Source organism: Streptomyces naganishii JCM 4654 (genome assembly GCF_014650575.1).
GTDB classification, from domain to species: domain Bacteria; phylum Actinomycetota; class Actinomycetes; order Streptomycetales; family Streptomycetaceae; genus Streptomyces; species Streptomyces naganishii.
Window position 1 is genome coordinate 57,672 of record NZ_BMVF01000026.1, and the last position, 43,477, is coordinate 101,148.

General features: G+C 73.3%; 43 protein-coding genes (1 of these 43 running past the window's edge). 30 read left to right on the forward strand and 13 right to left on the reverse strand.

Features of this window, described 5'->3' with window-relative positions; genetic code table 11:
* A protein-coding gene (gene mycP, locus IE217_RS31520; protein ID WP_190181373.1) for a type VII secretion-associated serine protease mycosin crosses the window boundary here: on the forward strand, window positions 1-345 show its 3' end. It extends 879 nt beyond the left edge of the window; only the last 345 of its 1,224 coding nucleotides appear in the window; its start codon lies off the left edge, out of view; it ends in the stop codon at window positions 343-345.
* A gap of 11 nt (window positions 346-356) precedes the next feature.
* Here mycP and IE217_RS31525 read toward each other — a convergent pair whose 3' ends face one another.
* Window positions 357-1,052 carry a serine hydrolase gene (locus IE217_RS31525; RefSeq protein WP_190181413.1) on the reverse strand — a complete coding sequence of 232 codons (696 nt, stop codon included), beginning with the start codon at window positions 1,050-1,052 and terminating at the stop codon, window positions 357-359.
* On the opposite strand from IE217_RS31525, the gene IE217_RS31530 reads away from it, so the two are divergent.
* A complete protein-coding gene (locus IE217_RS31530) occupies window positions 952-1,236 on the forward strand; it encodes a hypothetical protein (protein ID WP_190181418.1) in 285 nt (94 codons plus the stop codon). The genes IE217_RS31525 and IE217_RS31530 overlap by 101 nt on opposite strands.
* 62 nt (window positions 1,237-1,298) lie before the next feature.
* Window positions 1,299-2,036 carry an SseB family protein gene (locus IE217_RS31535; RefSeq protein WP_190181374.1) on the forward strand — a complete coding sequence of 246 codons (738 nt, stop codon included), beginning with the start codon at window positions 1,299-1,301 and terminating at the stop codon, window positions 2,034-2,036.
* Between the two features lie 42 nt (window positions 2,037-2,078).
* Here the strand turns inward: IE217_RS31535 and IE217_RS31540 are convergent, their stop codons facing one another.
* Window positions 2,079-2,435: a DUF1844 domain-containing protein gene (locus tag IE217_RS31540; protein ID WP_189707097.1), complete on the reverse strand. Its 357-nt coding sequence runs from the start codon at window positions 2,433-2,435 to the stop codon at window positions 2,079-2,081.
* 366 nt (window positions 2,436-2,801) lie between these two features.
* On the opposite strand from IE217_RS31540, the gene infC reads away from it, so the two are divergent.
* From infC to IE217_RS31590, 10 genes are all read left to right on the forward strand, one after another.
* On the forward strand, window positions 2,802-3,464 hold the full coding sequence (gene infC / locus IE217_RS31545) for a translation initiation factor IF-3 (protein ID WP_190181414.1): 663 nt from the start codon (window positions 2,802-2,804) through the stop codon (window positions 3,462-3,464).
* A gap of 102 nt (window positions 3,465-3,566) precedes the next feature.
* Entirely contained in the window at window positions 3,567-3,761 is a 195-nt protein-coding gene (rpmI, locus tag IE217_RS31550; RefSeq protein ID WP_007829094.1) for a 50S ribosomal protein L35, read from the forward strand.
* Between the two features lie 113 nt (window positions 3,762-3,874).
* Window positions 3,875-4,258, forward strand: a complete 384-nt coding sequence (gene rplT, locus IE217_RS31555; protein ID WP_014671645.1) for a 50S ribosomal protein L20 — start codon at window positions 3,875-3,877, stop codon at window positions 4,256-4,258.
* Window positions 4,259-4,353: 95 nt separating this feature from the next.
* Complete coding sequence (locus IE217_RS31560) at window positions 4,354-5,217, forward strand: TrmH family RNA methyltransferase (protein ID WP_190181375.1); 864 nt, start codon at window positions 4,354-4,356, stop codon at window positions 5,215-5,217.
* Window positions 5,218-5,267: 50 nt separating this feature from the next.
* Window positions 5,268-6,410, forward strand: a complete 1,143-nt coding sequence (locus tag IE217_RS31565) for a sensor histidine kinase (protein ID WP_190181376.1) — start codon at window positions 5,268-5,270, stop codon at window positions 6,408-6,410.
* A 189-nt stretch (window positions 6,411-6,599) separates the two neighbouring features.
* A complete protein-coding gene (gene pheS, locus IE217_RS31570) occupies window positions 6,600-7,718 on the forward strand; it encodes a phenylalanine--tRNA ligase subunit alpha (RefSeq protein WP_190181377.1) in 1,119 nt (372 codons plus the stop codon).
* A complete protein-coding gene (gene pheT, locus IE217_RS31575; RefSeq protein WP_190181378.1) occupies window positions 7,718-10,222 on the forward strand; it encodes a phenylalanine--tRNA ligase subunit beta in 2,505 nt (834 codons plus the stop codon). Before pheS ends, pheT begins: the two co-directional genes overlap by 1 nt.
* A gap of 196 nt (window positions 10,223-10,418) precedes the next feature.
* Window positions 10,419-11,360 (forward strand): PP2C family protein-serine/threonine phosphatase, encoded by a 942-nt coding sequence (locus IE217_RS31580; RefSeq protein ID WP_229865746.1) that lies wholly within the window; start codon window positions 10,419-10,421, stop codon window positions 11,358-11,360.
* Window positions 11,361-11,644: 284 nt separating this feature from the next.
* Window positions 11,645-12,985, forward strand: a complete 1,341-nt coding sequence (locus IE217_RS31585) for an NsdA family TPR-like regulatory protein (protein ID WP_190181379.1) — start codon at window positions 11,645-11,647, stop codon at window positions 12,983-12,985.
* 94 nt (window positions 12,986-13,079) lie between these two features.
* Entirely contained in the window at window positions 13,080-13,610 is a 531-nt protein-coding gene (locus IE217_RS31590; protein ID WP_190181380.1) for an NUDIX hydrolase, read from the forward strand.
* A gap of 55 nt (window positions 13,611-13,665) precedes the next feature.
* On the opposite strand, the gene IE217_RS31595 is transcribed toward IE217_RS31590, so the two are convergent.
* Window positions 13,666-14,526, reverse strand: a complete 861-nt coding sequence (locus IE217_RS31595) for a 3-hydroxybutyryl-CoA dehydrogenase (RefSeq protein ID WP_190181381.1) — start codon at window positions 14,524-14,526, stop codon at window positions 13,666-13,668.
* A 173-nt stretch (window positions 14,527-14,699) separates the two neighbouring features.
* On the opposite strand from IE217_RS31595, the gene IE217_RS31600 reads away from it, so the two are divergent.
* Window positions 14,700-16,025 (forward strand): glycoside hydrolase family 10-like protein, encoded by a 1,326-nt coding sequence (locus IE217_RS31600; protein ID WP_190181382.1) that lies wholly within the window; start codon window positions 14,700-14,702, stop codon window positions 16,023-16,025.
* Window positions 16,026-16,044: 19 nt separating this feature from the next.
* Here the strand turns inward: IE217_RS31600 and IE217_RS31605 are convergent, their stop codons facing one another.
* Together IE217_RS31605 and IE217_RS31610 are read right to left on the reverse strand one after the other, a co-directional pair.
* Window positions 16,045-16,257, reverse strand: coding sequence for a DUF1918 domain-containing protein (locus tag IE217_RS31605; RefSeq protein ID WP_190181383.1), 213 nt, complete (start codon window positions 16,255-16,257; stop codon window positions 16,045-16,047).
* A gap of 174 nt (window positions 16,258-16,431) precedes the next feature.
* Window positions 16,432-17,379, reverse strand: a complete 948-nt coding sequence (locus IE217_RS31610) for a DMT family transporter (RefSeq protein ID WP_190181384.1) — start codon at window positions 17,377-17,379, stop codon at window positions 16,432-16,434.
* Here IE217_RS31610 and IE217_RS31615 point away from each other — a divergent pair.
* Together IE217_RS31615 and IE217_RS31620 are read left to right on the forward strand one after the other, a co-directional pair.
* Window positions 17,378-18,823: an aminotransferase-like domain-containing protein gene (locus IE217_RS31615; RefSeq protein WP_190181385.1), complete on the forward strand. Its 1,446-nt coding sequence runs from the start codon at window positions 17,378-17,380 to the stop codon at window positions 18,821-18,823. The genes IE217_RS31610 and IE217_RS31615 overlap by 2 nt on opposite strands.
* 176 nt (window positions 18,824-18,999) lie before the next feature.
* On the forward strand, window positions 19,000-19,593 hold the full coding sequence (locus IE217_RS31620; RefSeq protein WP_190181386.1) for a histidine phosphatase family protein: 594 nt from the start codon (window positions 19,000-19,002) through the stop codon (window positions 19,591-19,593).
* Here the strand turns inward: IE217_RS31620 and IE217_RS31625 are convergent.
* The gene (locus IE217_RS31625) at window positions 19,575-20,021 is read right to left on the reverse strand and encodes a DUF6314 family protein (RefSeq protein WP_190181416.1); all 447 of its coding nucleotides are present in this window, start codon (window positions 20,019-20,021) and stop codon (window positions 19,575-19,577) included. The two genes, IE217_RS31620 and IE217_RS31625, sit on opposite strands and share 19 nt — an antisense overlap.
* Window positions 20,022-20,289: 268 nt before the next feature.
* Here IE217_RS31625 and IE217_RS31630 point away from each other — a divergent pair, with 268 nt between their 5' ends.
* Genes IE217_RS31630 through IE217_RS31665 form a run of 8 tightly spaced genes read left to right on the forward strand, consistent with a single transcriptional unit; the run spans window position 20,290 to window position 29,363 of the window.
* Window positions 20,290-23,103, forward strand: a complete 2,814-nt coding sequence (locus tag IE217_RS31630; RefSeq protein ID WP_190181387.1) for a YfhO family protein — start codon at window positions 20,290-20,292, stop codon at window positions 23,101-23,103.
* A 20-nt stretch (window positions 23,104-23,123) separates the two neighbouring features.
* Window positions 23,124-24,074, forward strand: coding sequence for a glycosyltransferase family 2 protein (locus tag IE217_RS31635; RefSeq protein ID WP_190181388.1), 951 nt, complete (start codon window positions 23,124-23,126; stop codon window positions 24,072-24,074).
* Entirely contained in the window at window positions 24,074-24,472 is a 399-nt protein-coding gene (locus IE217_RS31640; RefSeq protein ID WP_190181389.1) for a GtrA family protein, read from the forward strand. The genes IE217_RS31635 and IE217_RS31640 overlap by 1 nt, the downstream gene beginning before the upstream one ends.
* Window positions 24,473-24,526: 54 nt before the next feature.
* Window positions 24,527-25,555, forward strand: coding sequence for an N-acetyl-gamma-glutamyl-phosphate reductase (argC, locus tag IE217_RS31645; protein WP_190181390.1), 1,029 nt, complete (start codon window positions 24,527-24,529; stop codon window positions 25,553-25,555).
* Complete coding sequence (gene argJ, locus IE217_RS31650) at window positions 25,552-26,703, forward strand: bifunctional glutamate N-acetyltransferase/amino-acid acetyltransferase ArgJ (protein WP_190181391.1); 1,152 nt, start codon at window positions 25,552-25,554, stop codon at window positions 26,701-26,703. Before argC ends, argJ begins: the two co-directional genes overlap by 4 nt.
* Complete coding sequence (gene argB, locus IE217_RS31655; protein ID WP_190181392.1) at window positions 26,700-27,611, forward strand: acetylglutamate kinase; 912 nt, start codon at window positions 26,700-26,702, stop codon at window positions 27,609-27,611. Before argJ ends, argB begins: the two co-directional genes overlap by 4 nt.
* Complete coding sequence (locus IE217_RS31660; RefSeq protein ID WP_190181393.1) at window positions 27,608-28,813, forward strand: acetylornithine transaminase; 1,206 nt, start codon at window positions 27,608-27,610, stop codon at window positions 28,811-28,813. The genes argB and IE217_RS31660 overlap by 4 nt, the downstream gene beginning before the upstream one ends.
* Window positions 28,814-28,820: 7 nt before the next feature.
* Window positions 28,821-29,363, forward strand: coding sequence for an arginine repressor (locus tag IE217_RS31665; RefSeq protein ID WP_190181394.1), 543 nt, complete (start codon window positions 28,821-28,823; stop codon window positions 29,361-29,363).
* Between the two features lie 68 nt (window positions 29,364-29,431).
* Here IE217_RS31665 and IE217_RS31670 read toward each other — a convergent pair whose 3' ends face one another.
* From IE217_RS31670 to IE217_RS31690, 5 genes are read right to left on the reverse strand one after another with little or no spacing between them, the layout of a single operon-like run.
* Entirely contained in the window at window positions 29,432-30,169 is a 738-nt protein-coding gene (locus IE217_RS31670) for an FAD:protein FMN transferase (RefSeq protein WP_373298173.1), read from the reverse strand.
* A gap of 55 nt (window positions 30,170-30,224) precedes the next feature.
* Window positions 30,225-31,058, reverse strand: coding sequence for an FMN-binding protein (locus tag IE217_RS31675; protein WP_190181395.1), 834 nt, complete (start codon window positions 31,056-31,058; stop codon window positions 30,225-30,227).
* A 28-nt stretch (window positions 31,059-31,086) separates the two neighbouring features.
* Window positions 31,087-32,469: a ferredoxin reductase family protein gene (locus tag IE217_RS31680; protein WP_190181396.1), complete on the reverse strand. Its 1,383-nt coding sequence runs from the start codon at window positions 32,467-32,469 to the stop codon at window positions 31,087-31,089.
* A gap of 59 nt (window positions 32,470-32,528) precedes the next feature.
* Complete coding sequence (locus IE217_RS31685; protein ID WP_190181397.1) at window positions 32,529-33,047, reverse strand: FMN-binding protein; 519 nt, start codon at window positions 33,045-33,047, stop codon at window positions 32,529-32,531.
* A gap of 22 nt (window positions 33,048-33,069) precedes the next feature.
* A complete protein-coding gene (locus IE217_RS31690; protein WP_190181398.1) occupies window positions 33,070-34,425 on the reverse strand; it encodes a ferredoxin reductase family protein in 1,356 nt (451 codons plus the stop codon).
* 260 nt (window positions 34,426-34,685) lie between these two features.
* Between IE217_RS31690 and IE217_RS31695 the strand changes: the two genes are divergently transcribed.
* Together IE217_RS31695 and IE217_RS31700 are read left to right on the forward strand one after the other, a co-directional pair.
* Complete coding sequence (locus IE217_RS31695; RefSeq protein ID WP_190181399.1) at window positions 34,686-35,417, forward strand: response regulator transcription factor; 732 nt, start codon at window positions 34,686-34,688, stop codon at window positions 35,415-35,417.
* Between the two features lie 2 nt (window positions 35,418-35,419).
* Complete coding sequence (locus tag IE217_RS31700; protein ID WP_190181400.1) at window positions 35,420-36,961, forward strand: sensor histidine kinase; 1,542 nt, start codon at window positions 35,420-35,422, stop codon at window positions 36,959-36,961.
* Window position 36,962: 1 nt separating this feature from the next.
* On the opposite strand, the gene IE217_RS31705 is transcribed toward IE217_RS31700, so the two are convergent.
* Window positions 36,963-37,589, reverse strand: coding sequence for a pyridoxamine 5'-phosphate oxidase family protein (locus IE217_RS31705; protein WP_190181401.1), 627 nt, complete (start codon window positions 37,587-37,589; stop codon window positions 36,963-36,965).
* A gap of 143 nt (window positions 37,590-37,732) precedes the next feature.
* Window positions 37,733-38,614, reverse strand: coding sequence for a hypothetical protein (locus IE217_RS31710; protein ID WP_190181402.1), 882 nt, complete (start codon window positions 38,612-38,614; stop codon window positions 37,733-37,735).
* 264 nt (window positions 38,615-38,878) lie between these two features.
* Here IE217_RS31710 and IE217_RS31715 point away from each other — a divergent pair, with 264 nt between their 5' ends.
* The 4 genes from IE217_RS31715 (at window position 38,879) to IE217_RS31730 (ending at window position 43,472) form a co-directional block, all read left to right on the forward strand.
* Window positions 38,879-40,072, forward strand: a complete 1,194-nt coding sequence (locus tag IE217_RS31715) for an argininosuccinate synthase (protein WP_190181403.1) — start codon at window positions 38,879-38,881, stop codon at window positions 40,070-40,072.
* Between the two features lie 92 nt (window positions 40,073-40,164).
* A complete protein-coding gene (gene argH / locus IE217_RS31720; protein WP_190181404.1) occupies window positions 40,165-41,598 on the forward strand; it encodes an argininosuccinate lyase in 1,434 nt (477 codons plus the stop codon).
* Window positions 41,599-41,811: 213 nt separating this feature from the next.
* Window positions 41,812-42,783, forward strand: a complete 972-nt coding sequence (locus IE217_RS31725; RefSeq protein WP_190181405.1) for an aldo/keto reductase — start codon at window positions 41,812-41,814, stop codon at window positions 42,781-42,783.
* 98 nt (window positions 42,784-42,881) lie between these two features.
* Complete coding sequence (locus tag IE217_RS31730; protein WP_190181406.1) at window positions 42,882-43,472, forward strand: TetR/AcrR family transcriptional regulator; 591 nt, start codon at window positions 42,882-42,884, stop codon at window positions 43,470-43,472.
* Window positions 43,473-43,477: the final 5 nt, after the last annotated feature.

Sequence of the window (43,477 nt, forward strand, 5' to 3'; positions counted from 1 at the left end):
CTGACCCCGGCGCAGATCAAGAAGCTGCTGGAGGACACCGCCCGCAACGCCCCCCTCGACGGCCACGACGACTCCCGCGGCTTCGGCTTCGTCGACCCGGTGGCCGCCATCCGCGCGGCGGCCCGCCTCCAGCCGCGGGAGCTGCGGCCGGCGGCGTACGGCGAGAAGTACTTCGGCCCGGGCCCCGACGCCGCCGAGTCCACCGACGGCCCCGCCGGCTGGGCGGGCCCCCTCGCGGGCGGCACCGGCGGTGTGCTCCTGGTGGCCGCGGCGGTCCTGTGGCGCGGCCGCCGTGAACGGGACGACGACGACCACGCCGGCACCTTCCACCCGTGGGCCAGGTAGTACGGCAGCGCTCAGTCCGCCGTACCGAACGCCGACACCGCCGCCCGGGCCGCCGTCTCCACCAGGGTGATGCCCTCCTCCTTCGTCGTGTTGCCGTTGGACAGGACGGCCACCAGGTAGCCGGTGCCGCCGGACCTCACGCGGCCGATGCTGTTGACGTCCCACAGGCCGGTCGTGCCGCGGGGCAGCCAGCCGTTCTTCAGCGCCCACGCCGAGCCGTCGGCGGCGGCCGACACGCCCCAGTCCTGGCCCTCGGCGATCCGGCCCATGAGGTCCTGGACCAACGTCCGTGAGGCCTTGCTCAGTTCACTCGAGCCGTCGCCGAAGACCTGGGTCAGCAGCGTGAGCTGGTCGGCCGCCGTCGTCTGCGTCAGCCCCCACAGCGTGCCCTCGCCACCGGAGGTTTCCGTCAGCCCCAGGCGCCGGTTCGCCGCGTCCAGGCCCTCGGCCCGTCCGATGGACCGCCACAGCGCGGAGGCCGAGTCGTTGTCGCTGTTCTCGATCATCGCGGTGGCGTACGCCCTCTCCTGGGTGGTCAGCCGCCGCCCCGCGTCCTGCGCCTGGAGCAGCAGCGCCGCCAGGATGTCGACCTTCACGATGCTCGCCGTGTCGAACGCGCCGGTGCCGTACACGGCACTGCTCCCCGAGTCCAGGTCGAGCACCGCCACCGACACGGCGGCCCCCTCGGCCACCGTCACCGACCGCATCGCGTCGGCTGGCAGCGCCGTACGACCCGCGGCCGCCTCCGTCCCCGTCTCCGTCACCGCCTCCACCGATCCCCTCCCGCTCGCCTCCGCCGACGCCGACGACGATACGGCGGTGGCCGCTCCCGGGGGCTCCGTGCCGGCGATCCTCCAGCCGCCCGCCGCGCGCCCCGTGGGACGGCGGTGAGACGCCGGTCAGGGGACCCTGAGAAGACCGTGAGGGACCCGCCCCGGATAGGGTCGGTCACCGTGGCGAACATGAACATTCCCGACCCCGGCTACTCCGACGACGACGGCTCCGCCGACCCCCGGCTGAGCGCGGCGCTCGCCGCCTGGGCCGAGGACGGCAGCGCCGTGGGCCCGGTCCTGGAGGCCCTGGAGGGCGCCCGGCTGCTCGTGCCCGTCGTGGCCGTGCTCGGCGAGGTGGAGGAGGATGAGCACGGAAGGCGCCGCGAGAAGACCAGTGAGATGGCCGTGCCCACCCTGAAGGCCGGTGACCGCACCGCCCTGCCCGCCTTCACCTCCACCGACTCCCTCGCCCGCTGGGACCCGGGGGCCCGCCCCGTCGCCGTACCCCTGCACCAGGCCCTGCGGGCCGCCGCGCACGAGAAGGCGGACACCGTGGTGCTGGACATGGCCGGACCGGTTCCGTTCGAGCTGACCGGGCCCGCGCTGCTCGCCCTCGCCGAGGGCCGCACCAGCGCCGACCCGCTCGCCGACCCCGCCGTGCGCGAGGCCGTGCGCGAGGCCGTGGCCGCCGAACCGGCCGTGCTGCGCGCCCACCTCGGTCCGGGACAGGCCGACGGCACCCTCGCCCTCGTCCTGGACCCGTCCGCCGCCGTGGCCCCGGCCGAGGCCGCCCGCGCCGTGGCCGGGCGCCTGGCGGCCAGCGACACACTGAGGGCCCGCCTGGTGCGCGGCCTCGACCTGGCACTGCTGCCGGCCGGGGCGACGCCGCCGGGCGAGCCCTTGTACGTGAAGGAGTGACGGGGGCGGGAGAACGGGTGACGGGGGAGGGGTCCGCGCCGGTCAGCCGTAGATGGGGCCGGTGTACTTCTCGCCGGGGCCCTGGCCCGGCTCGTCCGGCACCACCGACGCCTCGCGGAACGCCAGCTGCAGCGACTTCAGCCCGTCGCGCAGCGGAGCGGCGTGGAAGGAGCTGATCTCGGTCGCGCTCGCGTCCAGCAGGCCGGCGAGCGCGGTCACCAGCTTGCGGGCCTCGTCCAGGTCCTTGTACTTGTCACCCTCCTCCGTCAGGCCGAGCTTCACGGCGGCGGCGCTCATCAGGTTGACGGCGACCGTCACGATCACCTCGACGGCGGGGACCTCGGCGATGTCGCGGGCCATCGCGTCGAAGTCGGGGCTCTCAGGAGGGGTCTCACTCATGCCCACACGATAAGCCGTGCGCCGGTACGGCCTGCGATTGGTCGTTGTCAAGCGATCCTGCTAACCTGGTGGACGACCGGTCGGACACCCCTAGGTGCTCGGCCCACAAGTGGAGGCTCCGAACTCCCACCCGACCGCCCTTTGGGACGGCGGGTCAACCCCGGTCAGACGGCTGTCGTCGCCCCGCGCGAGGAAGCCGTCCGAAAGTGCGCCCCGTGGCATCACGGCGGTCGCTCCGGTAGTGCGAGGAGCCCCGCCTGTGATCGTCCGGGGCATTTTTTCTGCTTCGGCGCGGTTAGGTCTAGTCGAAAAAAGACGTACGCGGCAGTCCGCCAGGCCGCCGCGTGGTGCTACCGAGGAGGATCCATCAGCGCCGAGCCCCGCATCAACGACCGGATTCGCGTTCCCGAGGTGCGACTTGTCGGTCCCAGTGGCGAGCAGGTCGGCATCGTGCCGCTCGCGAAGGCACTGGAGCTTGCGCAGGAGTACGACCTGGACCTGGTCGAGGTCGCGGCGAACGCCCGTCCGCCCGTGTGCAAGCTCATGGACTACGGGAAGTTCAAGTACGAGTCGGCCATGAAGGCCCGTGAGGCGCGCAAGAACCAGGCGCACACGGTCATCAAGGAGATGAAGCTCCGGCCGAAGATCGACCCGCACGACTACGACACCAAGAAGGGTCACGTCGTCCGGTTCCTCAAGCAGGGCGACAAGGTCAAGATCACGATCATGTTCCGTGGTCGCGAGCAGTCCCGGCCCGAGCTGGGCTACCGACTGCTGCAGCGGCTCGCGGAGGACGTCCAGGACCTCGGTTTCGTGGAGTCGAACCCGAAGCAGGACGGCCGCAACATGATCATGGTTCTCGGTCCGCACAAGAAGAAGACCGAGGCGATGGCCGAGGCCCGCCAGGCGCAGGAGGCCCGCAAGGCGTCCGCGAAGGCCCACCCCGGTCGCTCGCAGAACCCTGCCGACGCCGACGCCGAGGTGGACGCCGAGGTAGACGCCGACACCGAGGCCCCGGCCGAGGCGTGATCCCGGGGACATCCGTCCCACCCGATACACGAGCGACGCTCCACCGTGCCCGGTTCTCGCGACCGGGCACCGGAGCGCCACCCACGAGGAGAGAACGGCGCTATGCCGAAGAACAAGTCGCACAGCGGTGCCAGCAAGCGCTTCAAGGTCACCGGCTCCGGCAAGGTGCTCCGTGAGCGCGCCGGCAAGCGCCACCTGCTCGAGCACAAGTCGTCCCGTCTGACGCGTCGCCTGACCGGCAACGCCGAGATGGCCCCGGGCGACGCCAAGAAGATCAAGAAGCTTCTCGGCAAGTGACGCTGCGGCGCCCGGTCGGCCCCCGACCGCCGCGCGCCGTACGTCAGGACCGGGACCCAATCGTTTCCGGGCCGTGTGAGGACAACCGCGGCCCCGCTACAAGGAGTTAACAAGTGGCACGCGTCAAGCGGGCAGTCAACGCCCACAAGAAGCGCCGGGCGATCCTCGAGCAGGCCTCCGGCTACCGCGGTCAGCGTTCGCGCCTGTACCGCAAGGCCAAGGAGCAGGTCACCCACTCGCTGGTCTACAACTACAACGACCGCAAGAAGCGCAAGGGTGACTTCCGCCAGCTGTGGATCCAGCGCATCAACGCCGCTGCCCGCGCCAACGGCATCACCTACAACCGCTTCATCCAGGGCCTGAAGGCCGCCAACGTCGAGGTGGACCGCAAGATCCTCGCCGAGCTGGCCGTCAACGACGCGAGCGCGTTCGCCGCGCTCGTCGAGGTCGCCCAGAAGGCTCTGCCGAGCGACGTCAACGCGCCCAAGGCCGCGTGACACCGCGCCCGGCCTGAGCCGACGTGACTGTACGGACCCGTGGGTTTCTTCCTGCGGGTCCGTTGCGTTGAACCTGGTGACCGAAGGTGAATTGGATGCCCCCTGTGACCCCGGAGCTGATCTCTCCCCGTTCCGCGCGCGTGTCCGCCGCCCGGCGGCTGGCCAGGCGGAACTTCCGGGGCAAGGAACGGCTGTTCCTCGCGGAGGGACCCCAGGCGGTGCGGGAGGCCGTCGCGCACCGGCCGGCCGGCGGTGACGCCACCCTGGTGGAACTGTTCGCCACACCCGAGGCCGTCGAGCGGTACGCGGACATCGTCGGCGAGGCGCGCGCCGCCGGCGCCCGTGTGCACCTCGCCCCCGAGGACGTCGTCGCCGACATCTCCACCACCGTCACCCCGCAGGGCCTGGTCGGCGTCTGCCGGTTCCTCGACACCCCCTTCGAGGAGGTCCTCGGCGCCCGCCCCCGCCTGGTCGCCGTCCTCGCCCACGTCCGCGACCCCGGCAACGCCGGCACCGTCCTGCGCTGCGCCGACGCCGCCGGCGCCGACGCGGTCGTCCTCACCGACGCCTCCGTCGACCTCTACAACCCCAAGGCCGTACGGGCCTCCGTGGGCTCCCTGTTCCACCTGCCCGTCGCCGTCGGCGTCCCCGTCGAGCAGGCGGTCGCCGGGCTCAGGGACGCCGGGGTGCGCCTCCTCGCCGCCGACGGCGCGGGCGAGCACGACCTCGACGACGAGCTCGACAAGGGCACCATGGGCGGCCCCACGGCCTGGGTGTTCGGCAACGAGGCCTGGGGCCTGCCCGAGGAGACCCGGGCCCTGGCCGACGCCGTCGTACGCGTCCCGATCCACGGAAAGGCCGAGAGCCTGAACCTCGCCACCGCCGCCGCCGTATGTCTCTACGCGTCGGCCCGTGCACAGCGCGCCCCCGGAGGGTGCCGCTCCGTCACCGCGAACTAGTAGGGTGACCAGCTCGGGGGCCCTCTGCGTCGGAAGAGGTGGGTACGGGGATGGGTGTCGGCACCAGCAGCGCACCGGCGGCACGCGACGCGCAGCGCCCGCCCGCGCCCCGGCAGGACGGCCCCGACGCCCCGGGACCCGGACCCGACCCCGACGACCTGCCCGACGGTCTGGTGATCGCCGACGAGCAGGGCCGGGTCGTCTGCTTCAACGCCGCCGCCGCCCGCATCACCGCCGTCCCCGCCGCCGACGCCCTCGGCCTGCCCCTGGAGCAGGCGCTGCCCCTGGAGGACCTGGAGGGCCGCCGCTGGTGGCAGCTCACCGACCCCTACGGCGGCCTCGCCATCCGCGCCGGCCAGCCCGAGCGCAACCTGCTGCTGCCCGGCGGCCGCGAGGTCCTCGTCACCGCCAGGTACGTCCGCGACCGCCCCACCGGCCCCGTCCGCCGCGTCGTCGTCTGCCTGCGGGACACCGAGGCCCGCCGCCGCACCGAGCGCAGCCACGCCGAGCTGATCGCCACCGTCGCCCACGAGCTGCGTTCCCCGCTCACCTCCGTCAAGGGCTTCACCGCCACCCTGCTCGCCAAGTGGGAGCGGTTCACCGACGACCAGAAACGGCTGATGCTGGAGACCGTCGACGCCGACGCCGACCGCGTCACCCGGCTCATCGCCGAACTGCTCGACATCTCCCGCATCGACTCCGGCCGCCTCGAGGTGCGCCGCCAGCTCGTCGACATAGGGGCCGCGGTCGGCCGGCACATCCAGGCCTACGTCGCCGCCGGCCAGCCCGCCGACCGCTTCCTGCTGCGCATCGAGCAGCCGCTGCCCTCCTTGTGGGCCGACCCGGACAAGATCGACCAGGTACTGAGCAACCTCATCGAAAATGCCGTGCGGCACGGCGAGGGAACCGTCACCATTGACGTCACGCCCGCGGCGTCCCCCCGCGACGGGGAGGACGCCGGCACGTCGGTCACGGTGAGCGACGAGGGGCCCGGCATCCCGGAGGAGTCCATGAACCGCGTCTTCACCCGCTTCTGGCGGGGCAGCAAGCGCGGCGGCACCGGCCTCGGGCTCTACATCGTCAAGGGCATCGTCGAGGCCCACGGCGGCACCATCACGGTCGGTCGCGCCGCCGGCGGCGGCGCCCGGTTCCGATTTACTTTGCCCGTGGGCACCCCGGCGCACCTCCTCTAGGAGCGCCGGCCGGCACCGGCCTGAAGGACCCACGGGCGCGTTCGCTTTCCCCGGCCCCGTTAGACTCGGCCTTTGGCACCTTCGTGTCCCACCACTGGAGACGGAAATGTCCACGAGTCGGTGACGGGGACCGTCAGACTGGGGCACCTCCCAGCGTCAGCTGGAGGACAAACGGAAGCACGGGAAGAGATGTCGGCACCCAATAAGTCGTACGACCCTGTCGAGGTCGAGGCGTTGAAACCGGAACAGATCGAGCGCATGCGGGACGAGGCGCTCGCCGCCTTCGCCGCCGCGGGCTCCCTCGACGCGCTCCACGAGGCCAAGGTCGCCCACACCGGCCCCGCCTCCCCGCTGGCCCTCGCCAACCGCGAGATCGGCGCCCTGCCCCCGCACGCCAAGGCCGACGCCGGCAAGCGCGTCGGCATGGCCCGCGGCGCGGTGAACAAGGCGCTCGCCGCCCGCCAGAGCGAACTGGAGGCCGAGCGGGACGCCCGCGTGCTCGTCGAGGAGGCCGTGGACGTCACGCTGCCCTACGACCGCGTACCGGCCGGCGCCCGGCACCCGCTGACCACCATGATGGAGCGGGTCGCGGACGTCTTCGTGTCCATGGGCTACGAGATCGCCGAGGGCCCCGAGGCCGAGGCCGAGTGGTTCAACTTCGACGCGCTCAACATCGCGCCCGACCACCCCGCCCGCACCATGCAGGACACCTTCTTCGTCGAGGGCGGCAAGGGCGAGGACACCGGCGTCGTGCTGCGCACCCACACCTCGCCGGTGCAGATCCGCTCCCTGTTCGACCGCGAGCCCCCGGTGTACGTCGTCTGCCCCGGCCGCGTCTACCGCACCGACGAGCTGGACGCCACCCACACCCCGGTCTTCCACCAGATCGAGCTGCTCGCCGTCGACGAGGGCCTGACCATGGCGGACCTCAAGGGCACCCTGGACCACATGGTCCAGTCGCTCTTCGGCGCCGACATGAAGACCCGGCTGCGCCCGAACTACTTCCCCTTCACCGAGCCGTCCGCCGAGATGGACATGCTCTGCTACGTCTGCAAGGGCGCCTCCGTCGGCGACCCCGACCGGCCCTGCCGGACCTGCTCGTCCGAGGGCTGGATCGAGCTCGGCGGCTGCGGCATGGTCAACCCCCGGGTGCTCACCGCCTGCGGCGTCGACCCGCAGAAGTACAGCGGATTCGCCTTCGGGTTCGGCATCGAACGGATGCTGATGTTCCGCCACAACGTCGAAGACATGCGAGACATGGTCGAGGGTGACGTCCGGTTCACCCGGCCGTTCGGGATGGAGATCTGATGCGGGTCCCGCTTTCTTGGCTGCGGGAGTACGTCGACCTGCCGGCGACGGAGACCGGGCGCGACGTCCAGGCCAAGCTCATTTCGGCCGGCCTCGAGGTCGAGACCGTCGAGCAGCTCGGCGCCGACCTCAAGGGGCCGCTCGTCGTCGGCCAGGTGCTCACCATCGAGGAGCTGGAGGGCTTCAAGAAGCCGATCCGGTTCTGCACCGTCGACGTCGGCCGGGCCAACGGCACCGGCGAGCCGCAGGAGATCGTCTGCGGCGCCCGCAACTTCGCCGTCGGCGACAAGGTCGTCGTGGTCCTGCCGGGCGCCGTGCTGCCCGGCGGCTTCGCGATCTCCGCCCGCAAGACCTACGGCAAGACCTCCCACGGCATGATCTGCTCCAGCGACGAGCTGGGCATGGGCGACGACGGCAGCCACGGCATCATCGTGCTGCCGCCCGAGCACGAGGTCGGCACCGACGCCATCGAGCTGCTCCAGCTCGTCGACGAGGTCCTCGACATCGCCGTCACCCCGGACCGCGGCTACTGCCTGTCCCTGCGCGGAGTGGCCCGCGAGGCCGCCATCGCCTACGGCCGCCCGCTGCTCGACCCGGCCCTGCTGGACGTGCCCGCGCCCAACGCCTTCGGGCACCCGGTGCGGATCGCCGACCCCTTCGGCTGCGACCGCTTCACCGCCCGCACGGTCACCGGGCTCGACCCCGAGGCGCGCTCCCCGATCTGGCTCCAGCGCCGCCTCCAGAAGGCGGGCATGCGCCCGATCTCGCTCGCCGTGGACATCACCAACTACGTGATGCTCGAGCTCGGCCAGCCGCTGCACGCCTACGACCGCTCCCGGATCGAGGGCGCCATCGGCGTGCGCCGGGCCGAGCGCGGCGAGAAGCTCACCACCCTCGACGGCGCCACCCGCACGCTGTCCACCGAGGACCTGGTCATCACCGACGACCGCGGCCCCATCGGCCTCGCCGGCGTCATGGGCGGCGCCCACACCGAGATCGACGACACCGAGGGCACCACCACCGAGGTCGTCATCGAGGCCGCTCACTTCGACCCGGTCTCCATCGCGCGCACCGCCCGCCGGCACAAGCTGTCCTCCGAGGCCTCCCGCCGCTTCGAGCGCGGCGTCGACCCGCAGGCCGCCTCCGCCGCCGCGCAGCGCACCGTCGACCTGCTGGTCCTGCTCGCCGGCGGCACCGCCGACGCCGGGGTCACCGAGGTCGTCGCGCCCTCCGCGCCGCGCACCATCACGATCCCGGCCGACCACCCCGACAAGGTCGCGGGCGTCACCTACGGCCGCGAGACGGTCGTACGGCGGCTCCAGCAGATCGGCTGCGATGTCTACGGGCAGGACGAGCTGATCGTCACCGTGCCGTCCTGGCGGCCCGACCTGACCGACCCGAACGACCTGGCCGAAGAGGTCATCCGCCTGGAGGGCTACGAGAACCTGCCCTCCACGCTGCCCCGGCCGCTGCCCGGGCACGGCCTGACCGACCGGCAGCGGCTGCACCGCCGCGTCGGCCGCGCGCTGGCCGGCGCCGGATACGTCGAGGCGCTGAACTACCCGTTCATCGGCGAGGCCGCCCTCGACCACCTCGGCCTGGACGCCGACGACCCGCGCCGCACGGTCGCCACCCTCGTCAACCCGCTCTCCGACGAGGAGCCCGCGCTCCGTACGACGCTGCTGCCGGGCCTGCTCGGCGCGCTGCGCCGCAACGACGGGCGCGGCAGCCACGACCTGGCGCTGTTCGAGACCGGCCTGGTCTTCCGGCCCACCGGCCGGGAGGAGATCCCGGCCCGGCTGCCCGCCGACCGCCGGCCCACCGACGAGGAGCTCGCCGCACTCGACGCCGCGCTGCCGCGTCAGCCCCGCCGGGTCGCCGTCGTCCTCGCCGGCGCCCGCGAGCAGGCCGGCTGGTGGGGCAAGGGCCGCCCGGCCGACTGGGCCGATGCCGTCGAGGCGGCGCGCCTGGTGGCCCGCGAGGCCGGCGTCGAGCCGACCGTGCGCGCCGACCAGCACGCCCCGTGGCACCCCGGCCGGTGCGCCGCGCTGTACGCCGAGGTGGACGGCGCGGAAACCCTGGTGGGACACGCGGGCGAACTGCACCCCCGCGTGGTCAAGGCGATGCACCTGCCCGAGCGCACCTGCGCGATGGAGGTCGACCTCGACCTGCTCCAGCGGGCCGGCGAGGCCCTGGTGCGGGCCCCGCGGATCTCCACGTTCCCGGTCGCCACCCAGGACGTCGCCCTCGTCGTGGACAAGCCGGTCCCGGCCGCCGAGGTCGAGGCCGCGCTGCGCGAGGGGGCCGGTGAACTCCTGGAGTCCATCCGCCTGTTCGACGTCTACGAGAACGCCGAGCAGATCGGCGACGGCCGCAAGTCGCTGGCGTACGCGCTGCGCTTCCGCGCCGCCGACCGCACGCTGACGGTCGACGAGGCCACCGCCGCCCGCGAGGCCGCGGTCGCGCTCGCCGCCGAGCGGACCGGCGCGGTACTGCGCGGCTGAGAGCGCTGCCGAGGGGCGGGTCCGGTCGCACCGGCCCCGCCCCTCGCCTGTGACCTGCATAAATGCGCCCTGCCGACACTCACTCATTCGAGTGAGAACAGCGGGCGATCCCACCACCGGGACTCCGCTGACCGACAGAATCGGACCGGCCTCAGGGCCGGTCCGCGCTGTCAGCGCCTCTTGGGGGGCCAAGGTCATGATCCGCATCAGGACTGGGTCCGCGCGCAGGATGCGGCCGGGTGCCGTGTTCCTGGCGGTGGGCACCGGTCTCTTCCTCAAGGCCCGCCGCACGCTCCTGCGCGAGCTGCGGCAGGCCCGCGCGGCCGCCGGCGCCGCGCAGAGCGTGCTGCTGCGGCCGCTCCCGCCGAGCGTGGCCGGGCTCGGCCTCGCGGCGGCCCAGCTTTCCGCCGACCCGGGCGCGGCCGTCGGCGGCGACCTGTACGAGGTGATGGCCACCGAGCACGGAGTGCGCGTGGTCATGGGCGACGTCAGAGGGCACGGCCTGGCCGCCCTCGGCACCGTCGCCGCCGTACTCGGAAGCTTCCGCGAGGCCGCCCACGACGAGGCCGAACTCGCGGGCGTGCTGCGCCGGCTGGACCGCGCGCTGGCCCGCCATCTGCGCGCCGGGGACCCCGACCACCCGGCAGCCGAGGACTTCGTCACCGTGCTGCTCCTGGAGATCACCGACGACGGCGCCCTGCACGCCTTGAACTGCGGCCACCCGTGGCCGTACATGCTGAACACGCGCGGCGCCGAACACCTGCTGTCCGCCGACGTGCTGCCCCCGCTGGGCCCCTTCCCGCTGCCGGAGGACCTGACCGCCGTGCCCGGCGGCCGTCTGCGCCCCGGCGAGACGCTGGTCCTCTACACGGACGGAGTGGCGGACGCCCGGGACGCCGCGGGCCGCTTCTTCCCCCTGCCGGCGGTCCTGACCGAGTCCACCCGGGACGGCCCCGCCTCCCCGCAGACGATCCTGCGCACGGTCTTCACCCGCCTCCTCCACCACACGAGGACCCGCCCCCGGGACGACGCGGCGATCCTGGTCCTGACCAACCCGGGCCACTGCTCGGCCCGGCCCGGCCCGAGAAGGAACGCGGGGAGCCGCGCGACGAGCCCCCACCCACCCGCGGACGGCTGACAACCCCGAAAGCCCCGCCCCCGGCCGCCCTCGAACACCGGCGGACGCCGCCCGCTCCGCCACGGAGTGTCGGGCAGGCGGCGGAACGGACGGCGTGGAAGCGGGCCGCCGCACTGTACGAGGGGGAGCCGGCGGCCCGGCCGGCCTCTGACGAGGCAGTTCAGTCAACCGGTTGTGAACTCTCCGCAACAGCGCGCACACGGTGCGGATTCGCGTACTCCGTTCACACCCCGTGTGAACCGCGCCGCACTACGCTGTGCGCACTCAGTCACCGGGGGCCCGACATGCAGCCCAACACCCTGCTCGACGCGATCCTCGACGAGGCCGGGATCTCCCACGCGGGCCTCGCCGCGCACGTCAACCAGGCCGGCCGGGCGCGCGGACTCGCGCTCCGGTACGAACACACCGCCGTCGCCCGCTGGCTGAAGGGCCAGCGGCCGCGCGGCCAGGTGCCCGACCTGATCTGCGAGGTGATCGCGGCGCGTCTGCACCGGCCGGTGACCCTGGACGACATCGGCCTCGGCGTGCCCGGTGAGCCCGCCGCCCCGCACGGCACCACCCTGTCCGGCTTCGTCGAGCGCGCCACCGCCCTGTGGCGCTCCGACGAGCAGCAGCGCCCGCACATCCTGGGCGCTCCCGCGGTGACCGGCACGCCCGCCGTCATGCCCGTGTGGGAGTGGGAGAACCCGCCCGAGGACGTGGACGTCTCCCGCGGCGGCCGCCACCATGTCACGACCGCCGACATCGAGATGCTGCGCGCGGCCCGCGCCCACTACGAGCAGATGTACCGCAAGGCCGGCGGCATAGCGACCCGCAGCCGCATCGTCGGCTTCCTCAACGCGGAGGCGGCGCCGCTGCTGCGGGGCGGCTACACCGACGCCACCGGCCGTCAACTGCACCGCGCCACCGGCGGACTCGTGGCCATCGCCGGCATCTGCGCCTACGACTCCGACGCGCACGGCCTGGCCCAGCGCTACTTCCACCAGGCGCTGAGGCTGGCAAAGGCCAGCGGGGACCGGGGACTTGGCGCGTACGTGATAGCGCTGCTGGTCAACCAGTCGCTGTTCATGCGGGAGTACCGGCAGGCCGTCGCCTTCGCCGAGGCAGCGCTGCGCGCCGCCGGCAAGCACATCACCCCCGCGCTCGCCTCCGACCTGTACGCGATGCAGGCCAAGGCGTACGCCCACCTCGGGGACGGCACGAGCGCGCTGTCCTGCATCCGGCGGGCCGAGCAGGCCGCCGAACGCATCCGGCGCGGGTACGAGCCCGACGAGACCGGCTATGTCCAGCCCGGCCTGGTCAACGTGCAGGTGGCGGAGGCGCTGCTCAGCCTGGGCGACCTCGCGGCCGCCGCGGAGCACGCGACGGCGGCCGTGGACAACCCGGCGCACGACCGCGGCCGGGTGCACCGCCTCGCCATGCTGAGCACCATCGAGCTGCGCCAGGGCAACGCCGACCGCGCGGCGGTGACGGCGGTGCGGATGGCGGAGCAGGCCCGGGGCATGGAGTCCCAGCGGCTGCGCGACCGGCTGCGCGCGGTGCGCGAACACCTGGTGCGCAGCGGCTGCGCGGGCACCGCGGAGGCGGCCGAGCTCATCGACGGGGCGCTGCGCGTGCCACTGTGACCCCCGCGGCGCCCGCGAGCGGCCGGGAGTGCGCCTGCTGCAGGGCCGCCACGGCTGCGATATTGCCACTGACCCGACGGAAGGTGGCAGAACCGTGCAGTGGACGAAACAGAACGAACAAACTGTGTACGCAAACCGCTGGTTCACCGTCAACCTCGCGGATGTCGCGCTGCCCGACGGCCGGCATCTCGACCACTTCCTGATACGGCTGCGGCCCGTCGCCGTGGCCACCGTGGTCAACGAGGCCAACGAGGTCCTGCTGCTGTGGCGGCACCGCTTCATCACCGACAGCTGGGGCTGGGAACTGGCCGCGGGCGTCGTCGAGGACGGCGAGGACATCGCCCGCGCGGCGGCCCGGGAACTGGAGGAGGAGACCGGCTGGCGGCCCGGACCGCTGCGGCACCTCATGACCGTGGAGCCGTCCAACGGCCTGACCGACGCCCGGCACCACGTCTACTGGTCGGACGAGGGCCAGTACACGGGCCACCCGGTGGACGACTTCGAGTCGGACCGCCGGGAATGGGTGTCCCTCAAGCTCGTGCCCGACATGATCGCGCGCGGCGAGGTGCCCGCGGCCAACATGGCGGCCGCACTGCTCCTCCTGCACCACCTCAGGCTCGCCTGACCGCAGCCCGGCACCGGCACACGCGCCCCCCGCGCCCGGTGCCGGGATCGCGCGATCAGGCGTACGTGTAGAAGCCCGACCCGCTCTTGCGTCCAAGGCGGCCCGCGTCGACCATGCGCTGGAGCAGCGGGGGAGCGGCGTACAGCGGCTCCTTGTACTCCTCGTACATCGAGTACGCCACCGAGGCGACCGTGTCCAGGCCGATCAGGTCGGACAGCTTCAGCGGGCCCATCGGGTGGGCGCAGCCGAGCTCCATGCCGTTGTCGATGTCCTCGCGGCTGGCGATGCCCGACTCGAACATCCGGATCGCGGACAGCAGGTACGGGATCAGCAGCGCGTTGACGACGAAGCCCGAGCGGTCCTGGGCGCGGATCGCGTGCTTGCCGAGCACCTTCTCGGTGAACAGCTGCGCGCGGCTCAGCGTGCCCTCGGAGGTGGTGAGCGCCGGGATCAGCTCGACCAGCTTCTGCACCGGGGCCGGGTTGAAGAAGTGCACGCCGACCACCTGGTCGGGACGGGCGGTCGCGACCGCCAGCTTCACCAGCGGGATCGAGGAGGTGTTGGAGGCGAGGATCGCGTCCGGGCGGGTCACCACCTGGTCGAGGACCTGGAAGATCTCGGTCTTGACCTGCTCGTTCTCGACCACGGCCTCGATCACCAGATCGCGGTCGGCGAACTCCCCGAGGTCGGTGGTGAAGCTCAGCCGCGCCTGCGTCGCCTCCCGCTCCTCCTCGCTGATCTTGCCGCGCTCGGCCGCCTTGGCCAGGGAGCTGAACAGCCGGGTACGGCCGATCTCCAGGGCCTCGCCGGTGGTCTCGGCGACCCTCACGTCCAGGCCGGCCCGGGCGCACACCTCGGCGATGCCCGCACCCATCTGGCCGCAGCCCACCACTCCGACGCGTTCGATGTCGGTCACATCGTCCCTTTCGCTGATGTACGGCGTGTGGCAGGCGGCCGTCTGGTCGTGGTGCCTGCTCCGTTCGTGCACGTTACCCCGGTCGCGCCGATGATCGATCGTCTGGGTCGGGCATGCTGGCCGCGGCGACGGTCCGTGACGGCGCGGATCCACGACGTATCGGGGGTGCCCGGATGGGACCGGTCTCACGGCGCGCGTTCACGGTCGCGACCCTGTCGGCTCTGACCACGGCCCGCGGCGCGGCGGCGGCCGGTGCGGCAGGCGTCTCCTCCGGCGCGGTGGCTGCCCCGGTCGCCGGGGCGGCGGCCCCGGCCGGCGGTGCGGCGGTCGCGTCGGGGCCCGCCGGACACCCGCGCGCCGCCGTCACCGAGATGCGCGGCATGTGGCTGGCGACCGTGGCCAACCGCGACTGGCCCTCGCGCACGGGCCTGACCGCGTCCCGGCAGCGCGGCGAACTGACCACGCTCCTCGACGCGGCCGTGCGCCGCCGGCTCAACACGGTGATGTTCCAGGTCCGCCCGACCGCCGACGCCCTGTGGCCCTCGCCGTACGAGCCCTGGTCGCAGTGGCTGACCGGCACCCAGGGCCGCGACCCCGGCTGGGACCCGCTGGCGTTCGCCGTCGAGGAGGCGCACGCCCGCGGCCTCGCCCTGCACGCCTGGTTCAATCCCTACCGCGTCGCCCTGCACGCCGCCCCGTCCCGGCTCGCCGCCGCCCACCCCGCACGCAGGCACCCCGACTGGGTCGTGCCCTACGGCGGGAAGCTGTACTACAACCCGGGCCTGCCCGAGGTCCGGGCGTTCGTGGAGCGGGCGATGCTCGACGCGGTGGAGAGGTACCCGCTGGACGGCGTCCACTTCGACGACTACTTCTACCCCTACCCGGTGTCCGGCCACGCCTTCGACGACCGCGCGGCCTACGAACGCCACGGCGGCGGCTTTTCCAGCCGGGCCGCCTGGCGGCGGGACAACGTCGACCGGCTGGTGCGCGAGACGGCCGCCGGCGTCCAGCGGCTGCGCCCCGGCACGCGGTTCGGCATCAGCCCCTTCGGGGTGTGGCGCAATGCCTCCACCGACTCGCGCGGTTCGGACACCCGGGCGGGCGTCCAGACGTACGACGACCTGTACGCGGACACCCGCAAGTGGGTGCGCGAGGGCCTGCTCGACTACGTCGTGCCGCAGCTGTACTGGGCCATCGGCGACGACTCCGTCGACTACGCGACCCTGGTCTCCTGGTGGTCCGGGGTGGCCCGGGGCAGCAGGACCAGGCTGTACGTGGGGGAGGCGCTCTACAAGGCGGGCGACGCGTCCGAGGGCGCGGCCTGGCGCGACCCGGGTGAGCTGACCCGGCACCTCACCCTCGCGAAGAAGCAGCCGGAGGTGCGCGGGCACGTCTTCTTCGCCGCCAAGGAGGTCGCGGCGGACCCGGCGGGCGCGATGGCGCGGGTGGTGGCCGACCACTATCGGCGGCCGGCCGCACCTCCGCGCCGGTCCCCGTGACGGGCGAGGACCTACGGTCCTAGTGGTGTTCCATTTCCTTGGGACGCATGTCCTGGTGCCGGACCTGGCAGTCGGGGCCCGGTGACATCACGGCCTCGCGCCCGTCCGGGAAGCGGACCCGGTAGGGCGGTGCGCCCTCCGTGCCCATCACTTCGACGACTTCGGTGACCTGGTCGTGCTGACCGACCACCCTTCCGTGCTGGACGAGCTTGTCACCCACGGATGCGTGCATCTGCAGGGCCTCCTCACGATGTGCGGGAGCAGCGGTCCTCGGCTTACGAGTCTACGGCGCGCGGCGCGCCCCGCGTCGGTGCGGGACCCGCTTCGGTACGCGGCCGCATCGGGGTGGGCCGCCTCGGTGTGCGGCCGCGTTGATGCGGGCCGCCTCGGTGCGCGGGGCGCCGGTTCAGCCACGCGCCCGCTGGGTGACGGCGATGCAGACGAGCACGGCGACGGCCGTCAGCGGGGCGGCCGCGGTGAGGTGCTCGCCGAGCAGCAGCACCGACCACACCAGTGTGAGCAGCGGCTGGGCCAGCTGCAACTGGCTGGCCTTGGGGATGCCGACGGCCGCCATGCCCCGGTACCAGACCACCAGCCCCAGGAACTGCGAGCCCACCGCCACCCACAGCAGACCGGCCACGCCGTGCACGCCGAGGTGCACGGGCTCGTACGACAGCGCGAGCGCGGCGGCGGGCACGCCGACCGGCAGGCACAGCACCAGAGCCCAGCCGATCACCTGCCAGCCGGGCATGATCCTCGCCAGCCGGCCGCCCTCGGTGTACCCGGCGGCGCACACCAGCAGGGCGCCGAAGAGGTAGGCGTCCGCCGAGGTCAGTGCGCCGCCGCTCTGCTGGACGGTGAACGCGGCGACCGCGGCCGCGCCCGCGAGCGCCGCCGCCCAGAAGGTCCGCGAGGGCCGGGCGCCGACGCGCAGCGCGGACAGCAGCGCGGTGGTGAGCGGCAGCAGGCCGACGACGACGGCGGCGTGCGCGGTGGTGGAGGTCTCCAGGGCGAGCGTGGTCAGCAGCGGGAAACCCACGACCACTCCCGCGGCGACCACCGCCAGGGCGGGCCAGTGGCGGCGGGCGGGGGGTGCGACGCGCAGGGCGAGCAGACAGCCGCCCGCGACGAGCGCCGCGAGCACGCCGCGCACGGCCACCAGCGTCCAGGGCCCGAAGCTCTCCAGACCCCAGGCGGTGGCCGGGAAGGTGAGGGAGAAGGCGACGACGCCGAGCCCGGCCTGGAGGAGACCGGCGCCGGTGCGGACGCCCCCGGCGGCGGCCCCCGGCGCCTCGGGCGAGGTGGTGGCGACCGCTATCCGGTCCGGCGCGATAGCGCTACTCTTGGCTCTCATGCAACAGCGTAGCAGCGTCGGTGAACTCGCCCAAGAGCTGCGGCAGGAGCTCGACCGCTACTCACCCGGTGGAAAGCTCCCGTCCAGCCGGGCCCTGGTCGAGCGGTACCGGGTCAGTCCGGTGACCGTCTCCCGCGCGCTCGCGCAGCTCGTGGCCGAGGGCCTGGTGGTCACCCGCCCCGGCGCGGGCGCGTACCGCGCCGAGCCGCCCGGGCCGGCGCCCGCCGCGGCGGGGGACACCTCCTGGCAGGAGATCGCCCTGAGCGCGGACGGCGCCGCCGACCTCGTACCGCGCACGGTCGACGCCTCCGGGGTCACCGTCTCGCTCGCCGCGCCGCCGCCCGGCGTCATCGAGTTCAACGGCGGTTACCTGCACCCCTCGCTCCAGCCGGAGCGGGCCATGGCCGCCGCCCTCTCCCGCGCCGGCCGCCGCCCCGGCGCCTGGGGGCGGCCCCCGCTGGAGGGCCTGCCGGAACTGCGCGAGTGGTTCGCCCGCAGCATCGGCGGCCCCGGCGGCACGGTCACCGCGGCCGAGGTGCTGATCGGCGCGGGCGGCCAGTCCGCGCTGACCACAGCCCTGCGGGCGCTCGCCCCGCCCGGCGCTCCCGTACTGGTCGAGTCGCCCACGTATCCTGGCATGCTGGCCATCGCCCACTCCTGCGGCCTGCGTCCGGTGCCCGTGCCGGTCGACGCCGACGGAGTGAAGCCGGAGCTGCTCGCCGACGCCTTCCGGGCCAGCGGCGCCCGCGTGTTCGTCTGCCAGCCCCTGTTCCAGAACCCCACCGGAGCCGTGCTCGCCCCCGCCCGCCGCGCCCAGGTCCTGCGGACCGCCCGCGAGGCCGGCGCCTTCGTCGTCGAGGACGACTTCGTACGGCGGCTGGTGCACGAGGACGCCGGGCCGCTGCCGCCCCCGCTGGCCGCCGACGACCCCGACGGCGTGGTGGTGCACGTCTGCTCGCTGACCAAGGCCACCTCGCCCAGCTTCCGGGTGAGCGCGCTGGCCGCCCGCGGCCCGGTGCTCGAACGGCTGCGCGCGATCCAGGTGGTGGACAGCTTCTTCGTGCCCCGGCCGCTTCAGGAGGCCGCCCTCGAACTCGTCGGCTCGCCCGCCTGGCCGCGCCATCTGCGGGCGGTCTCCGCCGAGTTGAGGGCTCGCCGGGAGGCCATGACCTCCGCGCTGGGCCTGAACCTGCCCCGGCTCGCGCTCCCGCACATCCCCTCCGGCGGCTACCACCTGTGGCTGCGGCTGCCCGACGGCGCCGACGAGACCGCCCTGACCGCCGCGGCCCTGCGCGCCGGCGTCGCCATCACCCCGGGCCGTCCCTACTTCAGCGCCGAACCCCCGGCCGCCCACGCCCGCCTGAGTTTCGCCGCGGTCGGCGGCACGGCCGAGATCACCGAGGGCGTACGCCGTCTGCGCGCCGCCTGCGCCGAGGCGCTGTGAGCCGGGCGGTGGGTGGCGGCGCGGCGGTGGACGCGGTGATTCCGGATGTGTTGCCCCGGCTTCCACCCACTTGACCCACCCCTTGAGCCTCGCCTTGAAGCAAGTTTTCGCACACCCTCGGTAACCCACAGGTAACACCTCTTGACCTGCCCACTTGGGCGGCTCACGATCGCCGCATGGCACTTCGGGTCACATTCGTCGCCGCCGCACGCAGCTCCCCGCTGCTCGCCGAGCGCTTCGACGACGACCGGCCACTGGACCAGGCCGGCTGGGACGAGGTGCAGCACATCGCCCCCGGCCTGCTGCCCCTGGCCGCCGCCGACCTGCGCTACTGCTCCCCGACCCCGCGCAGCCGCGCCACCGGCGACGCCCTCGGCTACGCGCCTCTCGTCCAGCTCGCCCTGCGCGACTGCGACATGGGCCGCTGGCGCGGGCTCACCCTCGGCGAGGCGATGGCCCGCGAGCCCCAGGCCGTGGACGCCTGGCTCACCGACCCGCGCGGCACCCCGCACGGCGGCGAGTCGCTGCTGACCTTCATCTCCCGGGTCGGCGGCTGGCTGGACACCCGGCCACTGGAGGACGGCTGCCGCGTCGTCGCCGTCGCCGAGCCGTCGGTGATCCGCGCCGCCCTCGTCTACGCGCTCAAGGCGCCCCCGTCGACGTACTGGAACATCGACGTGCGCCCCCTGTCCGCCGTCACCGTCACCGGACGCGGCGGCCGCTGGAACCTCTGCCTGGACGGCCTGCCGGCTCAGGCGTCGCGTGCGTAGTCCGTCGTCAGCACGAGGTCCTTCGCCGGACCGCCCACCCGCCACACCGTGCGCCAGTGGTCCGCGTCCCGGACCGTGAACTCGCCCCGGTACAGGTCCGCCGCGCAGGGGTGGCCGGCGGTGTGCCGGCCCGAGCGCAGGTCCAGGCCGTGGAACGGCTGTCCGTCCGCGAACCGCACGTCCGCCGTCCCGGGCACGGCGCCGGGCAGGAACCGCAGCGTCCGCTCGGCGGGCCGCGCCACGCCCCGCCAGACGAAGGTGCCCGACTCGCGGTGCAGCAGGCCGCCGCCGTCCAGCGCCTCGAAGGCCGTCGTGCCGGTGAAGCGGCCCTCGTCGCCGCTCGCCAGGTCCCGCACCGACCGGCGCACCCGCCAGCTTCCGGACAGATACGCCAGCACGTCCGCAACCGGCCAGACCTCGCCGCCCATCACCGTCCGCACCCCGTTCCTCGCCGCGCCACCCGGTCCCGGACCTCCATCCTGCCACCGCCCGCGACCGCGCCCGAGCGCGCGTACGGAATTCATTAACCGACGGATCATTTTCGGGACGGCTTCCGTTTCCTTTTCCGCAACGGAATTGCACGGAACCATGGGTAAACCGAATTCGCGCCATATTTTTCCGGCGGCCGGACAACCATCGGGAAAGGCCGCCCGTCTGAGTGGTTGCACCGACCAATTCCCTGGGGGAAAGCCGTAAATGGACCGCTCCACGCCGCGAGGGAACCCCGCGCGGGCCGCCGCAATGCTCGCGGCGGCGCTCACCGCCGCCGCGTTCTGCGCCGCCGACGCCGTCGCCCGCAGCTTCCCCTTCGGGCCCCGCACCCGCAGCGTGAACGACCTCGGCAACCAGTACGTCCCCTTCCACGCCCACCTGTGGGACCTGCTGCACGGCCGGGCGGACGGCGGACTCCTCGTCAACTGGCAGTCCGGCTTCGGCTCCAGCTTCCTGCCCGACCTCGGCACCTACCTCGGCAGCCCGTTCGCCCTCCTCGTCGGGCTCTTCCCGCGCGACGAGATCGACCTCGCGGTGTACGCCGTCACCCTGCTGAAGACGGTGTGCGCCGGCGCCGCCATGGCCTGGCTGCTGCCGGCCCTGCGCCCCGGGCGCTGGTGGGCGGCCGGACTGCTCGGCGCCTCCTACGCGCTGTGCGGCTGGACCGTGGCGGACGCCGCGTACAACCCCATGTGGCTCGACGGGCTGGTCGCCCTGCCGCTGCTGTGCCTGGCCGGCGAGTGGGCGCTGACCGGACGCCGCCGCTTCCTCGGCGTACTGGTCGTGACGGCCGCCTGGGTCGCCAACTTCTACACCGCCTACATGGCCACACTCGGCGCCGCCCTGGTCCTGCTGCTGCGGCTGTGGCTCTCCGGGCTGCCGCGCCGGCGGGCGCTCGCGGTGGCCGGGCGGGCCGCGGTGACGGCGGCGCTCGGGGTGGGCCTGGCCGCGCCCCTGGTCGCGGTCGTCTACTTCGGCACCAAGCACGCCTCCCCGCTCCCGGAGCGGACGTTCGTGCCGGTGCCGGGGCAGGACATGCTGGCGCGGCTGCTGCCGGCGACGTACGGCTTCGGCACGCCGGGCATCTTCGTCGGCACCACGGCCCTGCTGCTCGCCCTCGCCCTGCCCTTCCACCGGGCCGTGCCCCGGCGGGTGCGCGCCGGGTGGATCGTGCTGGTGGTCGCGGTGGCCCTGTCGATGCAGTGGGACCCGACCCACCTGGTCTGGCACGCCTTCGCCGAACCCAACGGCAGCGCGTACCGGCAGGCCTTCGTGCTCTGCGCCCTGCTGGTGATCGCCGCCTGGCACACCCTTTCCTACGGGCCGCCCAGCCGGCGCGCGCTGGGCGCGGCGGGCGGACTGCTCGCCCTGACCGCCGCCGTGGCGAGCGGCAGCGACCTGGTGCGGCCCTTCGTCTGGCCGATCCTGCTGTGCGCGGCCGCGGGCGCGCTGGGCGGACTCCTCCTGCTCGGCCGGGTCGCCCGCCCCGCCGGAACCGACGGCAGCGCGGGAATCGACAGCGCCGCCGGAACCGACGGCACCGACGGCACCGGCAGCGCGGGGACCAGTACCGTCGGAACCGGCAGCGCCACCCTCCGCCGCACCCGGCTGGCCGCCCTGGCCGTCGTGCTGCTCGTCGGCGCCCAGACCGTCGAGGCCGTCGCGACCTCGGCCGTCGCCACGCGGCTGCGGCTGGCGCACATGGACGACTACGCGCCCTGGGGCCCCCGGCAGCAGCGGCAGTCCGAGGCGATCGCACAGGCCGACGGCTGGCCGCGCTACCGCACCGACCCCGGCCGGGAGCAGACCGTGGGCAACGACCCGATGATGGTCGGCGGCCAGGGAGCCCAGTACTACAGCAGCCTCACCTCGGACGTCCTCAGCCGTACGCTCACCGCCCTCGGCGGCGGCTGGACCTCGCGCGGCCGCAACCTCCAGAGCCTGGACAACGCCGTCACCGACGCGGTCTTCTCGGTCGGGGCCCGCGTCCACTCGCCGCCCGACCCGCACCAGAACTGGTTCCCGCAGGACGGCAGCGGGGTGACGGTGACGCGGGAGGACGTGCCGCCCCTGGTCACCGTGCGGCCCGCCGGGGCGGCGCGCGACGGGCGCGCCGGAGTCCGCGCCTTCGGCCCGTCCCCCTACCGCAACCAGGAACTGCTGCTCGGCGCGCGCGTCTACACCGTGCCCCGCCTCACCGTGCGCACCGCCGCCGGACGCCGGCCGGAGCGCAGCCCCGACGACCGTCCCGGCCTGCTCATCGGCGCGTCGGCCCCGGGCTCGGCGCACCGGCCGGAGATCGGCGCCCGCTGCCCGGCCGGCAGCGAGGTCTACCTGTGGGCCCCGCACTTCTCCGGCACCGCCCGCCTCTCCGGCGCCCCGGCGCGAAACGGCGCCCCGGCCCCGACCGGGCGGTTCCGGGCCGACCACCCGGTCACCAAGATCGCCCCCATGCAGCCGCTCGGCACGGTCCCGGCCTCCGGCCGGGTGCGCATCGAGCTGTCCCCGGACCGGGCGGGCACCGTCCCGGACGGCGCGGTCGGCTGCCTGGACACCGCCCGGCTGCACACCGCCGTGCAGCGGCTCGAGGTCACCGGCGCCACCGAGGTGACCGTCTCCGGCGGGACCGTCCGGGCCCGCGTCCCCGCCGGCAGCACGGGCGCCGCCGTGATCGCGGCGCCCCGGATCGCAGGCTGGCGCTGCGCGGCCGGCGACGCCCCCGAGAAGCCCGCGAGCCAGTACTACGGCCTGATCGCCGTGCCCCTCGACGGCACCGCCACCAGCCTGACCTGCACCTTCCACCCGCCCGGCCTGCGGCTGGGCAGCGCGGTCGGGGCCGCCTCCCTGCTGGCCCTCGCCGTGCTCGCCGTGCTCAGCGCCGTACGCCGGCGACGGACCGCCGGCCCCGGCCCGCAGCCACCCGCCGGTCCTGGCCCGCAGCCACCCGCCGACCCCGCCCCACGACCGACCGACCGCCCCCAAGAGACCGCCGCTGGCGGCACCGCCCGCACCTCTTAGACCGTGCCCCGGGGAGAACCATGCTCATCTCGATCGTCGCCCCCTGCTACAACGAGGAAGACGTCCTCGCCCGCTTCCACGAGCAGGTGCAGAAGGCCGCCGACGAACTCCTGCCGCTCGGCCACGACATGGAGTTCGTGTACGTCGACGACGGCAGCCGCGATCGCACGCTCGACGTCATGCGGCACCTGGCCGACCGCGACCCGCGCGTGCGGTACGTCTCCTTCAGCCGCAACTTCGGCAAGGAGGCCGCGCTGCTCGCCGGTCTGCGCCACGCCACCGGGGACTCGGTCGTCGTGATGGACGCCGACCTCCAGCACCCGCCCGAACTGATCCGCCGCATGGTCGAGTTGCGCCTCCAGGGCCACGACCAGGTCATCGCCCGGCGCAGCCGCACCGGCGACCCCGTCACCCGCACCCTCACGGCCCGCCTGTACTACCGGCTGGTCAACCGCCTCGTCGACGTCGAACTGATGGACGGCGTGGGCGACTTCAGGCTGCTGTCCCGGCGGGTGGTGGACGCGGTGCTGAGCCTTACCGAGTACAACCGCTTCTCCAAGGGCCTGTTCGCCTGGGTCGGCTTCCCCGCCACCACCTTCGAGTACGAGAACGCCGAGCGCGCCGACGGCCGCAGTTCGTGGACCCTGAAGGCCCTGCTCAACTACGGGATCGACGGGCTGCTGTCGTTCAACAACCGGCCGCTGCGCGCCGCCCTCCACCTCGGCATGGCGCTGCTGACGTGCGCCGGCCTCTACACCGCGTGGATCGTGGGCGCCGCGCTCGTCAACGGCGTCCAGACGCCCGGCTATGTCACCATCATCACGGCGGTCACGGCCCTCGCGGGGGTGCAGATGGTGATGCTCGGCGTCATCGGCGAGTACACCGGCCGCATCTACTACGAGGTGAAGGGCCGCCCGCACTTCCTGGTGAAGGCGACCAACGTGGAACGGACGAAGGACCTCATTCCCTGATGCGCACCCTGATGACGCGGCCGATGGCGAGGCAGATCCTCACCTTCGCCGTGGTCGGCGGCGTCAACACGGCCGTTTACTACGGTCTTTACCTGCTGTTCCTGACGCGTTTGCCGTATCTTGCCGCGCACGTTCTCGCATTCACGCTCAGCATGGTCGGATCGTTCTTCCTGAACGCCCGATTCACCTACCGCACGCGTCCGACCTGGCGGAAATTCCTTTTGTTCCCGCTGACCAACGCCACCAATTTCCTCGTCACCACGACGGGTGTGTACGTGATCGTGGACGTCCTGCACGCCGGAAGCCGTCTCGCGCCCCTGCTGGCCTCGGCGGCCGCCATCCCGGTGACGTTCGTCGTCTCCCGCATGATCATGCTGCCCAAGGTGGACACCGCATAGGATTGCATAAACGTGCAGCGATACGTATAGTCATGCCATCGAGGAGGAGGGTTCATGGCTGTACGTGTGGCGGTCGCCGGAGCGAGTGGGTACGCGGGCGGGGAAGCGCTGCGTCTGCTCCTTTCGCACCCCGAGGCCGAGATCGGCGTCCTGACCGGGAACTCCAACGCCGGCCTGCGCCTCGGCGCGCTCCAGCCGCATCTGGCGCCGCTGGCCGGGCGCGTGCTCGCCGAGACCACGCCCGAGGCGCTCGCCGGACACGACGTCGTCTTCCTCGCCCTGCCGCACGGCCAGTCCGCCGCCGTGGCTCAGCGGCTCGGGCCCGACGTCCTCGTCATCGACATGGGCGCCGACTTCCGTCTGAAGGACCCGGCCGACTGGGAGCGCTTCTACGGCTCCCCGCACGCCGGCACCTGGCCCTACGGCCTCCCCGAACTTCCGGGTGCCCGCGCCGCGCTGGAGGGGTCCAAGCGCATCGCGGTACCCGGTTGCTACCCCACCGCCGCCTCCCTCGCGCTCGCCCCGGCCTACGCCGCATCCCTCACCGAGAACGAGGCGGTGATCGTCGCCGCCTCCGGCACCTCCGGCGCGGGCAAGGCGCCCAAGGCGCACCTGCTCGGCTCGGAGGTCATGGGCTCCATGTCCCCCTACGGCGTCGGCGGCGGCCACCGGCACACCCCCGAGATGGTCCAGAACCTGAGCGCGGCCGCGGGGGAGCCGGTCACCGTCTCCTTCACGCCCACCCTCGCCCCGATGCCCCGCGGCATCCTCGCCACGTGCACCGCGAAGGCGCGGCCCGGGGTCACCGCCGAGGCGGTGCGCGCCGCCTACGAGAAGGCCTACGCGGACGAGCCGTTCGTCCACCTGCTGCCCGAGGGGCAGTGGCCCGCCACCGGCTGGGTGTACGGCTCCAACGCCGTCCAGATCCAGGTGGCGTACGACCCCGCCGCGCACCGCGTCGTCGCGGTCAGCGCCATCGACAACCTGACCAAGGGCACCGCGGGCGGTGCCGTGCAGAGCATGAACATCGCCCTCGGTCTCGACGAGACCACCGGGCTCACCACGATCGGAGTCGCACCGTGAGCGTCACGGCAGCCAAGGGATTCCAGGCGGCGGGCATCGCCGCCGGGATCAAGGAGAACGGCAACCCGGACCTGGCCCTCGTGGTCAACACCGGGCCCCGCCGCGCCGCCGCCGGCGTCTTCACCTCCAACCGCGTCAAGGCCGCCCCCGTGCAGTGGTCCGAGCAGGTCCTCAAGACCGGCCGGCTCTCCGCGGTGGTCCTCAACTCCGGCGGCGCCAACGCCTGCACCGGCCCCAAGGGCTTCCAGGACACCCACGCCACCGCCGAGAAGGCCGCCGAGGTGCTCGGCGTCGGCCCCATCGAGGTCGCCGTCTGCTCCACCGGCCTGATCGGCGTCCTGCTGCCGATGGACAAGCTGCTGCCGGGGGTGGAGACGGCCGCCGCGCAGCTGTCCGAGCACGGCGGCGAGAAGGCCGCCATCGCCATCAAGACCACCGACACCGTCCACAAGACCTCCGTGGTCACCAAGGACGGCTGGACGGTGGGCGGCATGGCCAAGGGCGCCGGCATGCTCGCCCCCGGCCTGGCCACCATGCTCGTCGTCCTCACCACCGACGCCGACGTCGAGGCCGCCGTGCTCGACAAGGCGCTGCGCGAGGCCACCCGGGTCACCTTCGACCGCGTCGACTCCGACGGCTGCATGTCCACCAACGACACCGTGCTGCTGCTCGCCTCCGGCGCCTGCGGAGTCACCCCGGAGTACGAGGAGTTCGCGGCAGCGGTGCGCGCCGTGTGCGACGACCTCGGGCAGCAGCTCATCCGCGACGCCGAGGGCGCCGCCAAGGACATCAAGGTCGAGGTGGTGGGCGCCGCGACCGAGGAGGACGCCGTGGAGGTGGGCCGTTCCATCGCCCGCAACAACCTCCTCAAGTGCGCCATCCACGGTGAGGACCCCAACTGGGGCCGCGTGCTCTCCGCGATCGGCACCACGAAGGCCGCCTTCGAGCCCGACCGGCTGAACGTCGCCATCAACGGCGTGTGGGTGTGCAAGAACGGCGGCGTCGGCGAGGACCGCGAACTGGTCGACATGCGCTACCGCGAGGTCCACATCGTCGCCGACCTCTCCGCCGGCGAGGAGACCGCCACCATCTGGACCAACGACCTCACCGCCGACTACGTCCACGAGAACAGCGCCTACTCCTCATGAGCAGCGGAACCACGCGCAAGCACACCGCACTGCCCAAGGCGCGCATCCTCATCGAGGCGCTGCCCTGGCTGACCCGGCACCACGGGAAGACGGTCGTCATCAAGTTCGGCGGCAACGCCATGGTCGACGGCGAACTCAAGGCCGCCTTCGCCCAGGACGTCGTCTTCCTGCGCCACGCGGGCCTCAGGCCGGTCGTCGTGCACGGCGGCGGACCGCAGATCAGCGCCGCCCTCGACCGGGCCGGCATCGTCAGCGAGTTCAAGGCCGGCCTGCGCGTCACCACCGAGGACGCCATGGACGTCGTACGGATGGTGCTGGCCGGGCAGGTGCAGCGGGAGCTGGTCGGGCTGCTCAACCAGCACGGCCCGCTCGCCGTCGGCCTCACCGGCGAGGACGCGCACACCATCACCGCCACCCGGCACACCCCCGAGATCGACGGCGAGCTCGTCGACATCGGGCGGGTCGGCGAGATCACCCAGATCGACACCGGCGCGATCGAGGCGCTGCTCGCGGACGGCCGCATCCCGGTCGTCTCCTCGATCGCCCGCTCCCAGGACGACGGACATGTCTACAACGTCAATGCTGATACGGCGGCTGCGGCACTCGCTGCGGCACTGGGCGCCGAGACCCTCATGGTCCTCACCGACGTCGAGGGCCTCTACGAGGACTGGCCGGACTCCGACGAGGTGATCAGCCGGCTCACCGCTTCCCAGCTGGAGAAACTGCTGCCCGAACTGAGCTCGGGCATGGTGCCGAAGATGGAGGGCTGCCTGCACGCCGTACGCAACGGCGTGAGCACCGCGCGCGTCATCGACGGCCGCGTGCAGCACTCCATCCTGCTGGAGATCTTCACCGACGAGGGCATCGGCACGATGGTCGTGCCGGACGAGGAGGGGGACGCCGTATGACCGCCAACCAGGAGCTGACCCAGCGGTGGCAGGGCGCGCTCATGAACAACTACGGCACCCCGAGGCTGCCCCTGGTGCGCGGCGAGGGCTCCCGGCTGTGGGACGCCGACGGCAAGGAGTACCTCGACTTCGTCGGCGGCATCGCGGTCAACGCGCTCGGCCACGCCCACCCGGCGGTCGTCGAGGCCGTGACCCGGCAGATCGCCTCCCTCGGGCACGTCTCCAACCTCTTCGTCGCCGAGCCGCCCGTCGCGCTCGCCGAACGGCTCCTGCAGCTCTTCGGCCGCGACGGCAAGGTGTTCTTCTGCAACTCCGGCGCCGAGGCCAACGAGGGCGCCTTCAAGATCGGCCGGCTCACCGGGCGGACCCGCATGGTCGCCACCGAGGGCGGCTTCCACGGCCGCACCATGGGCGCCCTCGCCCTCACCGGCCAGCCCGGCAAGCAGGAGCCCTTCCTGCCGCTGCCCGGCGAGGTCACCCACGTGCCCTACGGCGACGCCCAGGCCCTGGCCGCCGCGGTCACCGACGAGACCGCCCTGGTGATCATCGAGCCGATCCAGGGGGAGAACGGGGTCGTGGTGCCGCCCGCCGGCTACCTCAAGGCGGCCCGCGCGATCACCGCGGCCACCGGCTCGCTGCTGGTCCTCGACGAGGTGCAGACCGGCGTCGGCCGCACCGGGCACTGGTTCGAGTACCAGGCCCACGAGGGCGTCCTGCCGGACGTCGTCACGCTCGCCAAGGGACTCGGCGGCGGGCTGCCGCTCGGCGCCACCGTCGCCTTCGGGCGCGCCGCCGGCCTGCTGAGGCCCGGCCAGCACGGCACGACCTTCGGCGGCAACCCGGTGGCCTGCGCCGCCGGACTCGCCGTCCTCGACACCATCGCGGAAGAGGGACTGCTGGACAACGTCAAGCGGCAGAGCGAGCGGCTGCGCGACGGAATCGAGTCCTCCGGCCACGCTCTGGTCGCCCACGTCCGGGGCGCCGGACTGCTGCTGGGTATCGTGCTCACCGAGCCGCTCGCCGCCCAGGTGCAGCAGGCGGCTCAGGAGGCCGGCTTCCTGGTGAACGCGCCCGCCCCCGACGTCGTACGGCTGATGCCGGCGCTGAACCTCGGCGACGACGCGGTGGACGCGTTCCTCCGGGCGCTGCCCGGCATCCTGGACGTGGCCCACGGGGACCGAGAGGGACGAGCCGGAGAATGAGACGACGATGAGCCAGGCGCAGGACCACGGGCACACCGAAGCCGGGCCCGCCGTACCGCAGACCCGCACCGCACGCCACCGCCGGATCGTGGACATCCTCAACCGGCAACCGGTGCGCTCCCAGAGCCAGTTGGCCAAGCTCCTCGCCGACGACGGGCTGAGCGTCACCCAGGCGACGCTGTCCCGGGACCTCGACGAGCTGAACGCGGTCAAGATCCGCGACACCGACGGCGACCTCATCTACGCGGTGCCCAGCGAGGGCGGCTTCCGCACCCCGCGCGCCCCGCTGGGGGAGTCCGTCAAGGAGGAGCGGATGCGGCGGCTGTCGCAGGAGCTGCTCATCTCCGCCGAGGCCTCGGCCAACCTCGTGGTCCTGCGCACCCCGCCGGGCGCGGCCCAGTTCCTCGCCTCGGCGATCGACCAGGCCGAACTGCACGACATCCTCGGCACCATCGCCGGCGACGACACCCTGCTGCTGATCAGCCGCGATCCGAGCGGGGGACAGGCCCTGGCGGACCACCTCCTGCGCCTGGCCCAGAACGGCCACTGACAGACGGGCAGACGAAGAAGGGGGCACACCGGTGAACGGCGTGCCCCCTCTCCCGTACGTGTACGGGCTCAGCCCAGCCGGGCGGCCAGTCCGGCCGTGCAGCGCACCTCGTCGCCCGCCGTGATCAGCAGGGCCTCCACGTCCGGCAGCGACTCCAGCCACGCGAGGCCCTGCCGGGAGCCCATCGCGAACGCGGCCGTGGCCCAGCAGTCCGCCCAGGTCAGCCGGGGCGCGACCACCGTCACCGCGACCAGGTCGGTCACCGCGGAGCGGCCCGTGCCCGGGTCCACGATGTGCGCGCCGCGCTCGGCCGTGCCCGAGGTGGCCACCGCCAGCTCCGCCGCCCCGGCCGAGGAGACCACCGCCGCCAGCCCGCCCGGACGCAGCGGATCCGACACGCCGACCCGCCAGGGCCGCTGCGGCTCCGGCGCACCGAGCAGCTGGACGTCCCCGCCGCCGTTGACGCTGACCCCGCTCACCCCGGCCGCCCCGATCCGCCGGGCCGCGCGCTCGGCCGCCCAGCCCTTGACGATCCCGGTCGGATCGAGTTCGCCGCGGTAGCGCAGGCTGAACCAGCCGTCGCTGGCCCCCTCCGCCTCGGCGCCCAGCGCCAGCACCTCGGCGACCTCCGGATCGCACTCCTCGACGGTCAGCTCGCCGCGCGCCAGCCGGGAGACCTGGCTGTCCTCGCGGTAGGTGCTGAACACCGCGTCCGCGCGGTGCAGTTCGGCGACCGCCTCGCGCAGCGCCGCCCGGACCGCCCGGGGTTCCCCGCCGCGGACGTCGAAGGAGAAGACCGTCCCCATGACCTCCTCCGCGTGACGCACCGCGGCGGGGGCGTTCGCCGGTTCGGCCACGGCCTCAGCCACCGGCCTGGTCCAGCGCCGACTGGAGCGACTGCTTGTAGCCCTCGCTGGTGTAGGTGGCCCCGGACACCGAGTCGATCTTCGCGCTGCCGGCGGCGACCGCCTCCTGGTTGAGCCTGGGCACCGCCAGCGCGGTCTTCTGGCCGCTGAGACCGCCCTCGGGCGCCTGCACGGCCTGCGCCTTGGTGACCTTCCCGCCGCTGACGGTGACCCGCACCTGGACCGGTCCGTACTGCGTCTCGGCGACCTTGCCGGTGACGGTACGGGCCTGGGCGGCGCCGGAGCCGGAGCCGGAACCGGACGAGGGGGCGGAACCGGAGCCCGAGCCGGACGAGGAGGAGCCTCCCGCCGAACCGCCCTTCGCCTCACCGGACTTGACCTTGTCCAGCGCCGACTGCAGCGACTTCGTGTACCCGCCGCTGGTGTAGGTGGCCCCCGACACCGCGTCGATCCTCGCGCTCTGCGCGGCCACCGCCTCCTGGTTGAGCCGGGGCACCGCCAGCGCGGTCTTCTGGTCGCTGAGGCCGCCCTTGGGCGCCTGCACGGCCTCCGCCTTGACGATCTTCCCGCCGCTGACGGTCAGCCGCACCTGCACGTTGCCGTACTGCGTGGCGGCCACGTCACCGGTGACCGTCCGCGTGCCCGTCCTCTGCGCGCCGCTGCCGCCCTGCGGCGACTCCTGGGCCGCCGCCGTCTGCTGCGGCGCCGCGCCCGCCGCCGAGGCGGCGGCGGGATTCGAGGCCGGTTTCAACGACAGCAGCAGCACGATCCCGGACACGGTCGCGGCGCCGGCCAGCACCGCGCGCCGGATGGGGTGGCTCTTCCTCATCGCTTGCGATCTCCTGAAGTCCCGTCGCTCACATCTCGAACGACTCGTGATGGATGCGGCGGGCGGGGACCCCCGCGCCGCGCAGCGCCTCGTACACCGACTGCGCGAAACCGGGCGGGCCGCACATGAAGACGTCGTGGCGGTCGATGTCGGCGATCTTCCGCCGCAGCGACTCGGCCGAGATGTCGGGCCGTTCGCCGTCCGGGCTGTTCACCGCGTACATCAGGCGTGCGCCGCGCTCGTCGGCGATCTTCGCCAGCTCGTCCCACAGGGCCAGGTCCTGCGTGCTGTTGGCCCGGTACAGCAGGGTGATGTCGCCCGCGGCGCCGGGCAGCGTCTCGAACAGCGCCCGCATCGGGGTGATCCCCACCCCGCCGGCCACCAGCAGTACCTTGCCGCGGCTGCGCCGGGCGGCGGTCAGCGCGCCGTACGGGCCCTCCGCCCAGACCCGCGTGCCCGGCTCCAGCTCGCGCAGCCGGGCGCTGTGGTCGCCGATCGCCTTGACCGTGATGCGCAGCAGACCGGGGCGGGGCGCCGCCGACAGGGAGTACGGGTGGGAGCTGAAACGCATCCCCGGCGCCAGGAACCGCCAGCGGAAGAACTGCCCGGCCTCCGCGCCCATCCGGTGCAGCTTCCGGCCGCCGATCAGCACCGACACGATGCCCGGGGTCTCCTCGATGACCGCCTCGACCCGCATCCGGTGCTTGAGGTTCAGCCGGATCGGCGTGACGATGCGGTACCACAGCACCAGCGCGGTCACCGCGCCGTACAGCCCGTACCAGAAGGTCTTCGCCAGCGGCTCGACCGCGAAGTCGTTGCCGGTGGTGATCTGGTGCCAGAAGGTCAGGAAGACCGCCGCGTACGTGAACAGGTGCACGTGGTACCAGGTGTCGTACGGCATCCGGCGGCGCACCGGGCCGATCGAGACCAGCCCGATCACGACCAGCAGACCGGTGCCGACGGCAGCCTTGCCCATGTCGGGCAGCTGGTTGATGGAGTCGATCGTCTGCTGGACGATGTCGCCGAGCGACTTGCCCGCCTGGAGCGCGTACCCCCACATGATGAGGAACACGTGGGCGAGGACCAGGCAGAGCGTGTAGCGGCCGCTCATCGCGTGCCAGCGGGCCACCCGGTCGGAGCCCACCCGGCGCTCCAGCGCGGGCACGCGCGCCATCTGGAGCACGACCAGCGCCATGAGGTAGCCGGCGAGCAGGCCGGTGATCCGGCCGGCGTTGAGGATTCTGCCGCCCGTGCCGGCGATGGAGGGGGTGTTCATCCACCACAGCCAGATCACGGCCGCCGCGCCCGCCCATACGGCGAGCAGCAGCGGAACGGCGGGCGAGCGGCGCGGCCGGATCCGGCGCATCGTCTGGCGCCGGGCGGCACGTCCTCCTGCGAGCGTGGTGGTCACGGTTCCTCCGTGGCGATTTGACCCTTGGCCCACAGATACGTGGGGGATGCGTCCGGTGTTCAGAGCCTGGCCGAGTCCAGCGCGGACTGAAGCGACTGCTTGTACCCGTCACTTGTGTAGGAGGCCCCGGACACCGAGTCGATCCGCGCGCTCTGCGCGGCCAGCGTCTCCCGCCGCAACTGCGGGATGGCGTAGCTGCTGATCTCCTGGTCCCTGGGGTTGTCCGAGGGGTAGGAGACCGCGGTGACGTCGGTGATGCGCCTGCCCTTGAGCGTGACGCGCACCTGGACCGGGCCCCAACGGGTCTGCACCGTCTCGCCGGTGACCGTCCGGGTGCCGGAGGCGCTCCCGCCGGACGACGAACCGGACGACGAACCACCGGCCGACGAACCACCGGACGACGAGCCGCCGGTGCCCGCGGACGAGCCGGCCCCGCTCGACGCGGCCGGGGCCGGCGCCGCGGCGATCTCCGGCTGCGTGTGCGGCTTGAGCGACAGCAGCATCACCAGCCCCGAGACGGTGGCGGCGCTCGCCAGCACCACCCGGCGCAGCGGGCTCCTCTTCTTCAACGCGTGCACGAATGCCTCACAGTTCCTGGGCTCAGAGTTCGAACGACTCGTGGTGGACCCGCCGGTCGGGCACCCCGGCGGCGCGCAGCACCTCGTACAGGTCCTGGGCGAAGGCGTGCGGGCCGCAGATGTACACGTCGTGCCCGGACAGGTCGTACACGGCCGAGCGCAGGGACTCGACGGTGAAGCGGGGCCGCTCGCCGTGCGGGCCGTTCAGCGCGTACAGCAGCCGCGCCCCGCGCCAGCGCGCTATCGCCTCCAGCTCGCCGCCCAGCGCGAGATCCTCCGCCGTGCGCGCCCGGTACAGCAGGGTGACCTCCCCGGGCAGCGTCTCGAACAGCGCCCGCAGCGGGGTGATGCCGACACCGGCCGCGATGAGCAGCGACTTGTGCGAGGTACTCCGGCCGGCGGTCATCGAGCCGTACGGCCCCTCCGCCCACACCCTCGTGCCGGGCCGCAGCAGCGGCACCGCCGCGCTGTGGTCGCCGAGCGCCTTGACGGTGATGCGCAGCAGGTCCGGACGGGGCGGCGCGGACAGGGAGTACGGCGTGGAGGTCCAGCCCATGCCCTCGGCGAGGAACCGCCAGCGGAAGAACTGCCCCGGCTGCGCGCCCAGTTCGTCCAGCCGGTGCCCGCGCACCACGACGGAGTACACCCCGGGCGCCTCCTTGTGCACCGAGTCGACCCGCATCCGGTGCCGCAGGTTGAGCCGCACCGGGGCGAGGATCCGGAACCACAGCACGAGGGCGGCCACGCCCAGGTACAGCACGTACCAGGCGGCCGTGGCCGCGGCGTGGCCGTTGAACTCGTTGCCCAGCGCCAGCTGGTGCCCGAAGGCCAGGAACACGGCGGCGTAGGTGAGCAGATGGACGTAGTACCAGAACTCGTAGTTCGTGCGGCGGCGCACCGCCCGCGCGGAGGTGACGCCCACCGCCAGCAGGATCACCGTGCCGGCCGTCGCCTTCAGCATCTCCGGGTAGTCGAGGACCACCGTCACCGCCTCGTGCACGACCGAGGCCCGGTCCTGCGCCGCGTACCCGGCCAGGATCAGCACGACGTGCGCGACCAGCAGGCACACCGTGTACCGGCCGGCCATCGCGTGCCAGCGCGCCACCCGGTCCGAGCCGATCCCCCGCTCCAGCACCGGCACCCGCGCCATCAGGCCGACCAGCACCGCGCAGGCGTAGCCGCACAGCAGCCCGGCGATCCGCCCGGCGCCGGTGAGCCAGCCCGCCGCGCCCACGACCGAGGACGTGTCGTACCACCACAGGCCGACCACGGCCGCGGCCCCGGCCCACAGCAGCGCCTGCACGGCGCCCGCCGGGGAGCGCCGGCGGACCACCGGTACGGGCGGAGCCGCGGCCCGCCGCTCGTACACCGTCGTCATGTGTTCGCGTCCTTTCGCCGGTCCGGGGCCACTGCCCGGACCGCCACTGTGCGGGGCGAACCTCTGAGGCCGCTCTGAAACCGGGGGCCCGGCGCGTACCCCACAGGCAACTCAGAGCGGACGCTCACACGGCTCTCACCCGGTGGCACGCGCCGTGCCCGGAAGGTGACCCGGCGCGTCCGGGCGAGAGCGGACTCACAGAAAACTCAGAGGGACGGCCGTCGCGGACCCCGCGCGCGCCGGGGGATGCTGGAAAGGCCATGAACACGCCCCGCCCCGCCCTCGCCCGCCCCGACGGCACGCCCGTCCGGGTCCTCGTCGTCGACGACGACCCGGACCTCGCCGAGGTGCTCTCCGGCGCCCTGCGCTACCAGGGCTGGCAGGTCCGCACCGCCGGCGACGGCGCCACGGCCGTCGCCGAGGCCGGCGAGTTCCAGCCCGACGCCGTCGTCCTGGACGTGATGCTCCCCGACACCGACGGCTTCGCCGTGCTGCGCGAGCTGCACGCCGTGCAGCCGGAGGTCTGCGTGCTCTTCCTCACCGCCCGGGACGCGGTGGAGGACCGCATCGCGGGCATCACGGCCGGCGGCGACGACTACGTCACCAAGCCGTTCAGCCTGGAGGAGGTCGTCGCCCGGCTGCGCGGGCTGCTGCGCCGCGCGGGGATGGCCAGGCAGCCGGCCGACGGGCCCCGGGTGACCGTCGGCGACCTGGTCATGGACGAGGACGCCCGCGAGGTCACCCGGGGCGGCGAGCTGATCGAGCTGTCCCCGACCGAGTTCGAGCTGCTGCGCTTCCTGATGCACAACCCGCGCCGGGTGCTCAGCAAGGCGCAGATCCTCGACCGGGTGTGGTCCTACGACTTCGGCGGCCAGGCCCATGTCGTGGAGCTCTACATCTCCTACCTGCGCAAGAAGGTCGACGCGGGCCGCGATCCGATGATCCACACGGTCCGCGGGGCCGGGTACGTGCTGAAACCGGCGGTCCGGTGAGCATGGCCGGCGGGCTCGCGGCGGTAGTGGCGTGGCCGGGGCGCCTGCTCGCCCGGCTGCCGCGTCCGCGCACCCTGCGGGCCCGGCTGACCGCGGGACTGGTCGTGCTGCTCGCCGTGAGCTGCGCCGCCGTCGGAGTGGCCGCCGTGGTGGAGCTGGACGGCTTCCTCACCAGCCGCGTCGACCAGCAGCTGCGGGACGTCGGCGCCCGTTTCCCGGCCAGCCTCGAGCACGGCACGGCGCCCCGCAACGACAACGACGGCGACGAGCACGGCGACACCCGCCGTCAGGCATCCGGCACCCTCGGCGTGCGCCTGCTCGACGGCAAGGTCACCAACGCGGCCGTGGTCCCCGGCGCCGACGCCGACTACTCCACCGACCTGACCGTCCGGCTGACCGGCCACGACCAGGCGGCACTGGCCGCGATACCGGCCGACGGCCGCCCCCGCACCGTCGAGCTCTCCGCCCTGCACGGATACCGGGTCGCCGCCTCCCACGGCCTGGACGGCGACGTGCTGATCACCGGCCTGCCGCTGGAACCGGTGGAGGCCACCGTGCACCGGCTCGAACTGGTCGCGGTCGTCGTCTTCGGCATGGCGCTCGCCATCACGGGCGTGGCGGGCGCCCTGTGGGTGCGCTGGTCGCTGCGGCCGCTGAGCCGGGTCGCGGCCACCGCCACCCGCGTCAGCGAGCTGCGGCTGGCCAGCGGCGAGGTCGCGCTGCCGCCCCGCGCGCCCGAGCCCGACCCGCGCAGCGAGGTGGGCCGGCTCGCCGCCGCCTTCAACCGCATGCTCCACCACGTGGAGGACGCGCTGACCAAGCGGCACGCCAGCGAGGAGCGGCTGCGCAGTTTCGCCGCCGACGCCAGCCACGAGCTGCGCACCCCGGTCGCCTCGCTGCGCGGCCACGCGGAACTCGCGCTGCTGCACCCGGGGCCCGTGCCGCCCGAGGTCACCCGCGCCCTGGAGCGCATAGCCGCCGAGTCCGCCCGGATGGGCGAGATGGTCGACGAGATGCTGCTCCTGGCCCGTCTGGACGCCGGCCGCCCGCTGGAGCAGCGCCCGGTGGACCTGACCCGGCTGGTCCTGGACGCGGTGACGGACGCCCGGGCCGCTGGCCCCGGACACCGCTGGACGATGGAGCTGCCCGAGGAGCCGGTGACGGTGACCGGCGACGCCCACCGCCTGCAGCAGGTGCTGGCCAACCTGCTGGCCAACGCGCGGCTGCACACCCCCGAGGGCACCAAGGTGACCGTGTCGCTGGAGACCGAACGCGAGCGCGGGGGAGAGCGCGCGGGCGCCACGGCGGTGCTGAAGGTCCACGACGACGGGCCCGGAGTCCCCGCCGAGGTCCAGCCGGGCGTCTTCGAGCGCTTCACCCGCGCCGACCGCCGCCGCACCGACCCGTCCGGCGGCGCGGGAGCGGGCCTGGGCCTGTCGATCGTGGCGGCCGTGATCGAGGCGCACGGCGGCGGCGTGACGCTGGAGAGCCGCCCGGGCGCCACGACGTTCACCGTACGTCTGCCGCGGTGCGGCGCGCGGTGAGTCAGGCGGCCGGGGACGCGGACCCGGACGGAGCCGGGGCGGGGGCCGGCGTGGGCGGCAGCGGGAGCGGCAGTCCCGGCAGCCCGTCCAGGCTGGTGGCCACGTGGTCCTTCTTGGCGAAGTACTCGCCCAGCGAGGCGTCGTCCTCGCGCGCGAAGCGCTTGCCGTGCAGGTCGCGGTCCTCCTCGTACGCCATGAAGGGCACCGCGTAGCCGCAGGTGTCCCGGATCAGCTCGGCGCGCACGATGATGATCGCGCGCAGCCCGTGCGGGCCGGCCTCGATGTCGGGGAAGCGGGCGAGGAGGCCCGGGAAGCGCGGGTCGTCCCGGAAGACCGGCTCGCCCCTGCCGTGCACCCGCACGATGTTGGGCGGCCCCTGGAAGGCGCACCACATGAGGGTGATCCGGCCGTTCTCGCGCAGGTGGGCGATGGTCTCGGCGTTGGATCCGGCGAAGTCGAGGTAGGCCACCGTGTGCTCGTCGAGCACCGCGAAGGAGCCCTTGAGGCCCTTGGGGGAGAGGTTGACCGTGCCGTCGCCGGACAGGGGGGCGGTCGCGGTGAAGAAGAGGGGCTGCTGCTCGATGAACGTCCGCAGCCTGCCGTCGATGCGCTCATACGTCTTTCCCATGTCCAGCCATTATCGGCGCGATTCTTTCGGCTGTCTAAGGAATTACGCGGTCCGTGCCCGTGCGGCGCGCGGGCCCCGCACCGTGGCCGCCCCGGCCGGCGCTTGCTTCGGGGCGGCCACGGCTGCCTGTCACCTCACCGCGTTCACTTGGTGAGCGTGCAGGCGGCCAGGGAGTCCAGTCCCTGCGGCTTGGTTCCCTTGCGGCCGATGGCGATGGCGATGCGGTCGATGGTCGACACGCGCTTGTCCTTGAGGGGGCCGAGGATCGCGTTCTGGACGAAGTGGGGGCCGCCCTGGCCGACGGTGTTCTTCAGGCGGGTGTCGGCCTCCTGGACCTGGGTGTCGAGGAGGCTGAGGTTGCGGTCGACCTCGGCCCGCGCGGAGGCGGGGACCGCGGGGAGCTGGGACTTCACGTCGGGGCAGCTGATCGTGCCCACGCCGGTCGCCGCGCCCGAGCCGCCGGCCGCGCCGGAGCCGGCCGCCTGCTGACCGGCCGCCTGACCGCCCGCCTGCTGACCGGCCGCGGTGGCGGACGCGGTGGGAGCGGCCGTCGCCGTGGCGGAGCCGCCCGCGCCGCCCTGGTCGAGGGCGCACGGCGCCAGCGCGTCCAGTCCCTGCGGCTTGGTCCCCTTGCGGCCGATGGCGATGGCGATGCGGTCGATGGTCGACACGCGCTTGTCCTTGAGCGGGCCGAGGATCGCGTTCTGGACGAAGTGGGGGCCGCCCTGGCCGACGGTGTTCTTCAGGCGGGTGTTGGCCTCCTGGACCTGGGTGTCGAGGAGGCTGAGGTTGCGGTCGACCTCGGCCCGCGCGGAGGCGGGGACCGCGGGGAGCTGGGACCTTACGTCGGGGCAGCTGATCGTGCCGGGGTCCGCGAGCGTCCGGGTGCTCTGGGCGCCGCCGCCCTTGGACGGCTCGCCGGCGAGGGCGGAGCCGGCGACGACCGCTCCGGACAGCACCACCGCGGCGGCGCCGCCGATGAACGCGACGCGACGCCTGTTGTACTTCGCAAGAGCCCTGGACATGCGGATGCCTCACTCGTGTCGGGGGTGTCGTGGCCGTGCCGTGCGTGGGGGCGAACGCGGCGCCTGCGCTCGGCGAGAGATACGGGAAAGCGGTTGCGGCCGTTCAAGGAGTTCCGGAACTTCCCTTCGATACCCGCCCCGCACGCCCTCACGGGCCTCCGTACGCCCCCCTTCGCCCGCCCGGCGTCCCCGCCGGAGATTGACGAACCATGCAGAGTTCTGCATACTCATGCATGTCAGCGAATGCACTGTGAGGAGAAACCCGTGACCGAGCGCGTCGTACTCGCCTACTCGGGCGGTCTGGACACCTCCGTCGCCATCGGCTGGATCGCCGAGGAGACGGGCGCCGAGGTCATCGCCGTAGCGGTCGACGTCGGCCAGGGCGGCGAGGACCTGGACGTCATCCGCAAGCGCGCGCTCGCCTGCGGTGCCGTCGAGGCCGAGGTCGCCGACGCCAAGGACGAGTTCGCCGAGGGGTACTGCCTCCCGGCGATCAAGGCCAACGCCCTCTACATGGACCGCTACCCGCTGGTCTCCGCCCTGTCCCGGCCGACGATCGTCAAGCACCTCGTCGCCGCCGCCAAGAAGCACGGCGCCACCACGGTCGCCCACGGCTGCACCGGCAAGGGCAACGACCAGGTCCGCTTCGAGGCCGGCATCGTCGCCCTCGCCCCCGACCTCAAGTGCATCGCGCCGGTCCGCGACTACGCGATGACCCGGGACAAGGCCATCGCGTTCTGCGAGGACAAGAACCTCCCGATCGCCACCACCAAGAAGTCCCCGTACTCCATCGACCAGAACGTCTTCGGGCGTGCCGTCGAGACCGGCTTCCTCGAGGACATCTGGAACGCCCCGATCGAGGACATCTACGAGTACACCCAGAACCCGGCCGTGGAGCGCGAGCCCGACGAGGTGATCGTCACCTTCCAGGCGGGCGTCCCGGTCGCCATCGACGGCAAGCCCGTCACCGTGCTCCAGGCGATCCAGCAGCTCAACGAGCGCGCCGGCGCCCAGGGCATCGGCCGGATCGACATGGTGGAGGACCGCCTCGTCGGCATCAAGTCCCGCGAGGTGTACGAGGCTCCCGGCGCGATCGCCCTGATCACCGCCCACCAGGAGCTGGAGAACGTCACCGTCGAGCGCGAACTCGCCCGCTACAAGCGGCAGGTCGAGCAGCGCTGGGGCGAACTGGTCTACGACGGCCAGTGGTTCTCCCCGCTCAAGCGCGCCCTGGACGGCTTCATCAACGAGGCCAACCAGCACGTCACCGGCGACATCCGGATGACCCTGCACGGCGGCCGCGCCGTCGTCACCGGCCGGCGCTCCCAGTCGTCGCTGTACGACTTCAACCTGGCCACCTACGACACGGGCGACACCTTCGACCAGGCGGCGGCCAAGGGCTTCATCGACATCTACAGCCTGTCGTCGAAGATCGCCGCCAAGCGCGACCTCGCCTGACCTCACGCGCATCCGCCTGACAGCCGCCTCCCCGCACGCGACCGTGGGGAGGCGGCGGCACATCCACCCGCCTTCTGTGAGGAGCAACGCAAGTGAGCAGCAACAGCGGTGACGTACGGCTCTGGGGCGGCCGTTTCGCCGACGGTCCCGCCGAGGCCCTGGCGAAGCTGTCCGCGTCCGTCCACTTCGACTGGCGGCTCGCGCCCTACGACATCGCCGGCTCCCGCGCCCACGCCCGCGTGCTGCGCAAGGCCGGTCTGCTCACCGACGACGAGCTGACCCGCATGCTGGACGGCCTCGACCGGCTCGAGGCGGACGTGGTCTCCGGCGACTTCACGGGCACGATCGCCGACGAGGACGTCCACACCGCCCTCGAGCGGGGCCTGCTGGAGCGCCTCGGCCCCGACCTCGGCGGCAAACTGCGCGCCGGCCGCTCCCGCAACGACCAGGTGGCCACCCTCTTCCGCATGTACCTGCGCGACCACGCCCGGATCATCGGCGGCCTGATCGCCGACCTCCAGGACGCGCTCATCGGCCTCGCCGAGGCCCACCCGGACGTGGCCATGCCCGGCCGGACCCACCTCCAGCACGCCCAGCCGGTCCTGTTCGCCCACCACGTCCTCGCCCACGTCCAGTCACTGTCCCGGGACGCCGAGCGGCTGCGCCAGTGGGACGAGCGGACCGCCGTCTCGCCGTACGGCTCGGGCGCCCTCGCGGGCTCCTCCCTCGGCCTGGACCCGGAGGCGGTGGCGAAGGACCTCGGCTTCGAGCACGGCAGCGCCGCCAACTCCATCGACGGCACGGCCTCCCGCGACTTCGTCGCCGAGTTCGCCTTCATCACCGCGATGATCGGCGTGAACCTCTCCCGGATCGCCGAGGAGGTCATCATCTGGAACACGAAGGAGTTCTCCTTCGTGACCCTGCACGACGCCTTCTCCACCGGCTCGTCGATCATGCCGCAGAAGAAGAACCCGGACATCGCGGAGCTGGCCCGGGGCAAGTCCGGCCGCCTGATCGGCAACCTGACCGGCCTGATGGCGACCCTCAAGGCCCTCCCGCTCGCGTACAACCGCGACCTCCAGGAGGACAAGGAGCCCGTCTTCGACTCCTGCGACCAGCTGGAGATCCTGCTCCCCGCCTTCACCGGCATGATGGCCACCCTCACCGTGCACCGCGAGCGCATGGAGGAGCTCGCCCCGGCCGGCTTCTCGCTCGCCACCGACATCGCCGAGTGGCTGGTCCGGCAGGGCGTGCCCTTCCGGGTGGCCCACGAGGTGGCCGGCGAGTGCGTGAAGGCCGCCGAGGCCGAGGGCAAGGAGCTCGACGAGCTGACCGACGAGCAGTTCGCGAAGATCTCCCCCCACCTCACCCCCGAGGTGCGCACGGTCCTGAACGTCCCCGGGGCCCTCGCCTCCCGCAACGGCAGGGGCGGCACGGCCCCGAGCGCGGTGGCCATCCAGCTCACCGAGGTGAAGCGGGACGTGGCCGACCAGCACGCCTGGGCGACGGCCCGGCAGCGAGCCTGAGGGGGCGCGGGGAACGGCGCGGCAAGCCACAACGCACCCGCGCCCCCGCGCGCACCCGCACCCCCACAGCCGCGAAACGCGCACCCCCACAGCCGCGAAACGCGCCCGTACCCGCGAAACCACCCCAAGGCCCGAGCCTTCGGGCGAACCCGAAGCACAGTCACGGGCTACGTTGGTCGGAACGCCGAACCGGACCGACCGACGGAGCCCGCGATGCCCTTCGCCCGACTGGCAACAGCGACGACCCCCACCTGCCACATCGGCCTCGGCCTCGCCGCCATCGGCCGCCCCGGCTACATCAACCTCGGCCGGGACGAGGACCTCGGAGCGGACCGCAGCGTCGAAGCGCTGCGCTCCCGCACCCACCAGCTCCTCGACGCCGCCTACGCGCAGGGCGTCCGCTACTTCGACGCCGCCCGCTCCTACGGCCGCTCCGAGGAGTTCCTGGCCGGGTGGCTCGCCGCCCGCCCCGACGCGGACGACGTCGTCGTGGGCAGCAAGTGGGGCTACACCTACACCGCGGACTGGACCACCGACGCCGAGCGGCACGAGGTCAAGGACCACAGCCTGGCCGCCTACGAGCGCCAGCGCGCCGAGAGCGCGGAACTGCTCGGCGACCGCCTCGACCTGTACCAGATCCACTCGGTGACCCCGGACAGCCCGGCCCTCACCGACAAGGAGCTGCACGCCCGGCTCGCCGAGGCCGCCGCCCAGGGTCTCACCGTCGGCTTCTCGACCAGCGGCCCGGCCCAGGCCGACGCCATCCGGGCCGCCCTCACCGTGACCGTCGACGGCGAGCCCCTCTTCCGTACCGTCCAGTCGACGTACAACGTCCTGGAGACCTCCGCCGGGCCCGCGCTCGCCGAGGCGCACGACGCGGGGCTGACGGTGATCGTCAAGGAGGGCATGGCCAACGGCCGGCTCGCCGGGCCGCAGGCGCCCGAGGCACTGCGGTCCGTGGCCCACGAGACCGGCCTCGGCTGCGACGCGGTCGCCCTCGCCCTGGTCCTGTGCCGCCCGTGGGCCGGCGTCGTCCTCTCCGGCGCGGCCACGCTCGGCCAGCTCGCCTCCAACCTGCACGCCCCGGCCGTCGACCTCGACGAGGACCGGCTCGCCCGCCTCGACGCGCTGGCCGAGGACCCGCACGTCTACTGGGAGCGGCGCGCACGGCTGCCCTGGCACTGAGCCGGCGGTACACGTCTGACACACGGCGGAACCCCCGCCTATGAGACCCGCACGCTAGAAATGAGACATCAACGTCTCATGTGCGGTACTGTTGTCTCATGGCCGTCGACCGCGAACACGTGCTGCGCAGCGCAGCCGACCTGCTCACCCGGAAGTCCACCGCCACCATGGACGAGGTCGCCAAGGCGGCCGGGATCAGCCGGGCCACCCTGCACCGCCACTTCGCGGGCCGGGACGCGCTCGTGCGCGCGCTGGAGTCGCTGGGCATCGAGGAGTGCGAGGCGGCCGTGGACGCCGCACGGCCCGACGAGGGGCCCGCGAGCGACGCCGTCCGCAGACTCGTGCGCGAGCTCCAGCCCGCCGCCGGCCTGCTCGCCTTCCTCTACGGCGAGAGCCAGCTGTGGGAGGGCGAACCGCAGAACGACGGCTGGGCCCACCTCGACGCCCGTATCGGCGCGGTGTTCCAACGCGGCCACCACAGCGGCGAGTTCCGTGTCGAACTCACCCCGGCCTGGCTCACCGAGGCGCTCTACGGCCTGATCGCCTCGGGCGCCTGGGCCGTGCAGGACGGCCGTGTGGCCGCCCGCGACTTCCCCACCATGGTCGCCGAGCTGCTGCTCGGCGGCGCACTCCGGAGAGAGACATCTCACGTGCCTAAGGAGTCAAGCCGCGACCGCGAGATCGGCTGAGGAGG

What these genes read in the sequence shown, in the direction of transcription:
- IE217_RS31525 (WP_190181413.1), bottom strand. Translation starts at nt 1,052, where the DNA reads ATGCGGTCGGTGACGGTGGCCGAGGGGGCCGCCGTGTCGGTGGCGGTG.
- IE217_RS31540 (WP_189707097.1), bottom strand. Translation starts at nt 2,435, where the DNA reads ATGAGTGAGACCCCTCCTGAGAGCCCCGACTTCGACGCGATGGCCCGC.
- rpmI (WP_007829094.1), top strand. Translation starts at nt 3,567, where the DNA reads ATGCCGAAGAACAAGTCGCACAGCGGTGCCAGCAAGCGCTTCAAGGTC.
- IE217_RS31560 (WP_190181375.1), top strand. Translation starts at nt 4,354, where the DNA reads ATGCCCCCTGTGACCCCGGAGCTGATCTCTCCCCGTTCCGCGCGCGTG.
- IE217_RS31565 (WP_190181376.1), top strand. Translation starts at nt 5,268, where the DNA reads ATGGGTGTCGGCACCAGCAGCGCACCGGCGGCACGCGACGCGCAGCGC.
- pheS (WP_190181377.1), top strand. Translation starts at nt 6,600, where the DNA reads ATGTCGGCACCCAATAAGTCGTACGACCCTGTCGAGGTCGAGGCGTTG.
- pheT (WP_190181378.1), top strand. Translation starts at nt 7,718, where the DNA reads ATGCGGGTCCCGCTTTCTTGGCTGCGGGAGTACGTCGACCTGCCGGCG.
- IE217_RS31580 (WP_229865746.1), top strand. Translation starts at nt 10,419, where the DNA reads ATGATCCGCATCAGGACTGGGTCCGCGCGCAGGATGCGGCCGGGTGCC.
- IE217_RS31585 (WP_190181379.1), top strand. Translation starts at nt 11,645, where the DNA reads ATGCAGCCCAACACCCTGCTCGACGCGATCCTCGACGAGGCCGGGATC.
- IE217_RS31600 (WP_190181382.1), top strand. Translation starts at nt 14,700, where the DNA reads ATGGGACCGGTCTCACGGCGCGCGTTCACGGTCGCGACCCTGTCGGCT.
- IE217_RS31605 (WP_190181383.1), bottom strand. Translation starts at nt 16,257, where the DNA reads ATGCACGCATCCGTGGGTGACAAGCTCGTCCAGCACGGAAGGGTGGTC.
- IE217_RS31615 (WP_190181385.1), top strand. Translation starts at nt 17,378, where the DNA reads ATGCAACAGCGTAGCAGCGTCGGTGAACTCGCCCAAGAGCTGCGGCAG.
- IE217_RS31610 (WP_190181384.1), bottom strand. Translation starts at nt 17,379, where the DNA reads ATGAGAGCCAAGAGTAGCGCTATCGCGCCGGACCGGATAGCGGTCGCC.
- IE217_RS31620 (WP_190181386.1), top strand. Translation starts at nt 19,000, where the DNA reads ATGGCACTTCGGGTCACATTCGTCGCCGCCGCACGCAGCTCCCCGCTG.
- IE217_RS31625 (WP_190181416.1), bottom strand. Translation starts at nt 20,021, where the DNA reads ATGGGCGGCGAGGTCTGGCCGGTTGCGGACGTGCTGGCGTATCTGTCC.
- IE217_RS31630 (WP_190181387.1), top strand. Translation starts at nt 20,290, where the DNA reads ATGGACCGCTCCACGCCGCGAGGGAACCCCGCGCGGGCCGCCGCAATG.
- IE217_RS31635 (WP_190181388.1), top strand. Translation starts at nt 23,124, where the DNA reads ATGCTCATCTCGATCGTCGCCCCCTGCTACAACGAGGAAGACGTCCTC.
- IE217_RS31640 (WP_190181389.1), top strand. Translation starts at nt 24,074, where the DNA reads ATGCGCACCCTGATGACGCGGCCGATGGCGAGGCAGATCCTCACCTTC.
- argC (WP_190181390.1), top strand. Translation starts at nt 24,527, where the DNA reads ATGGCTGTACGTGTGGCGGTCGCCGGAGCGAGTGGGTACGCGGGCGGG.
- argB (WP_190181392.1), top strand. Translation starts at nt 26,700, where the DNA reads ATGAGCAGCGGAACCACGCGCAAGCACACCGCACTGCCCAAGGCGCGC.
- IE217_RS31660 (WP_190181393.1), top strand. Translation starts at nt 27,608, where the DNA reads ATGACCGCCAACCAGGAGCTGACCCAGCGGTGGCAGGGCGCGCTCATG.
- IE217_RS31665 (WP_190181394.1), top strand. Translation starts at nt 28,821, where the DNA reads ATGAGCCAGGCGCAGGACCACGGGCACACCGAAGCCGGGCCCGCCGTA.
- IE217_RS31670 (WP_373298173.1), bottom strand. Translation starts at nt 30,169, where the DNA reads ATGGGGACGGTCTTCTCCTTCGACGTCCGCGGCGGGGAACCCCGGGCG.
- IE217_RS31675 (WP_190181395.1), bottom strand. Translation starts at nt 31,058, where the DNA reads ATGAGGAAGAGCCACCCCATCCGGCGCGCGGTGCTGGCCGGCGCCGCG.
- IE217_RS31690 (WP_190181398.1), bottom strand. Translation starts at nt 34,425, where the DNA reads ATGACGACGGTGTACGAGCGGCGGGCCGCGGCTCCGCCCGTACCGGTG.
- IE217_RS31695 (WP_190181399.1), top strand. Translation starts at nt 34,686, where the DNA reads ATGAACACGCCCCGCCCCGCCCTCGCCCGCCCCGACGGCACGCCCGTC.
- IE217_RS31700 (WP_190181400.1), top strand. Translation starts at nt 35,420, where the DNA reads ATGGCCGGCGGGCTCGCGGCGGTAGTGGCGTGGCCGGGGCGCCTGCTC.
- IE217_RS31705 (WP_190181401.1), bottom strand. Translation starts at nt 37,589, where the DNA reads ATGGGAAAGACGTATGAGCGCATCGACGGCAGGCTGCGGACGTTCATC.
- IE217_RS31710 (WP_190181402.1), bottom strand. Translation starts at nt 38,614, where the DNA reads ATGTCCAGGGCTCTTGCGAAGTACAACAGGCGTCGCGTCGCGTTCATC.
- IE217_RS31725 (WP_190181405.1), top strand. Translation starts at nt 41,812, where the DNA reads ATGCCCTTCGCCCGACTGGCAACAGCGACGACCCCCACCTGCCACATC.
- IE217_RS31730 (WP_190181406.1), top strand. Translation starts at nt 42,882, where the DNA reads ATGGCCGTCGACCGCGAACACGTGCTGCGCAGCGCAGCCGACCTGCTC.